This window comes from Pseudomonas nicosulfuronedens (genome assembly GCF_005877905.1).
GTDB lineage: Bacteria > Pseudomonadota > Gammaproteobacteria > Pseudomonadales > Pseudomonadaceae > Pseudomonas > Pseudomonas nicosulfuronedens.
Genome location: NZ_SWDV01000033.1, coordinates 1 through 56700, shown reverse-complemented (window position 1 = coordinate 56700; position 56700 = coordinate 1). Strand labels below are relative to the sequence as shown.

General features: G+C 63.9%; 51 protein-coding genes and 3 pseudogenes (1 of these 54 only partly in view). 20 read left to right on the top strand and 34 right to left on the bottom strand.

Annotation, left to right across the window (positions count from 1 at the left end; all coding sequences use genetic code 11):
- The 8 genes from FAS41_RS22855 to FAS41_RS22820 form a co-directional block, all read right to left on the bottom strand.
- Positions 1-971, bottom strand: the 5' portion of a protein-coding gene (locus FAS41_RS22855) for an aminoglycoside phosphotransferase family protein (RefSeq protein ID WP_138525689.1). Its footprint begins 82 nt before the window's first position; 971 of the gene's 1053 nt are visible here — the first part of the coding sequence; it begins with the start codon at positions 969-971; its stop codon lies beyond the left edge, outside the window.
- Positions 972-975: 4 nt separating this feature from the next.
- Positions 976-1320 (bottom strand): cupin domain-containing protein, encoded by a 345-nt coding sequence (locus FAS41_RS22850; RefSeq protein ID WP_081518261.1) that lies wholly within the window; start codon positions 1318-1320, stop codon positions 976-978.
- 145 nt (positions 1321-1465) lie between these two features.
- Positions 1466-1831 (bottom strand): cupin domain-containing protein, encoded by a 366-nt coding sequence (locus FAS41_RS22845; RefSeq protein WP_138525688.1) that lies wholly within the window; start codon positions 1829-1831, stop codon positions 1466-1468.
- Positions 1824-3128 carry a nucleotide disphospho-sugar-binding domain-containing protein gene (locus FAS41_RS22840; protein ID WP_138525687.1) on the bottom strand — a complete coding sequence of 435 codons (1305 nt, stop codon included), beginning with the start codon at positions 3126-3128 and terminating at the stop codon, positions 1824-1826. Before FAS41_RS22840 ends, FAS41_RS22845 begins: the two co-directional genes overlap by 8 nt.
- 33 nt (positions 3129-3161) lie before the next feature.
- Positions 3162-4241, bottom strand: coding sequence for an ABC transporter ATP-binding protein (locus FAS41_RS22835; RefSeq protein ID WP_138525686.1), 1080 nt, complete (start codon positions 4239-4241; stop codon positions 3162-3164).
- Positions 4234-5037, bottom strand: a complete 804-nt coding sequence (locus FAS41_RS22830) for an ABC transporter permease (protein WP_138525685.1) — start codon at positions 5035-5037, stop codon at positions 4234-4236. Before FAS41_RS22830 ends, FAS41_RS22835 begins: the two co-directional genes overlap by 8 nt.
- Complete coding sequence (locus tag FAS41_RS22825) at positions 5030-5902, bottom strand: ABC transporter permease (protein ID WP_138525684.1); 873 nt, start codon at positions 5900-5902, stop codon at positions 5030-5032. The genes FAS41_RS22830 and FAS41_RS22825 overlap by 8 nt, the downstream gene beginning before the upstream one ends.
- A gap of 91 nt (positions 5903-5993) precedes the next feature.
- Positions 5994-7043, bottom strand: coding sequence for a polyamine ABC transporter substrate-binding protein (locus FAS41_RS22820; protein WP_017519222.1), 1050 nt, complete (start codon positions 7041-7043; stop codon positions 5994-5996).
- Between the two features lie 190 nt (positions 7044-7233).
- Between FAS41_RS22820 and FAS41_RS22815 the strand changes: the two genes are divergently transcribed.
- From FAS41_RS22815 to FAS41_RS22805, 3 genes are all read left to right on the top strand, one after another.
- Positions 7234-8166, top strand: coding sequence for a GntR family transcriptional regulator (locus FAS41_RS22815; protein WP_138525683.1), 933 nt, complete (start codon positions 7234-7236; stop codon positions 8164-8166).
- 86 nt (positions 8167-8252) lie between these two features.
- Positions 8253-9539 (top strand): glycosyltransferase, encoded by a 1287-nt coding sequence (locus tag FAS41_RS22810; protein WP_138525682.1) that lies wholly within the window; start codon positions 8253-8255, stop codon positions 9537-9539.
- Between the two features lie 93 nt (positions 9540-9632).
- On the top strand, positions 9633-10175 hold the full coding sequence (locus tag FAS41_RS22805; RefSeq protein ID WP_138525681.1) for a GNAT family N-acetyltransferase: 543 nt from the start codon (positions 9633-9635) through the stop codon (positions 10173-10175).
- A gap of 36 nt (positions 10176-10211) precedes the next feature.
- On the opposite strand, the gene FAS41_RS22800 is transcribed toward FAS41_RS22805, so the two are convergent.
- The 5 genes from FAS41_RS22800 to FAS41_RS22780 form a co-directional block, all read right to left on the bottom strand.
- Positions 10212-11618, bottom strand: coding sequence for a DUF1254 domain-containing protein (locus FAS41_RS22800; RefSeq protein ID WP_138525680.1), 1407 nt, complete (start codon positions 11616-11618; stop codon positions 10212-10214).
- Positions 11619-11621: 3 nt separating this feature from the next.
- Entirely contained in the window at positions 11622-12965 is a 1344-nt protein-coding gene (locus tag FAS41_RS22795) for a DUF1254 domain-containing protein (protein WP_138525679.1), read from the bottom strand.
- Positions 12966-13154: 189 nt separating this feature from the next.
- A complete protein-coding gene (locus FAS41_RS22790) occupies positions 13155-14504 on the bottom strand; it encodes a DUF1329 domain-containing protein (protein ID WP_138525678.1) in 1350 nt (449 codons plus the stop codon).
- Positions 14505-14515: 11 nt separating this feature from the next.
- Positions 14516-16345, bottom strand: a complete 1830-nt coding sequence (locus FAS41_RS22785) for a DUF1302 domain-containing protein (RefSeq protein WP_246084923.1) — start codon at positions 16343-16345, stop codon at positions 14516-14518.
- Between the two features lie 84 nt (positions 16346-16429).
- Positions 16430-17275 (bottom strand): AraC family transcriptional regulator, encoded by an 846-nt coding sequence (locus FAS41_RS22780; protein ID WP_138525677.1) that lies wholly within the window; start codon positions 17273-17275, stop codon positions 16430-16432.
- A gap of 96 nt (positions 17276-17371) precedes the next feature.
- On the opposite strand from FAS41_RS22780, the gene FAS41_RS22775 reads away from it, so the two are divergent.
- Both FAS41_RS22775 and FAS41_RS22770 read left to right on the top strand, forming a co-directional pair.
- A complete protein-coding gene (locus FAS41_RS22775) occupies positions 17372-18310 on the top strand; it encodes a LysR family transcriptional regulator (RefSeq protein WP_138525676.1) in 939 nt (312 codons plus the stop codon).
- A gap of 36 nt (positions 18311-18346) precedes the next feature.
- Positions 18347-19387, top strand: coding sequence for an AraC family transcriptional regulator (locus FAS41_RS22770; protein WP_138525675.1), 1041 nt, complete (start codon positions 18347-18349; stop codon positions 19385-19387).
- Positions 19388-19427: 40 nt separating this feature from the next.
- Here the strand turns inward: FAS41_RS22770 and FAS41_RS22765 are convergent, their stop codons facing one another.
- Positions 19428-20354 carry a cation diffusion facilitator family transporter gene (locus FAS41_RS22765; RefSeq protein ID WP_138525674.1) on the bottom strand — a complete coding sequence of 309 codons (927 nt, stop codon included), beginning with the start codon at positions 20352-20354 and terminating at the stop codon, positions 19428-19430.
- A 376-nt stretch (positions 20355-20730) separates the two neighbouring features.
- Here FAS41_RS22765 and FAS41_RS22760 point away from each other — a divergent pair, with 376 nt between their 5' ends.
- Entirely contained in the window at positions 20731-21162 is a 432-nt protein-coding gene (locus FAS41_RS22760; RefSeq protein WP_138525673.1) for a hypothetical protein, read from the top strand.
- A 24-nt stretch (positions 21163-21186) separates the two neighbouring features.
- Here the strand turns inward: FAS41_RS22760 and FAS41_RS22755 are convergent, their stop codons facing one another.
- Together FAS41_RS22755 and FAS41_RS22750 are read right to left on the bottom strand one after the other, a co-directional pair.
- Complete coding sequence (locus tag FAS41_RS22755; protein WP_138525672.1) at positions 21187-22713, bottom strand: MDR family MFS transporter; 1527 nt, start codon at positions 22711-22713, stop codon at positions 21187-21189.
- Positions 22714-22769: 56 nt separating this feature from the next.
- Positions 22770-23435 (bottom strand): TetR/AcrR family transcriptional regulator, encoded by a 666-nt coding sequence (locus FAS41_RS22750; protein ID WP_138525671.1) that lies wholly within the window; start codon positions 23433-23435, stop codon positions 22770-22772.
- A 278-nt stretch (positions 23436-23713) separates the two neighbouring features.
- Between FAS41_RS22750 and FAS41_RS22745 the strand changes: the two genes are divergently transcribed.
- Positions 23714-24232 carry a ProQ/FinO family protein gene (locus tag FAS41_RS22745; protein ID WP_138525670.1) on the top strand — a complete coding sequence of 173 codons (519 nt, stop codon included), beginning with the start codon at positions 23714-23716 and terminating at the stop codon, positions 24230-24232.
- Positions 24233-24433: 201 nt separating this feature from the next.
- Here FAS41_RS22745 and FAS41_RS22740 read toward each other — a convergent pair whose 3' ends face one another.
- On the bottom strand, positions 24434-26020 hold the full coding sequence (locus FAS41_RS22740) for a GMC family oxidoreductase (RefSeq protein ID WP_138525718.1): 1587 nt from the start codon (positions 26018-26020) through the stop codon (positions 24434-24436).
- A gap of 172 nt (positions 26021-26192) precedes the next feature.
- On the opposite strand from FAS41_RS22740, the gene FAS41_RS22735 reads away from it, so the two are divergent.
- Positions 26193-27188, top strand: a complete 996-nt coding sequence (locus FAS41_RS22735) for an AraC family transcriptional regulator (protein WP_246084922.1) — start codon at positions 26193-26195, stop codon at positions 27186-27188.
- Between the two features lie 17 nt (positions 27189-27205).
- On the opposite strand, the pseudogene FAS41_RS31520 reads toward FAS41_RS22735, so the two are convergent.
- The 10 genes and pseudogenes from FAS41_RS31520 to FAS41_RS22695 all read right to left on the bottom strand — a co-directional run.
- Positions 27206-27394, bottom strand: a pseudogene (locus tag FAS41_RS31520) (response regulator transcription factor); the annotation flags it as partial.
- Positions 27395-27505: 111 nt separating this feature from the next.
- Positions 27506-29152: pseudogene (locus FAS41_RS31570) on the bottom strand (winged helix-turn-helix domain-containing protein); the annotation flags it as partial.
- A gap of 734 nt (positions 29153-29886) precedes the next feature.
- Positions 29887-31257 (bottom strand): DUF1329 domain-containing protein, encoded by a 1371-nt coding sequence (locus FAS41_RS22725; RefSeq protein ID WP_138525667.1) that lies wholly within the window; start codon positions 31255-31257, stop codon positions 29887-29889.
- Positions 31258-31273: 16 nt separating this feature from the next.
- Positions 31274-33106 carry a DUF1302 domain-containing protein gene (locus FAS41_RS22720; protein ID WP_246084925.1) on the bottom strand — a complete coding sequence of 611 codons (1833 nt, stop codon included), beginning with the start codon at positions 33104-33106 and terminating at the stop codon, positions 31274-31276.
- Between the two features lie 403 nt (positions 33107-33509).
- A pseudogene (locus FAS41_RS31205) lies at positions 33510-33617 on the bottom strand (hypothetical protein); the annotation flags it as partial.
- A 68-nt stretch (positions 33618-33685) separates the two neighbouring features.
- On the bottom strand, positions 33686-34219 hold the full coding sequence (locus tag FAS41_RS22715; RefSeq protein ID WP_138525665.1) for a PqiC family protein: 534 nt from the start codon (positions 34217-34219) through the stop codon (positions 33686-33688).
- 17 nt (positions 34220-34236) lie between these two features.
- Positions 34237-35871, bottom strand: coding sequence for a PqiB family protein (locus FAS41_RS22710; RefSeq protein WP_138525664.1), 1635 nt, complete (start codon positions 35869-35871; stop codon positions 34237-34239).
- Entirely contained in the window at positions 35858-36487 is a 630-nt protein-coding gene (locus FAS41_RS22705; RefSeq protein ID WP_138525663.1) for a paraquat-inducible protein A, read from the bottom strand. The genes FAS41_RS22710 and FAS41_RS22705 overlap by 14 nt, the downstream gene beginning before the upstream one ends.
- A complete protein-coding gene (locus FAS41_RS22700; RefSeq protein ID WP_138525662.1) occupies positions 36484-37080 on the bottom strand; it encodes a paraquat-inducible protein A in 597 nt (198 codons plus the stop codon). The genes FAS41_RS22705 and FAS41_RS22700 overlap by 4 nt, the downstream gene beginning before the upstream one ends.
- A gap of 471 nt (positions 37081-37551) precedes the next feature.
- Positions 37552-38214, bottom strand: a complete 663-nt coding sequence (locus tag FAS41_RS22695) for a TetR/AcrR family transcriptional regulator (RefSeq protein ID WP_138525661.1) — start codon at positions 38212-38214, stop codon at positions 37552-37554.
- A 118-nt stretch (positions 38215-38332) separates the two neighbouring features.
- Here FAS41_RS22695 and FAS41_RS22690 point away from each other — a divergent pair, with 118 nt between their 5' ends.
- The 4 genes from FAS41_RS22690 (at position 38333) to FAS41_RS22675 (ending at position 42275) form a co-directional block, all read left to right on the top strand.
- Complete coding sequence (locus FAS41_RS22690) at positions 38333-39826, top strand: flavin-containing monooxygenase (protein WP_138525660.1); 1494 nt, start codon at positions 38333-38335, stop codon at positions 39824-39826.
- Positions 39823-40740 (top strand): alpha/beta fold hydrolase, encoded by a 918-nt coding sequence (locus tag FAS41_RS22685; RefSeq protein WP_138525659.1) that lies wholly within the window; start codon positions 39823-39825, stop codon positions 40738-40740. Before FAS41_RS22690 ends, FAS41_RS22685 begins: the two co-directional genes overlap by 4 nt.
- A complete protein-coding gene (locus tag FAS41_RS22680; protein WP_138525658.1) occupies positions 40737-41564 on the top strand; it encodes an SDR family NAD(P)-dependent oxidoreductase in 828 nt (275 codons plus the stop codon). The genes FAS41_RS22685 and FAS41_RS22680 overlap by 4 nt, the downstream gene beginning before the upstream one ends.
- A 255-nt stretch (positions 41565-41819) precedes the next feature.
- Positions 41820-42275: a group II truncated hemoglobin gene (locus FAS41_RS22675; protein ID WP_138525657.1), complete on the top strand. Its 456-nt coding sequence runs from the start codon at positions 41820-41822 to the stop codon at positions 42273-42275.
- Between the two features lie 144 nt (positions 42276-42419).
- Here FAS41_RS22675 and FAS41_RS22670 read toward each other — a convergent pair whose 3' ends face one another.
- The 3 genes from FAS41_RS22670 to FAS41_RS22660 form a co-directional block, all read right to left on the bottom strand.
- Positions 42420-43907, bottom strand: coding sequence for a DUF1254 domain-containing protein (locus FAS41_RS22670; RefSeq protein WP_138525656.1), 1488 nt, complete (start codon positions 43905-43907; stop codon positions 42420-42422).
- Between the two features lie 66 nt (positions 43908-43973).
- Positions 43974-45434: a DUF1254 domain-containing protein gene (locus FAS41_RS22665; protein WP_138525655.1), complete on the bottom strand. Its 1461-nt coding sequence runs from the start codon at positions 45432-45434 to the stop codon at positions 43974-43976.
- A gap of 319 nt (positions 45435-45753) precedes the next feature.
- Positions 45754-46515 carry an IclR family transcriptional regulator gene (locus FAS41_RS22660; RefSeq protein ID WP_138525654.1) on the bottom strand — a complete coding sequence of 254 codons (762 nt, stop codon included), beginning with the start codon at positions 46513-46515 and terminating at the stop codon, positions 45754-45756.
- A 267-nt stretch (positions 46516-46782) separates the two neighbouring features.
- Here FAS41_RS22660 and FAS41_RS22655 point away from each other — a divergent pair, with 267 nt between their 5' ends.
- The 3 genes from FAS41_RS22655 (at position 46783) to FAS41_RS31200 (ending at position 49164) form a co-directional block, all read left to right on the top strand.
- Positions 46783-47469, top strand: coding sequence for a DAPG hydrolase family protein (locus tag FAS41_RS22655; RefSeq protein WP_138525653.1), 687 nt, complete (start codon positions 46783-46785; stop codon positions 47467-47469).
- A gap of 209 nt (positions 47470-47678) precedes the next feature.
- Positions 47679-48779 (top strand): MFS transporter, encoded by a 1101-nt coding sequence (locus tag FAS41_RS22650; RefSeq protein WP_218939123.1) that lies wholly within the window; start codon positions 47679-47681, stop codon positions 48777-48779.
- 4 nt (positions 48780-48783) lie between these two features.
- The gene (locus tag FAS41_RS31200) at positions 48784-49164 is read left to right on the top strand and encodes a hypothetical protein (RefSeq protein ID WP_246084921.1); all 381 of its coding nucleotides are present in this window, start codon (positions 48784-48786) and stop codon (positions 49162-49164) included.
- 87 nt (positions 49165-49251) lie between these two features.
- Here FAS41_RS31200 and FAS41_RS22640 read toward each other — a convergent pair whose 3' ends face one another.
- Complete coding sequence (locus FAS41_RS22640) at positions 49252-49860, bottom strand: TetR/AcrR family transcriptional regulator (protein WP_138525651.1); 609 nt, start codon at positions 49858-49860, stop codon at positions 49252-49254.
- A 315-nt stretch (positions 49861-50175) separates the two neighbouring features.
- Here FAS41_RS22640 and FAS41_RS22635 point away from each other — a divergent pair, with 315 nt between their 5' ends.
- The gene (locus FAS41_RS22635) at positions 50176-50910 is read left to right on the top strand and encodes a hypothetical protein (RefSeq protein ID WP_138525650.1); all 735 of its coding nucleotides are present in this window, start codon (positions 50176-50178) and stop codon (positions 50908-50910) included.
- Between the two features lie 293 nt (positions 50911-51203).
- On the opposite strand, the gene FAS41_RS22630 is transcribed toward FAS41_RS22635, so the two are convergent.
- Genes FAS41_RS22630 through FAS41_RS22620 form a run of 3 tightly spaced genes read right to left on the bottom strand, consistent with a single transcriptional unit; the run spans position 51204 to position 52474 of the window.
- On the bottom strand, positions 51204-51470 hold the full coding sequence (locus FAS41_RS22630) for a hypothetical protein (protein WP_138525649.1): 267 nt from the start codon (positions 51468-51470) through the stop codon (positions 51204-51206).
- A 55-nt stretch (positions 51471-51525) separates the two neighbouring features.
- Positions 51526-51987, bottom strand: a complete 462-nt coding sequence (alaE, locus tag FAS41_RS22625; RefSeq protein ID WP_138525648.1) for an L-alanine exporter AlaE — start codon at positions 51985-51987, stop codon at positions 51526-51528.
- Between the two features lie 40 nt (positions 51988-52027).
- Positions 52028-52474 carry a putative quinol monooxygenase gene (locus FAS41_RS22620; RefSeq protein ID WP_218939122.1) on the bottom strand — a complete coding sequence of 149 codons (447 nt, stop codon included), beginning with the start codon at positions 52472-52474 and terminating at the stop codon, positions 52028-52030.
- Positions 52475-52612: 138 nt separating this feature from the next.
- On the opposite strand from FAS41_RS22620, the gene FAS41_RS22615 reads away from it, so the two are divergent.
- The 4 genes from FAS41_RS22615 to FAS41_RS22600 all read left to right on the top strand — a co-directional run bounded on the left by FAS41_RS22615 (position 52613) and on the right by FAS41_RS22600 (position 55703).
- A complete protein-coding gene (locus FAS41_RS22615) occupies positions 52613-53476 on the top strand; it encodes a LysR substrate-binding domain-containing protein (RefSeq protein ID WP_138525647.1) in 864 nt (287 codons plus the stop codon).
- Between the two features lie 205 nt (positions 53477-53681).
- Positions 53682-54335, top strand: a complete 654-nt coding sequence (locus FAS41_RS22610) for a hydrolase (protein WP_138525646.1) — start codon at positions 53682-53684, stop codon at positions 54333-54335.
- Between the two features lie 86 nt (positions 54336-54421).
- Positions 54422-54679, top strand: coding sequence for a hypothetical protein (locus FAS41_RS22605; RefSeq protein WP_138525645.1), 258 nt, complete (start codon positions 54422-54424; stop codon positions 54677-54679).
- Between the two features lie 166 nt (positions 54680-54845).
- A complete protein-coding gene (locus FAS41_RS22600) occupies positions 54846-55703 on the top strand; it encodes a helix-turn-helix domain-containing protein (protein ID WP_138525644.1) in 858 nt (285 codons plus the stop codon).
- The last annotated feature ends 997 nt before the right edge of the window (positions 55704-56700 follow it).

Genomic DNA, 56700 nt, shown 5'->3' with positions numbered 1-56700 from the left:
AGATGAGCGTCGAGCAGCGCCGCCAGCGGGCACAGCTGTTCGCTGTCGAGCGCGCGCTGGAATAGCCGCAGCACGCGCGGCAGGTGTTTGAGGTAGCCGTGCTTGCCATCGCGCCTGGCCAGGCGCACGAAGATGCCCAGCACCTTGGCGTGGCGCTGTGCGGCGAGCACCTGGAAGTCGGCCATGAAACGCCGGCCGTCCACTTCTGGGCGCTGGCTGAGGTAATAGGTGAGCAGCGTCACGCGCAGAGTTTCGGGAATGTCGCGGCGCGCGTCTTCGAGCAGGGACATGAGGTCATAGGCCGGCGCGCCGAACAGCGCATCCTGGAAGTCCAGAAGCCCGCATGCGGCCACGCCCGCCCTGCCCTCCAGCAGCATCAGATTGTCGACGTGGTAATCACGCAGCACCAGCACTTCGCGGCGCATCGAGACGTCGCGCCAGAGCGCCGCGAATTCCGCCAGATAGCGCTCGCGAATCTTCGCAGCGGCCTTTTCGCCCACCAGCAATGGCGCGTACCAGTCGATGAACAACGCCGCCTCGTCCGCCAGCTTCTGCCCATCGTAGGCCGGCACGCCTTCGGCCGCTTGCGGCCCGGCGCGGTGCAGACGTACCAGGGCGTCCACGGCGAGGCGGTACAGCTCCATCTCGCTGTGGCCGGCGGCAAACAGACGGGTGTAGGTGGCGTCGCCGAAGTCTTCGATCAACGCCAGGCCCAGCTCGCGGTCGGCAGCCAGCACCGCAGGCGCCGACAAGCCGCCATCGCGCAGCAACTGCGCCACCCGCAGATAGGGCGCCAGTGGCTCGGCGCCGGGCGGCGAGTCCATCAGCAGCAAGCCCTTGTCTTCGAGGCGGAAGTAGCGCCGCGCCGAGGCGTCGGCCGGCAGCGCGACGAGCACTGCTTCGGCGAGGCCGCTACCGGCGAGGAAGGTCTCGCGGGCAGCGGCACGGGTGGTTTCGCAAGGCAGGTTCATGGCATCACCGGATCATGTAGACCTTCTTGATGGTCTCGTGCACGGTGCACACGCCCTTCCAGTCCTTGGGGAAGAAGGCCGCGGTGTCCGGCTCGATCTCGATCACCTCGCCGGACTCGTGCACGTAGGTGCAGCGGCCTTCGAGGAAGTGGCAGAACTCGTCGCTGGTCACGTGGCAGAACCACTTGCCCGGCGTGCAATGCCAGATGCCGCATTCGGACTGGCCTTCGGGGCCCTTGTGCAGGACCACGCCGCTGACATGGGACTCGCCCTCGAGCATGGTCGGGATCACGCCCCAGTCCTTGAGTTCGGTGACTTGCAGCGGGCGGTAGATAACGGGGGTCTTCATGAATTTCTCCAGCAATGGCCACCCGCTTGGGCGGCCGGATAAGGCGTAGGGCGAACAACCGCTTGCGGTTATCCGCCGATGGGTCCGGCGCAAGGTCGATGGCGGATAACGCTTGAGGCGTTATGCGCCCTACGAGTCCTCCCGGTCAGGCCAGCATGTAGAGGTTGCGCAGGGTCGCGTGCACGGTGCACTCGCCGGTCCAGCCGGCCGGGAACAGCACCAGGGTGTCGGGCTCGACCTCGATCACCTCGCCCTCGTCGGAGCGATAGGTGGCGCGCCCGGCAACGAAGTGGCAGAGCTCATCGCGCGGAATCGACAGTCGCCAGCGGCCGGGGGTACAGACCCACAGGCCGGTCTCGGGGCTGTTGTTCGGACCCTTGAACAGCAAGCGTCCGCTGGAGTGCGACACACCCTCCAGCGCATCGGACTGCACGCCCCAGTCCACCAGGTCGTCGTAGTCGCGGGCGCCGCGGATGTGCGGCGCCGTGCTGTCGGCCTTGAACTCAGCCATGGCTCACCGCCTTGCCGCCCATCAGCTGGTCGAGGATGCGTGCGGCGTCTTCCGGGCCCTTGCGCGAGCGCATGTAGTCGCTGGTACGCGCCAGGCGCTCCTGCATCAACTGGTCACCCAGCAGCTGGGCGATGTTGCGTGCCAGGTCTTCCTCGCTCCAGTCGTAGCGGTCCATGCGCAGGCCGTGGCCGCTTTCCTGGGCGCGCATGGCGTTGTCGTGGCCGTCCCAGACGTAGGGCATGACAATCGCCGGCTTACCGAAGAACAGGCACTCGGTGAAGCTGTTGTTGCCACCGTGGTGGATCACCCCGTCGACCTGTGCGATCACCGAGGGCTGCGGATACCAGTTGGAAACGATCACGTTGTCCGGCAGGTCGTCGTACTTCTCCACGTGCTCGCCGACATTGAACAGCGCGCGGTACGGCAGCTTGCCGATGGTGGTGACCAGGCGCTTGAGCAGCTCGACGTCGCCCGAGCCCAGGCTGCCGAAACTGACATAGAGCAGCGGCTTGTCGTTGTGCGCCTTGAACGGCGGAATCTCGTAGGGCTTGTCGCTGCGCACGCAACCCTGCAGGTAGTGGAATTGCCGCGCCGGCAGCGGGTGGCGGCGCTGGAACTTCACCGGGTCCGGGTACAGCAACAGGTTCATGTAGGGCGACTCTTCGAAGAAGGTGCCCAGCGGATACGGCCGCTCACCACACTCGGCAAGGAAGTCGTTGAAGTCGGCATGGATCGGCGCGATCACTTCCTCGAAACGCTTCTGGAAGCGCGCGTGGCCCTCTTTATCGTCCGCGCTCATGCCCGACAGGTAAGGCGGAATGTCCGGGTCGTGCACCTCGTTCTCCGAGCAGGAGATGATCCGCACCCAGGGCTTGCCGTAGTGCTTGATGGCCGGGAAGAGGATCACGTTGTCCACACAGATCAGGTCCGGCTTGATCTTGTCGAGGATCGCCGGCAGCTCCTTCTGCGCCCACTTGGAGGTGGAGACGATGGCCTCCCAGCACTCCTTCACGTAGTTGTCGAGCTGGTCGATCGGCGCCTTGCGGAAGTTGGGGATGTGGCCGTTGATGAAGTCGGTCCAGTAACGCGCCATCTCCTCGGCCGGCATAGGCTCGGACATGTTCACGTAATGCTCCTCGAAGCCGTAGGCCGAGTACACCCCGGTCATGCCCGGATCGGTGAGGAACACCGCCTTGTGCCCCAGCGCCTCGCAGGCCTGGGCGATGCCGACGGAGTTGAGGGCCGGGCCGTAGGCGGCCTCGGGGAAGAAGGCGATGACCTTGCGTTCACTACTCATGGTGCTCTCCTGTAAGTCTTGTTCTTGAAGCAATCAGTGAGTCAGCACGCGGCCATGCCGCGCATCCCAGCCCAGGCGCACCGGCATGCCGGCGGCCAGGCGCAAGAAGTCGTAGTCCGAGGACGGCACGCGGACGATCAGCGGCTTGCTGGACAGCGCCGTGTTCACGTGCAGGTTGGTGTCCAGGCCGTGGTAGGCGACTTCCGCCACCTCGCCCTGGATCTGGTTGTCGGTGGCCGGCGTCGAGTCGGTGAGCACGCGCAGGCGCTCCGGGCGCAGCGCCAGGGTCACGCTCTCGGGGCTCGCCTCGGCGGTGGTCTCGATGTTCAGCACCTGGTCGCCGGCCTGCAGGCGGTTGGTGCCCACGCGACGGCCCTCGATCAGGTTGCTGACGCCGATGAAATCGGCGACGAAGCGGCTGCCCGGGTTCTCGTAGAGTTCGCTGGGGCTGCCGCACTGGCAGACCTTGCCGTCACGCAGCACGGCCATGCGGTCGGACATGACCAGGGCTTCTTCCTGGTCGTGGGTGACCATGATGAAAGTGATGCCGCTCTCGTGCTGCAGGCGCTTGAGCTCCAGCTGCATCTTCTCGCGCAGCTTCTTGTCCAGCGCACCGAGGGGTTCGTCCAGCAGCAGCACGCGCGGGCGCTTGACCAGTGCGCGGGCCAGGGCGACACGTTGGCGCTGGCCACCGGAGAGCTGGTCCGGTCGGCGGTTGGCGAGCTGACCGAGCTGCGCGGTTTCCAGCACCGCATCGACGCGCTGGCGAATCTCGCCGGCCGGCAGCTTCTCCATCTCCAGGCCGTAGGCGATGTTGCCGCGCACGGTCATGTTGGGGAACAGCGCATAGGACTGGAACATCAGGTTCAGCGGGCGCTTGTTCGGCGGCAGCGGCGAGATGTCCTGACCGCCCAGATAGATCGCTCCGGAACTGGGCGTCTCGAAGCCGGCGATCATCCGCATCAGGGTGGTCTTGCCGCAGCCGGACGGGCCGAGCAGCGCAAAGAACTCGTTCTCGCGGATCGCCAGGGACACCTGGTCCACCGCCGTCAGGCCCTCGCCGTAGGATTTGCTGACCTGGTCCAGCACCAGCAGGTCGGATGACTTAGTCATGGGCTTTGGGCACCTTGTTCAGACGTTGGGAGGCGAACAGCGCGGTGAAGCTGACCAGCATCACCAGGGTCGCGAGGGCGTTGATTTCCGGGGTCACGCCGAAGCGGATCATCGAGTAGATCTGCATCGGCAAGGTGGTGGAGGCGCTGCCGGAGCCGGAGTTGAAGAAGGCGATGATGAATTCGTCCACCGACAGGGTGAACGCCAGCAGCCCGCCGGCCAGCACGCCGGGGAAGATCGCCGGCAACAGCACGCGACGCGCGGTGGTGAACCAGCCGGCGCCCAGGTCGATGCTGGCTTCGAGGATCGAATAGTCGAAGTGCTTGAGCCGCGTGCGCACCACCGCGCAGACGAAGGCGATGTTGAACACCACGTGGCTGAGGATGATGGAGTGCAGCCCCAGGCTCATCTTCAGCAGGTTGAAGAAGCTCAGCAGCGCGATGGCCAGGACGATGTCGGGAATGATCATCGGCGCCATCAGCAGCGTGTCGGCGATGTTGCTGCCTTTCTTGCCGCTGTTGCGTGCGCGCATCTCCACGCCGAGGGCGAGCAGCGTGCCGAGCACGCAGGCGATGAAGGTGGAGGTCAGAGCGACGATCAGGGTGTTCAGCGCTGCATGCTGGATCGAGGCGTTGGCCAACAGTTTGCCGTACCACTTGAGCGACGCACCGCCCCACGCGGTGGGCAGGCCGCTGGCGTTGAACGACAGCAGGATCAGCACCAGGATCGGTACATAGAGGAAGGCGTACACCAGCCACAGGTGTGCGCCGAGGGCGATGCCCGAGCCGTTACGCATGGCGTTCGCCCTCCGCGCCCTGGGCCCGGCGCGAGACCATGGCCTGGATGAACAGCAACAGCAGCATGATGCCGATCAGGAAGAAGCTCAGCGCCGCGCCGAACGGCCAGTCGCGCGCGGTGAGGAACTGCGCGTAGATCAGGTTGCCGACCATCTGCACCTGCTTGCCTCCCAACAGGTCGGCGGTGATGAAGTTGCCGATGGAGAGCACGAAGACGAACACCGCGCCAGCGGCCACGCCCGGCACCGAGAGCGGCAGGATTACCCGGCGGAAGGTGGTCCAGCCGGACGCGCCGAGGTCCCGTGAGGCTTCCCAGAGTTCGTTGTCGATGCGCGACAGCGAGCTGTAGATGGCGAGAATGACGAAGGGGATGTAGTTGTAGACCAGTCCCAGCACCACGGTGGCGTCGGTGTAGAGCATGTTGATCGGCTCGCCGCCGTAACCCAGCAGGCTGAACAGGCGGTTGAGCAGGCCCTCGCGGTTGAGCAGCACGATCCAGGCGTAGGTGCGGATCAGGTAGTTGCTCCAGAACGGCAGCATCACCAGGAACAGGTACACGGCCTGCCGACGCGGCGTGGTCCGGGTGATGGCGTAGGCTGCCGGGTAACCGATGAGCACCGCGAACAGCGTGGCGAGGCCAGCGATCTTCGCCGAGCGCAGGAGGATATCGAGGTACAGCGGGTCCACCGCGCGGCGGTAGTTTTCCCAGGTGAACACGTAGTCGATGCCGCCATAGGCACCGCGCTCGAGGAAGCTGTAGACCAGCACCAGCAGGCACGGCAGCAGCAGGAACAGGGCCAGCCAGCCCAGACCGGGCGCGAGCAGCCAGGCCGACAATTTGCGGTCGGCGGATAAAGCGGTCATGCGTAGTTCCCCCAACCCCACGCCAGGCGGGGTGCTTCAGGGTTATTCCGGAGAGCGTTGCGGGGCGCCGGCGCGACGCCCCTCCGCAGCCTTACTGGGCCGCCATGATCTCGGTCACGGCGCGGGTGTAGGCCTTCTGCGTGGAACCACCGACGTCACGCAGCTGCTGCTGCTTGACCAGCTCGGCCGGCGTGGTGGTGAGGTTGGGGTACTTGGCCAGCAGGTCCGGCTTCAGGGTCGCCATCGCCGCCTGGTTGGGCACCTTGTAGAGGATGTTCTCCGCGACCCAGGCGTGGTTCGCCGGCTCCAGCATGTAGTTGATGAAGCGGTAGGCGGCGTCGGGGTTCTTCGAGCTTTTCAGCACGACCATGGTGTCCACCCAAAGGTCGGAGCCCTCTTTGGGCACGACGAACTTGATCGACTCGTTGGCCTGGGTGCCGTAGTTGCACCAGCCATCCCAGGCGTGGGCCATCAGCGCCTCGCCCGAAGCCAGCTTGGAGTAGAAGGTGGTGTCGTCGAAGGACAGCAGACGCTTCTTGGTGGCGATCAGCTGGTCGCGTACCGCGTTGATCTGATCCGGGTTGCCGTCGTTCACCGACCAGCCGTTGGCCAGGAAGCCGGCACCGAGCAGCCAGCGGTCGGTGGCCAGCATGGTGGTCTTGCCCTTGAGGGCATCGGAGGGCTTGAGCAGGTCGCTCCAGCTCGACGGCGCCGGGCTGACCTTGTCCGAGCGGTAGCAGATACCGGTAGTGCCCCAGGTGTAAGGCACGGAGAAATGGTTGCCGACGTCGTACTCGAGCTTCTGCGCTTCGGGGTAGAGATTCTTCAGGTTCGGCACCTTGGCCGGATCGATCTCGGCGAGCAAGCCCTGCTTGTGCAGGATCTCGGCGAAGGGCGAGGAAACGAACACCACGTCATAGCCTTCGCCGCCGGAGGCCATGAGCTTGCCCATGATCTCTTCGTTGGTGGCGTGGAGGGATTTGTCGGCTTCAAGGCCGGTGGCCTTCTGGAACTTCTCCAGATTGTCCGGGGCCATGTAGCCGTCCCAGATGGAGATCACCAGATCCTTGGCGCTGGCCGTGGTGGCGGACAGCGTGAGCGCGAGGGTTGCCCCTGCGTAGAGCATGGTCTTCAGCTTCATCTTGCGCACCTGACGATGGTTGTTTTTGTGTGTCGACGGCAGCGGAACGAAAAGCGTACTACATGTCTTTTTTTCAAAATAAAAACCGAACCACTAGCAAAGTCAATACTTTCTTGCATTCTTGTTGCACCACCCCCGCTGTGGCATAAGGGGCTCGCCCTCTGCCACGGGCCCGCTGGAGAGCATCGGCTTGAGCAACGTCACTGAGAAAAAACCGCGCACCAATCACCTGGAACTCGCCCGGCGCGTCATCGAGCACGCCCAGGACAGCGGACTGGGCGAAGGCGACGCGCTCTCGGAACAACAGCTGGCGCGCACTTTTGGCGTGTCGCGCACGCTGATCCGCGCAGGATTGGATCTGCTGCTGGAACAGCAACTGGTGGCCCACGAACCGGGCAAGGGCTATCGCCTCGCCGCCGACCCTTCCGCCCAGGTGCTCGGCCCCGCCCTGCCCCAGGCCGAGGAGGAAGCGCTGGCCGCCTCGGTACTGCGCGACCGCATGGCCGGGCGGTTGGGCAACAGCCTCAGTGCCAGCGAGCTGATGCGCCGCTACGACATCGGCCGCGCCGCCGCGCAGAAGGTGCTGGCGCAGCTCAGCGAAGACCAGGTACTGGAGCGCGGCGCCGGACAGAGCTGGTCGTTCCGCCCCTTGCTGAACAACCTCGCGGCACTGGAAGACAGCCTGCGCTACCGCCTGATCCTGGAGCCCGAAGCCCTGCTCGCCCCCGGCTTCGACCCCGATCTCGCACGCCTCGCCCTGCTGCGCGGCGCCATGGAAGAACTGCTCGGCGCGCCCATCGAGCGCTTCGACGTGGCGCAGTTCCGTGAACTGGACATCGGCTTCCATGAACTGATCGCCCAGGGCTGCGGCAACCGTTTCGTTGGCGACTCGCTGCTGCAGCACCAGCGCCTGCGCCGCCTGCCCAACCTGCTGCCGATGGTCAGCGTGCACCGTCTGCAGGAAGCCTTGCGCGAGCACCTGAAGATCATCGAGCAGATCGAGCGTGGCCAGCTGGAAATCGCCGCCGACCTGATGCGCCTGCACCTGCGACTGTCCTTCGCTCAACGTCCGCAGACCGCCAACCGCGGGATTCCGCAGTCATTCGCCGGGGCGCGCCGCTAAGTATTTTTCATTCACGGTGTTTTTTTTAACGAAAAAATGCAGTATCAGTTTCACGCAGTGCCCGTGAGCAACGCCCGGATGTGCCCATGACGCAAAGAACAAGAACCGTCGCCTTCTTCCCCGAGGCCAGTTTCGGCGCCGCGCTGAACTGCATCGGCATCGCCCAGGCCCTGCGCGAACTCGGCGCGCGCCCGGTGTTCATCTGCCATGCGCATTTCCAGGGGATATTCGCCGAGTACGGTTTCGCCGAGTACCCGCTGCAGCTGGACTCGCCGCTGTCCGCCGCCGACCACCAGCACTACTGGGAGCGCTTCATCGAGCGCAACGTGCCGTACTTCGACCAACCGCCCCTGGCGCAGATCGACAGCTACGTGGCGCCGGCCTGGGAAGCCATCATCGACACCGCCATCGAGTCGGAAAAACCGCTGCAGCAGTTGCTCGCCCGACTCAAGCCCGATGCCATCGTGCTGGACAACGTGGTCAGCTTCCCGGCCATCGCCGCCGCCGGCTGCCCCTGGGTACGCATGGTCTCCTGTGCGGAAACCGAGTTGCCCGATACCGCCGTGCCACCGTACCTGTCCGGTGCCAGCAGCAGTGATGCGCAGGCCTGTGAGACCTATCGCGAACACTACCTGCAAGCGACAAAGCCGGCGCACGAGCGCTTCGCCCGTTTCCTTGCCGACTGCGGCCACCCCGCCCTGCCCGCCGGCCAGTTCCTCGAAGACTCGCCCTGGCTCAACCTGCTGCTGTCGCCGACGCCGGTGCGCTACGAACGCGAGAAACCGCTGCCGGCGGAACGCTACCTGTACCTAGACGGCTGCGTGCGCAGCGAGGCACCGTACATCCCACCGCAGTTCCCCCGACACGACGAGGCGCCGCTGATCTATGTGAGCTTCGGCAGCCTGGGCGCCGCCGACGTGGCAATGATGCGCCGGCTGATCGACGCCGTGGCCCAACTGCCCTACCGCTTCCTGATCAACGTCGGCGCCTACCGCGAGCACTACGACACGGTGCCGGACAACGTCTACCTCGACAGCTGGTACCCGCAGCCAGCGGTGCTGCGCGAGTGCCAGTTGTTCATCCACCACGGCGGCAACAACAGCTTCTGCGAGGCGCTGTACTTCGGCCTGCCGTCGGTGATCATCCCCTACTGCTGGGACGGCCACGACAACGCCCGGCGCGCCGAGGAAGTCGGCGTGGCGCGCTACCTGCCGCGCTTCGAGAACCCGCTGGCGGCGCTGCCCGGCGCACTGGCCGAACTGCTCGCCGACAAGGCCATGGAGCAACGCCTCGGCACCGTTCGCGAGCAGATGCAGGCCTCGCGAGGCACCGAAGCCGCGGCGCGGGCGATCCTCGGCATCTGCGCTGACTGAGCACTGATTGGCACTGTCGAAGTGCCCGCGATTGGCACTCTGCTATGGACCCTTCCGCCCGTAAGCTGGGCTCCAGCCACCCTGGAGCCCGGCATGACCGCCTTCGATGCCCAGCCGACCCTGCTCGGCGACACCCTGCAATTACGTCCGCTACGCGCCGATGATTTCCAGGCGCTGTTCGCCGCCGCCAACTCGCCGGAAACCTGGGCCGGTCACCCGGCCACCGAGCGCTATCGCCACGAGGTATTCGAGCCCTACTTCCAGTTCCTGGTACAGGCCGGGGGCTGCCTGCTGATCCTCGACCGGCAGAGCGGAGAAGCCATCGGCTGCTCGCGCTACTACCCGGTGCCGGACCAGCCGGACGACATCGGCATCGGCTTCACCTTCATCAATAACCGCTACTGGGGCGGCGCGACCAACCGCGAGCTGAAGTCGCTGATGCTCGGTCATGCCTTCCAGCGTTTTGAGCGCGTGTGGTTCCACATCGCGCCGAGCAACATCCGCTCGCAGAAAGGAACCACAAAGCTCGGCGCGAGGCTGGCGTACGAGGCGCAACTGGACCTCTCCGGCACGCCCGCTGCCTGGCTTTGCTACGAGCTGCCGCGTGAACGCTGGGCAAGCGTCGTGGGCCACTAGACGAGCCCGAGGAACGGGCTCGGCTGCTGGCCGGAGTCAGACCCGTTCGATGCCCGGCAGGGTCCACTGCCCGGCCACCACCGGCTGCTCCGGCCCGTAGATCCGCAGGATCAGGTTGAACGGCCCCTGGCGGGTCGACGGCAGCCAGTTTGCCTCGTGCTCCTGGCTGGGCGAGTCGGCCTGGATATAGAGCGTCACCCCACCATCGGCATCGTGCACCAGGGGATCGCGGCTACTCAGGCAGTAACGCTGGATGGAGTTATCGACCAACTGCCGGTCGGGCAGATCGTAGAGCGTCAGCGACCAGAACTCCCTGGCCGGCGGCAACTGCCCCGGTGCGAAGCGCAGGCGATAACGCTGTCCGCCTTGTAGCGGCTGCTGCGTGCTGTCCTGGCGGCTGCCAAGGTAGATCGCCTCCTCCACGCTGTTGCCGTAGATACCACTGGCCGCCGCCGCGGCACGGCTCAGGTAGTCGTTGTGCATCGCCGCGCGGGTGCCGAACAGCCCGGCGGAGGAACGCAGTGTGGCGCCCTTAGCCTTCAGCTCCTCCATGCCCTGCTGGATGCCGGCAGCCAATGCCTGGCGCTGGGCCGGGCTCAGTGTGGCCGGGTTGAACGGCAGCCCCGCTCCGATGCCGGCGCGAGCGAAACGCTGGCGCAACTCCACCTCGCTCGGGTCCACCGGGCAGAAGGCGAGAATCTGGTTCAGGTGCGCAATGAATCCCGCGCCGAGATCGCGCGGCAGTTCCCACGGCAGCCATTGCACCGCCGGCGCGGCAGCAGGCGCCGAGCTACCGGCAAAGTCGTGCAGCGGCCGCAGACGGTACTGCTGCTGGAGTTCGCGCACCGCCGGCAGGTCGTCGGCACTGCGCAGGCCGGTGCGCCCCAGGACCATGGCGATCTGCGTCTCGCTGCGCAGCACCTGGCGTATGCCGGCGGGCGTCTGGCCTTTCCAGTTCGGCCCGGCGATCAGGTAGTCGCCCGCTTCGCGGCCGGTGCTGAGCACGCCGACATAGCCGAAGTTGAAGGTGTACTGGTCCACCAGCTGGTGCACGTAGTAACGGTCGTCCGCCACCGCCGGGACGCTGAGCACCCAGGGTTCGGCGCGCAGGTCGAGCCAGGACCAGGAGTACGGCGTGTCGTTGTTGGGGGTTACCACGTCGCGATTCTTCGGGGTGAAGAGTTCGCTGTAATGGCGGAACACACCGAAACCGCCGACATACTCGGGCGAAACGGCATCCAGTGCCTGTTTGTGCATCGTCTGGTAGTGCATCAGCATCGGGTAGGCGTAGATCCACGCCTGACGGACGATGTCCTGGTACACGGCCGGGTCGCTTTCCAGCGCGTCGGGTGCGGCCAGCAGCCAGCTCGGTACGCAGCCCAGGCCAAAGCCGAGCGCGCCGCTGGCGCCGAGGAAACGGCGGCGGGTCAGAATCGGTGGCATGGCTTACTCCTGGCTGTTGACGGGCTGCACGGCCGGCGGCTGGTAATCGCCCTTGAGCGCTCTTTCCTGCGGCAGGTACATGCGCAGGATCAGGTTGAACGGTCCCTGCGGCGCCGGCAGCCAGTTGTCGCTGCTGGCCGGCTGGGCATGCTGGATGTTCAGGGTCAGGCCACCGTCGGCATCCCGTTTCAGGTTGCTGGCACTGTTGATGGCGTAGCGGTTGAGTGCGTTGGCCGAGAGCATCTGGGTCTTGCCGTCGTAAAGCGTGATGGACCAGAACGCATCGACCGGCGGCAACTGCCCGGGAGCGAAATGCAGGGTGTAGGCACGGCTGCCGTCGAGTGCCTGGCCGGCAGCGTCGACACGGGTGAGCGGGTACATCGCCTCCGCCGGGTCGTTGGCGTAGATGTATTTCCAGGCGACCGCCGCCCGCGTCAGGTCGTCATTGCCGTAGTGCCCGATGTTGGCGGGAGAGCTCTGCCAGCCATTGACCGGCGCGGCGAAGCGCTCGCTGGCGGTGCGAATCCTTTCACGCCCGGCCTCGGCACCCTGCTGCACGGCCTGGGCGATATCTGCCGGCAGTTGCTTCGCGTCGAATGGCTTGCCTGTGCCCACGCCGATCTGCGCGAACTGCGCCAGGCGCTGTTGCTCGTCGGCGCTCCAGGCATGCCAGGCGGACAGCCCGTTGAAGTCGACGAAGGCGTTTTCCGCCGGGCCTTCCTTGGTCGGCAGGTACTCGGGCACATCCATCTTGTGCGGCAGCAGCGTCGGCTGGGTGCTGCGCAACTTGTAGCCATCCATCACGGCCTTGGCCGCGTCGAGATCGGCCTCGCCATCCACGGCGGTGCGGCCGAGCAGGAAGACGATGCGGCTGGGCGAACGGATCACCTTGCCGCTGAAGCCTTCGGGCTGTCGGCCGTCCCAGTCGGGGCCGGCGATCAGGAAGCTGCCGGCCGCCCGGCCGGTAGCGCGTGTGCCGATGTAGTCGAGGTTGTTGGTGCGCATGTCGATCAGCTGAAAGCTGTAGTAGCGCTGCGGCACCGCCGGCACGTCGAGGACTACCGGGTGTTCGCGCAGGTCGAGCAGCGCATAGGAGTACAACGTGTCGTTGTTCGGCGAGACCACGGTGCGGTCTTCCGGGCCGAGCAGCGTGGTCTTGTTGTACAGGTAGTTGACCGGCAACTTGGCGGCAATGGCCTGCAGCGTCTTGCCGTGTTCGGCAGTGGCGAAGGCGAATAGATAGGCCGCTTCGGCCAGGTCGCGGGCCTGCTGCGCAGTGGGCGCGGCGGCCCAGGTGTGGCCGGCGAACAGGGGCAGGATGGCGAGTGCGGGCAGCCAATGGCGCATGGAGTTTTCCTCGTTCTTCTTGTTGGACCGCCCGGCCATGCGGCGCCACGGCGGATGTCGGAGCAGAGTGCGGCATCCCGCGTGGGCGGCGGTCAGCCCCAGCGGACAAAAAGCGATCATGGCGGGCCGCTGGTTGCCAGGACGGCGCAAGAACCCCGGCCATGTCCGGCCGGGGCAAGGGGCACGACGCTACTTCGCCCAGCGACGCAGGTCGGACGGAGTGTAGTCGCTCATCTTCGCGTGCTGGCCGGTCTTCAGGCCGCTGCTCTCTTCGTTCATCAGGCCGTTGACGAAGTAACGCCCACTGATCAGGTCATAGGCCGCTGCCAACGCCTCGTAGGTGAACTGCTTGTCGTAGTACGGCATGGCGTGAGACTGGTAATTGCGCCACAACTCGCCACGGCTGTCGTAGAGCTCGCCGAGGAGGATGTTCCAGCTGTCCTCGTCGAGGTAGTAGCGGCGCTTGCTGTAGACGTGGCGGGCACCCGGCTTGAGAGTCGCTTCGACGACCCACACGCGGTGCTTCTCGAAGCGCGCCAGGTCGGGGTTCAGATGGCCCGTCTTGAGAATGTCGGCGTACTTCACCGTGCGGTCGTACAGGCGGAAGCTGTTGTAGGGCACGAACAGTTCCTGCTTGCCCACCAGCTTCCAGTCGTAGCGGTCCGGCGCGCCGTTGAAGCCATCGAGACTGTCGGCAGTGACCATGCCGTCGCTGTAGCGCGCGCTGTTGTCGTAGGCGATCAGCGGGGCACGGCGCACCCGGCGCTGGCCGGGAATGTACTGCCAGGCGGCGCGCGGTTCGGCGACCTGGTCCATCGGCTCGTGGGTCAGTACCGCCTCGCCGGACAACCGTGCCGGCTCCAGCACACGGGTCTTGAACAGGTACAGCAGGTTGGCGTCCTGCGGCAGGTCGTCAACGGTCTCGGCGTAGTTCATGTCGGTCTGCGAGCGAACCAGGCTGTAGACGCCGTTCTCCTTCACGTTGGCCGAGCTGAAGGTGCGCTCGATGCTGCCGCCACGGTAGCGGGTGATGTGATTCCAGATCGCTTCGACGCCTTCGCTGGGCAGCGGGAAAGGCACGCCGCGCTGGTAGTTGAGGACGCCGTTGCCACCGTCGGCAAGCTTGGCCTTGCTGGCGTTGTCGCGAGTCGCCGCGTTGATCTCGTCGGGCAGCCGCGCGCTGCGGTGGCTGGGGTAGACGTTGATCCGGTAGGTGTTCGGATAGCGCTTGAGCATCGCCTGCTCGCCCGGGCTGAGCCACTGGCTGTATTGCCCGGCGTTGGCCGGGGTGATGCTGAACAGCGGCTTCTCGGCGGCGTAGGGATCGGCGTAGCCGCCCTTCGCGTCGACCTGCCCCGCGTCGGGTTTCAGGCCGCCATCCCAGGCGGGAATGCTGCCGTCGGCGTTGCCGGCCTTCTCGGCGCCGACCGGTGTCAGGCTGCTGCCGAGGTCGGCTGGAGTATTGGCGGAGGCATGGGCATGGGCGCAGAACGCCAGGCCCATGGCCAGCGCCAGGGCGGTAATGTTCGAAAGGTGCATGGGGCGGTTCCTCAGAAGTCGACCTTGGCGCTGACGCTGTAGAAGTCGCGGTCGTCGAGCGTGCTGTACTTGTTGTTGCCGAAGAAGCTGTTGTAGCCGAACTCCAGGCTGTAATCGTTCAGGTAGTTGAAGGCCAGTGACAGGCCGGCGGCCATCTGCCCTTCCTGGAACGGGCCGCCCGGATCGTAGGAGTAACCCTCCACGTCGTGACGGAAGTTCAGGCTGGGCAGCATGTTCACCCCCGGCAGCACGTCGCTGTATTCCAGGCCGGCGCGCAGGCGGTAGCCCCAGGACCAGGGCGTGGTGAAGCCGTCGTCGGTGCAGTAGCGGTTGGTCACGCCACTGGCCACGGTGTTGCACTTCGTGCCATTGAGCGGCGCGCTGCGGCCGAAGGCGGAGTTGCGCCCCAGGCGCTCGTCGCCGACATCGCCCACGTGCACCACGCCGGCTTCGCCGAGCAGGGTCAGGCGGGTGGCGCCGAGCACGTTGTCGATGATCTGGGTGGCCGAGGCAGTCATCTGCCACACCGGCTTGCGCTCCCAGCCGTCCAGCGTCTGGCCGGTGGTGGAGGCGTTGGCCGGCACGTCGGTGATCGACGAACTGCCGCCGGGGCCGGTGATCATCGCCACGTTCATGTCCGGGCCGTTGAGCGCCACCGGCATGTTCGGCCGGTAACTCAGCTCCGCCGCCAGCGAGGTGCCCCAGCCGGGCAGAGCGCCGTTGATGCTCAGGCCGTAGAGGTGAATGTTCTCCGGGAACGCGGCGGCATACACGGGGCCCTGTACGCGTCCGATGGGGAAGTTCCCGGGCTTGCTGTTGTCGCGCGCGGTGAGCTGCAGGTAAGGCAGTCGCGCGTGGTAATTCACGTAGTAGAACGCCGCCTCGGCATCGTTCAGCGAGCTGATCAGGGTGCGCAGGGCGACGCCCCACTGGCCCTGGTCGGACGGGTCCTGGTCATCGCCGTGGGCGGCGTACAGGCCGCCTGCCTGCATCTGCGCGTCAGTCTGCACCTGGCTCAGGTAGAGCGGACCACAACCGGGCTGGATGGCGTCGCTGGTGGCGAAGAAGGTGCCGCAACCGTCCAGCACGCTGGGCCGCCAGTTGTACTGGTAGAAGCCTTCCAGGTTCACCTTGTCGCTCAGCCCGAGGTTGAACGAGAGCATCTCCACCGGCAGCTGGCCTTCCTTGATGTCCACGCCCGGCTTGTTGAAGGCGCTGTAGTCCAGCGGGTTGATCACATTGATACCGTTCTGGATCAGCACAGCCTCGCCCCAGGACAGCACCTGCTTGCCGAGCTTGAGGTTCAGCGGATGTTCGGCGACGTCGAAGTCCTTCCATACGTAGGCGTCGAGGGTGTCGAAGCCATGAAAACGCGCCAGGGTCGGCCAGCCGCTGTCGTCGAAGTCCTTGAAGCGGCCGTCGCCGGTCTCGTAGGCATGGTCGTACCAGTACTTGAAGCGGATGAAGGCGCCCTGCCCGTCGCCCTCCAGGCTGAAGTCCGTGAGGCCCTTGAACATCTGCGAGATGGGGTCGCCCTTCTTGAAGTTCAGGCGATTGTCGTCGGCGCTCACACTGGTGCCGTCGGCATTGTCGATGTGCTGCGCCTGCACCGCGTTGGCGTGGGTCATCAGGTGGCGATCGGGGTCCTGCGCCGACCAACTGGCTCCAAGACTGAGAGTGGTCTTGGTGGACAGGCTCCAGTCGTCGTTCAGTTCGAAGGTCGTGGCCTTCGCACCAGAGGCGCTACTGACGGCGAGGGCCAGCAGAAGAGGTCGGCAGATGCAGTGCTGGCGCTGCCCCACGAAAGCGAGGGGGACAGGGGCCGGATGGATTCTTGTCATTATGGGCTCCGGAGGATGGGTACCGCCGGCCCACCATGAAGGGAGCGGACGCGGCAGCCACAAGCCGGGACCGACAAAATTCGATCATGCCGGGTATTGGCCGAGGCGGAACTGCTTGGGCGTAACACCGAAGCGCTTGCGAAAGGCGCGGATGAAGTTGCCGCTCTGCCGGTAGCCGATGCGCTCGGCGATACGCTCGATGGGCTGGTCGGAAGAACGCAACCAGATGCGCGCCAGACTCAGGCCGTCGCCCTCCCCGTCCTTGCGTGTATCACCCCATTGGCGCCGCAGGCTCTGGTAGAGGAACTCATTGGCGCCCACCAGCGGCGTGGCCAGCAGCGCCGTGGGCAGCAGCAGGAACGGCGAAGGCGCCACCCGCCAGGGCACGCCCCACTCGACGAGCGTCGACGTGCAGCGCTGTTGCGCAGCGACGCCGGCCTCCCGGCACACCTGCGCCGCCGGCAGCCCGACACGCCGGGCAATGTTGCGGATCAGGGTCAGCACCGCGGCATCCAGGCCGAAGTGGTGCAGGTCGTCACGCACCAGTTCAAGGGTCAGGCGGGTGACTTCGCCCTCTTCTTCCAGGCGCGATTGCACGCAGTTGGTCACCGTGGGCAGGTACTGGCAGAAGGCGGCAAGGCTGGTGCCCAGGTCCGGGGCGGAATCCAGCAGGATGTTCAGGCCCTGCAGGCAATGGGTGGCCATGCTGTTGAGCAGCTCGCAACCGAACTGCGGATTGCCGCTGGCGCGCTCGCACTCGCTCCACAGGCACTCCACCTGGTCTGCCGGGATGTGCGCGCGATGATCCGCCAGCTGTGCCTCCGCAATCCCTGCGCGCAGGCGCAATTCCGCCGCGCACAACCCCAGGCGGGCGGCATGCAGGAGGATGGTGCTGGCGAAGGCGCTGGAGGCGAACAGCAAGGGTGACATGGGATAGGTCCGGTTCGGCAGGCGGTTTACTAGACCAGCTGACTCTGCTATCCATCAAATTCATTCGACTCAACTCTTTTATGCGCAGGACGCATGATGGAACTCAGACAGCTCCGCCACCTGGCCGCCCTCGCCGACTTCCAGAACTACCAGCGCGCTGCCGACGCCATTGGCCTAAGCCAGTCGGCACTGAGCCGCAGCATCCAGTCCCTGGAGCGCGACCTCGACTGCCTGCTGGTGGACCGCCAGAGCCGCGACTTCCGCCTGACCGGCCAGGGCGAGCTGGTGCTGCAGCACGCGCGGCGCCTGCTGGCCGGTACCCGTTCGCTACGCAACGAACTGCAGCAGTACAACGGCCTCGATGCCGGCGAGCTGCGCTTCGGCTGCGGCCCTTATCCCGCGCAACTGCTGGTGCCCGAGGCCATGGCCGATTTCATCCGCGCTCACCCGGCGATCGATGTCGGCTTCCTGATGGGCGACTGGGAACAGATGGCGCAGCTGCTCAGGGAAGAACAGGTAGAATTCTTCGTCGGTGATGCCCGCGAGTTTGCCAACGATCCCGATTACCAGGTGCGCTGGATGGAATTCCGCCCCGGCCGCTTCTTCTGCCGCGCCGGCCATCCGCTGGCCGGCGCGGAGCACCTGAAGCTGGCCGACCTGCTCGACTACCCGCGCGTCGGCACCCGCATTCCGCCTCCGCTGCGCAAGGTGCTGGCCGAGGTGATCGGCGAACGTGACTTCCACATGAACATCGAATGTGCGCAGTTCGCCGCGATCCTGCACATCGTCGCACGCTCCGATGCGGTCGGCCTGGCCGCCGTGGAGGCGCTGCACGACCCGGTGCAGCATGGCGAAGTGGCCCTGCTGCAGATCACCGACATCCCCCAGGATCGCCCCGAACTGCGCCTGCACTACGGCATCGTCAGCCGCGCCGGCTTCGGCCTGTCGCCGGCAGCACAGGCGATGATCGAGGCAATCTTCGCCGCCGACGAGCGCCTGCCGCGCGGGCTTGTCGGTGCCAGGCGCAATGCGTAAGGTCGTCCCGCCCGCCCCACCGAGCCCTCTCACGCAATGAGCCCAGCTTCCGCCCATCCGTCCAACGCCTTCTACGCGCCGACGCTACTGCCAGCCATGGAAGAGCTGCTCGCCCGCGGGATTGCTGCCACGGAGCTGGAGGCCTGCATGCGCCGGACGCTGCTGGAGCTGCGCACGCCGCTGGTGCGCGTGCCGCTGTTTCTCTCCCGGCGCTTCTGGGACCTCGCCGAGCGGGCCAGCGGCGAAGCCGCCATCGGCCTGCTGGCAGGCAAGCGCTTCGTGTCGACCCTGACCAACGGCCTGACCTACCTGTTCGATGTGGCGCCGACCCTGGAAGCGGCCTGCACCTACTTCGCCCGGTACTTCCCCTACTTCAACGGCTCGCTGTACATCGAACTGCGCATCGAGGACGACAGCGTCGCCCTGGTTCTCTCCGAATGCGGCGCGCTGCTGTCCGGCCGGCAGAGCCGCGAGTACACCCTGGTCGGCATCTGCAGTCTGCTGCGCCGCAAGCTGCTGGCCAGCGGCATTGCCCAGGACCCGCTGCTCGGCATCCAGTTGCCCGGTCACGCTCCAGCGAACGCCGAACTCTATGAGCAAACCCTGCGCGCGCCTCTGCACTGGTGCAGCGATGTGTCCGAGATGGTGCTGCAGCTGCAACCGGCGCTGTTCCTCCAGCCGCTGTCTCCAGCCAATCCCGAGCTGGAGGCGACCCTGGTCGGCATCGTCGAGCAGGCGCGCGGGCAGACCCAGCGAACCCTGCTGGACGAAGCCGCCGACCATATCGCTGGCACCCTGGCGGAGGGCGCGAGCTTCCAGTCCTTCTGCAAGACCCGTCACCTGACCGAGCGCACCGCCGCACGGCGGCTGCTCAGCCACGGCTGGCGCTACAGCGAGCTGCTCGACGAGCAGCGTCGCTACAAGGCGCTCGACCTGCTGGACGACCCGGTACTGTCGCTCGCGCAGATCACCGACCGGCTCGGCTATGGGGATCTGCAGAGTTTCTCCCGGGCCTTCGGCCGCTGGTACGGCAGCGGCCCGGGCGCCTGGCGCGAAGCGCAAAGGCGCAGAGGATGAGCGGGACCCGCCCTGCCCTGCTCGACAGGGCGTGAGCGACTCAGCGGGTCCAGAGCGGATCGGTGGTGAAAGCGATGGTCAACCAGCGGTTGGGACCTTCGCCGCCGATGGCCTCGCCGATCTCGTCGCGCAGCCTGTCCCACTCGGCCAGGGTCTGCGCCGGCCAGTTCGGCGGAACGATGAAGTACAGCTCGATCTGCTGCGCCCGCCCGACCTTGGCGACGTAGGCCTGGTAGGCCAGGAACCCGTGCTGAACCACAGCGGCTGTGGCGACTTCGTCGACGTGCTCCTTCAACTCGGGCGGCGTGACCAGGAGGATGTCCTTGAAGGCCTGGCGAATGGTCAGGAAGGGAATCGGCAGGATAACCAGGCAGATCAGCGCCAGCACCGCAGGGTCGACATAGGGGCCGATGTGCGCGTAGCCGCTCACGGTAGCCACATCACCCACCAGGAAGGCGATCAGCAAGGCCAGGGAAATGCTGCCGGACATCACCCAGGATTTCGCATCGAGGGCAACGAAGTCCGAACCGATGCGCTTGTTCGCGCGGAACTGCACCACCGCCAGGGCGAAACAGACCAGCGTGGCGACCGCCGCATAGAGAATGGCGAAGCCGAATTCCAGCGCGTGACCGCCGGTGAGCAGCCGGCCGATGGCGTTGATCAGTGCATACAGCGTAACGCCCGAGAGCAGCGTGCCGTTGAGTGCCAGCACCATGGGTTCCAGGTGCCAGAAGCCCATGTTGAAGCGCTCGGCCAGACGCCGGCTGGCGTCGCCCTCGGTGGTATGGCGGCGGATCAGAGTGGCCACCATCAGCGCCAGGCCGCTCATGCTGGCATCGGCCAGGGAATAGACGCCGTCGAAGACGATGGAGAAGGATCCCGAAAGCAGGCCGACGATAATCCCGAAACCGGCCAACAGCACGGTCACGATGATGGAAAGCCGCAGGATGCCCTGTTCTGTTTTCATGGCTGGCGTGCTCCTCGCGCCTTGAGTGGTCGCGTCGCCGGAAACAGGCCCGAAGGGCACTGGCGGCTTCGCTGGGGGGCGCGACTATATGTCAGCGCCGGCACCAAGGCTATTGGCGCCCGGGCAATGTCGCTATGCACTTTCGCAAGGTGGCGGACGGCCAGGAACGGCCCCTTGTACGCAGCGGACCCGCGTTGGCCACCCCATGGCAATGCTGCCCACTGACATCGTAAGCTTCGCACAACCCAGCCGAACCCCTGGATGGTCAACAGGCCCGCGCTGGAAGGGTTGCTCAAGGAACTGAAGCAATACCCTGCCCGCCCCCCGGCACAGCCCGTTCGTTGCCCACGCTTATCGCCAAACACAAGGAAGCGTCATGCGTAGCGTCAATCTCCTGATCATGTTTGCGGTGTCCGTCATCAGCGCACTGTCGGGTGCGTTCAATCTGCTGAACGGGGTCAAGCATTACCCCAACAGCCTGCCCTTAACGGTGTTGCTCGTGGGCCTTTCGCTGATTTCGTTCGCCTACGCACTGCTGCTGTTGAAGCCCGCCGAGAAAGGCAACACAGGGCAGTGGCTGGTTCTTCTGTGTTATGCCATCAGCGCCGTCTCCGGGACCGTCGCCTGCGGCATCCTCGGTACGCTCCCCTTCATCATGCAGAGCATGGCTTTGAGTCTCGTCCCGGCGCTGAACTCCCTCAGGCTTCCGTTCCTGGTCTGCGCACTTCCTGCAGTGGCCCCCTACGCCCTGGCCGTCGTCTACCTGCGGCGACAACGCGCCGCCCTTCGCCTGACTCCAGGCCAGTAGCAGCGCCGCCCCTTGCGGGCAGAGTCAGGCCGTGCGCAGCGGCACTTCCTGCAACAGCCACGACAGTGCGAAAGCCACGGCGCTGACCAGGCATGCCACCAGGAACACCCAGTGCATCGCCCCGGAAAAGGCCTGCAGGTAGGTCTGCTGCAGCGCCACCGGCAAGGCATGCACGGCGGCCGGCGACAGGTTGGCCGGGGAGCCGGCGCTGGCCGGGAAGCTGCCGGCGAGCCGGCTCATCAGCTCGTGGGAGAACAGCGCGCCGAACACCGAGACGCCAATGGAACCGCCAATGGAGCGGAACAATGTCGCGCCGGAAGTGGCCACGCCCATGTGGCGGAACTCGACGCTGTTCTGCACCGCCAGGATCAGCACCTGCATCACCATGCCCAACCCCGCGCCCAGCAAGGCCATGTAGAGATTCATCTGGACCATCGACGACTGCAGGTCGAGGCGGCTCAGCAGCGCCAGGGCGATGGCCTGCAGCAACGTGCCGAGAATGGGGAATACCCGGTAACGTCCCCAGCGGCTGATCAGCCTGCCGGTGACTGCCGAGACGATCAGCATTGCCCCCATCAGCGGCAGCATCTGCAAGCCCGCACTGGTCGGCGTGGCATCCTTGACCACCTGCATGTAGAGCGGCAGGAAGGTCACCGAGCCGAACAGCGAAACACCGACGGTGAAGCCGATCAGCCCGGCGAGGACGAAGGTTCGATGGCGGAACAGGTGCAGCGGCATGATCGGTTCGGCGGCGATGCGCTGCTCGTGGACGAAGCCGATCAGCCCGACGACAGCGAAGAGCGCCAGGACCATGATGTCGATCGAGGCCCATTTCAGGGTGCTGCCGCCCAGGCTGGTGATCAGCACCAGCGAGGCCAGCGCCAGGGTCAGGAAAAACGCGCCGAAGTAGTCGATGACGTGCTTCACCCGCGCGACGTGGGGCTTGAATGCACTACCGATCACCAGCAGGGCGAGCAGCCCCAGTGGCAGGTTGATGTAGAAGATCCAGCGCCAGGACAGCTGCTCGACCAGGAAGCCGCCCACCAGCGGGCCGACCACGGTGGCAAGGCCGAACACACCACCGAACAGCCCCTGGTAGCGGCCACGCTCGGCCGGCGGAATGACATCGCCAATCGCCGCCATCGCCACCACCATCAGTCCTCCCCCGCCCAGTCCCTGAAGCGCGCGCAGGAGAATCAGCTCGGTCATGTTCTGCGCCAGCCCGCAGAGTGCCGAACCCACCAGGAACAGCACGATGGCGGTCTGCAGCACCAGCTTGCGGCCATACAGGTCGCCGAACTTGCCGTACAGCGGCACCACGACGGTGGAGGCCAGCAGGTAGGCGGTCACCACCCAGGACAGCAGATGCAGGCTGCCCAGTTCGCCGACGATGGTAGGCAAGGCAGTGGACACGATGGTCTGGTCCAGCGCCGCGAGGAACATCACCAGCAGCAAAGCCGCCAGCAACAGGGGAATGGAGGGTTGTGCCTCCCCGGCGTCGGCTGCGGGACTCGCATGGCTGGCCAGGGTTTGATCGGAAGCCGGTTGCATGGGGCTGACCTGAAGAGAGGGGACATCGTTGCGCGGGAATGCAGCCGTGTGCGGACTCAGCAGTCCGCCGCGGTAGCCCGCAGTTGGTACTGACGACCTACCTCCCGCAGGCCCGCCAGGGTGAAGCTGTACAGCTGCGCGGTGACCACTTCACCGGGCATGTCGAGGATGTCGCGCAGGGCACCGTGCCCGCCGCGGGGGCCGATCAGCAGCATTGCCCAGGGCGCGGTCACGCTGAGGATGCAGGGGACCAGCGTGGGGTCGTCTGCCGGGATCCCGGTGATCTCGCTGAACAGCTGCTTGAGCAACGTCAGCTTCAGCGCCTTCTGCGGATGCAGCACCTCCTGACCGTGGCTGCTGGGCGCCAGGGCTTCGGCGGCGAGCACTCGCAAATGCCAGCTCTCTCGTCCACGCGACGCCTTGCGCACCACCAGTTCGGTCAGTGCAAGCAGCTTGTCCGGCGCGGGTTGCTCGGCCTGGATGATCCGCTGCAGATCGGCAATATCGAGAAAGCGCCGCCGGGCCTCCCCCAGCACCGCCTGGTAAAGACCGCTGCGGCTGCCGAAGTGGTAGTTGATCGAGGCCAGGTCCACCTCCGCCTTGGCGGCCACCGCCTTGTTGCTGGTTTCGGCGAAACCGAGAGTCGCGAGCAGTTCGCCGGCGGCTTCGAGGATGCGGATTCGGGTCGCTTCACCATCTTTACGGGATTCGCGGGAGGCCATGGGTTTTCCTTGGCGCAGGAACGATGTCGACCAGACTGACGCAGGCAAACTCTAAATTCAATTTAAATTTAGATTTAACGACGAACTGCGCCCCCAGCGACGGCTTCAGAATGAGCGACCTCGACCACCGGGGACGCTACTACCAGGAGCCTTTGTCGGCGGTGGATTCATCATTTGCCGACGAAAACAGAGACGATTTGTGCTGATTCAGGTGATCCCAAGGGCTGTATGGAATAACCTTGCACCACGCAATCAACCTCGAAGCTGTGAATTGAACAATGGGTTTTGAACAACTAGCTGGGCTACGTGACCGCCTGCGGGCAGAAAAAGAGCAGGCCAAGGCCGCTGGCGAGAAGCGCCGCAAGCCGAAGGCCACACCGCAGGAGAAACCTCGTGAGCAGGATCCTGCGCTGGAAGCGATCTGGCGATTGCAGCGGCATTTTCCATTGGCCTTCCCCGTGAATCCGGCGCCCAAGGTTCCGCTCAAGGAAGGGATTCTCAAGGATGCCGAGCAACACCTGGCGCAACTCGGGATAACCAGCGAGCAGCTCAAACTGGGTGTCGCGGCGTGGTGCCGGGGAGCTCGATACTGGGCCAGCATGGTGGAGAACGCACCGCGCCTGGACTTGAACGGCCAGGCAGTCGGCAGCGTGACCGCCGCCCAGGCGCTGCACGCGAAGCAGCAGGCTTCGCGGCAACGCAGCCAGGAGCGTCGGAATCGGGAGAAGTTGAAAAATCGTACTCCCGCCACCGCCGAAACCACTTCCGATACCACCACGGCTCAGTCTTCGGACTGAGCCCGGTCGCGGCTTTCATCGTCTCGGCAATCCCTCCGGCGAGTGACTGGCCAACACGGCAGCTTCGGGTCAGAAGCTGCCGGTGACTGCCGATGCGCTGAACCGCTAGCGCCCTACCCGCCTGGCGTGCGAGCGAGCTCCGCAACAGAGCCCGGGCGAATCCGGTTCAAAGGCACATGCGATAGCTGCCTGCCGATCGGGTCATTGCGCCGCCCTGATCCACTCAGCGGCTCTCTCAGCAATCATGATGGTCGGTGCGTTGGTGTTGCCCCCGATCAGGGTCGGCATGATCGAGGCATCGACAACCCTGAGCCCTTCGATGCCATGCACGCGGAGCTGGTTGTCCACCACGGCCATCTCGTCGCTCCCCATCTTGCAGGTACCGACAGGGTGATAGACGGTGTCGGTGCGCCTGCGCAACAGCTCGATCAATTGCTCATCGCTGGCCAGGTCGCTGCCGTACAGGTCCTTCAGCCCATAGCGCACCAGCGGCGACTGCCCCACGATCTCCCGCACCATGCGATAGCCCTTGAGCAGCGTGCCGACATCATCGTCGTGGCCGAGGAAATTCGGGTCGATGCGCGGCGGCGCGAAAGGATCGGCCGAGTGCAATCCGACGCTGCCGACGCTCTTGGGACGCAGCACGCAAACGTGACAGCTGAAGCCATGCCCCCAATGCAGCTTTCTGCCATGGTCGTCGATCGGCCCGATGACCGCGTGCAACTGGATGTCCGGGCGTGGCAGCTCCTGCGAGGTCTTGAGGAACCCCCCACTCTCCGCGCAGTTGCTGGCGAAGGGACCGGTCTTGTGGCGCGCATATTCGACGAAGGCCTTTCCCATCTTTACCGTACCGCTGGCGGAGATACCCAGCAGCGAGGTGTCGTGGCTTTTGTAGCAGGCCACGATATCGGGATGATCCTGAAGGTTCTGCCCGACCCCGGGCAGTTCATGGTGCAAGGCAATGCCCTGGGGCTTGAGCTCGCTCTGCGCGCCGATTCCCGAAAGCATCAGTAGCTGCGGGCTGGCAAACGCCCCTGCACTGAGCAGGACTTCACGGCGCGCTCGGATTTCCAGGCGCTCGCCTTTCAGCGATACCTGCATACCCACCGCACGCTTGCCTTGCAGCAGGATGCGCTGAGCATGCACACCGGTAATGACGGTCAGGTTGCCGCGCAGCTCGCGGATCGGTTTGAGGAAGGCGGCGGCGGCGCTCCAGCGGCGCCCGTCGCGAATGGTCACGTCGTAGTGCCCCACGCCCTCCTGCTCGGCGCCATTGAAGTCGGCGTTGCGTTGATGCCCCGCCTGGCCGGCCGCGTCAAGGAACGCATTGGTGACCGCGTGCGGCTGCACCCTCCCCACATGCAACTCGCCCTCGCCGCCATGGAAAGGGCTGCCACCCAGATGGTGGCCTTCACTTTTCCGGAAGTACGGCAGGACGTCGTCATAGGACCAGCCGGGGTTACCGAGGGCTTGCCAGTCGTCGTAGTCGCTGCGGTGACCACGGATGTAGATCATGCCGTTGATCGAACTGCTGCCCCCCAGGGTTTTCCCCCGTGGCTGGTACCCATGGCGCCCCATCAGGCCTGGCTGTGGCACCGTCTGCAATGCCCAGTTCACATGGCGCGTCGGGAGGATCGCCGCCACGCCGATCGGAGCATGGATCAACGGGGAGGTGTCTTCGGAACCGGCCTCCAGCAGGCACACCCGCACTGACGGATCGGCACTGAGGCGATTAGCGAGTACGCAGCCAGCCGAGCCGGCGCCAACGATGACGTAATCGAATTCCATACTTGTTCTTCTCGGTTCGCGGATGATGGGCACCCGGCAGATCACGGGGTGCCGGGGTCTGGAATTCTTCGTCGATGAGGAGCAAATTAATTGATCCTTGACGACTAGCATTTGATTTTTGACGACTGTGACAGCACTCATCCGCACCACCTCGTTCATTGGATTTCCGCAGTTGGTCGCGCAGCTGGGCGGCGATCCTGCCCAGTTCCTGCGTCGCTTCCAGATCGACCCACGCGCACTCGAAGATGACGACGCGCGGGTCCCGCTGAGATCGCTGGTGGCGGTGCTCGAATGTGCTGCCAATGAGCTGGACTGCCCCGACCTGGGTCTGCGCATGGCGGAGTATCAGGACCTGCATGTCCTGGGGCCCGTCGCACTGATTGCGCGAAACTCGGCAACCGTCGGCCAGGCACTGGAGGAGATATCGCGCTTCATCGGCTACCACAGCCCCGGCATCGACGTGCAACTCGACCGCTCGGAGCCTGAGGCGCCCCGGCTGGTGATCGAGATCCGCCTGCCCGGCCCAACGAGGCGGCGACAGATGCAGGACCTCGCGCTGGGCGTGGGATACAACACGATGAAATTGCTCTGCGGCAGCCAGTTCAGCGCCCAGGCCCTTCTGCTCGCCGGGGCCGGCTCACTGCCCTCCGCCCGGTACCGGCGCTACTTCAGGACGACCATCTATTTCGGCCAGGACTGCAATGCCCTGATCCTGAGCCCGGACCAGCTCGGCCAGCGAATCGAGCGTCAGGACGCCCAGTTACACCGGGTATTGCTGGACTACCTCAGCCCCTTCGATGCACAGGGCTCCGCTGGCCTGGTGCGGCAAGTGGAAACGCTGATCCTGCGGACGTTGCCGACTCAGCGCTGCCGCATCAGCCTGATCGCCGAGCAGCTGGGGTTGCATGAACGGGTGCTGCAACGGCGCCTTGCCGACGAGGGAACGGGCTTCGAGGCGTTGCTGGAACAGGCTCGGCGCTCCTGTGCGCAGCGCTATCTGGCCGAGCGCCATATGCCACTGTCCCAGGTGGCTGGCCTGCTGGGCTACAGCGAACAAAGCGTCTTCAACCGTGCCTGCCGCCGCTGGTTCGATGACACGCCGCGCGGAATGCGCCGACAGTTGCTCGATGCCGCAGACGCCTCGCTATCGGCCGATCTGCCTGACTAGGACGGAGCATCGCGGCGCTATCTCACCAGCCCCAGCTCCTTGGCGCGGACGATGGCCTGGGTGCGGCGCGCCACTCCAAGCTTCACATTGATCTTCTGCGCATGGCTCTTGACCGTGTGCAGGGAAATGAAGAGCTGCTCGGCAATGTCCTGGTTGGACAACCCCTGGGCGATCATCTTCAGCACCGACAGCTCACGCGGGCTGAGCAGCACCGCGGCGGGCTGCTGGTCGTCGGCTCGGAGGGATTCCTTCCCCCAGCGAACCAGGCCCGGATTGCGCAGGCTGCAAGCGTACTCCGCACTGACCATGCCGATCTGCCGGGACAGCGACATCGCATCCAGCAACGCCCGCCGCGCGGAGAGCTGCTGGCCCTTGGCATAGTGTGCCTCGGCCAGGCCGAACCACAGTTCCACCGCCAGAGCGCGCCGCTCCTGCTGAAGGGCAGCCTTGAGCATCCCTTCGAAGATTGCCGAGACATCCTCCCCCGACGCCAGGCGTGCATGGGCAAGCGCCAGCTGGAGGTGTTGCACCAACTCGGGGTTGCCATAGGGTGGCCTCTTGCGGGCGGGGCCGCTGTACTGCAGCAGACACGCTTCCAGCGCAGCGCGGGCACGGCTGGCGTGCCCCTCCTGGATCCAGAGCCGGGCGTAACCCAGCAGCAGCAGATTCTGGTACAGCGGCTCGGTGATGTTGCGGAACTGCAGCAACCGCTCGGCATCGGCGAGACGGAGATGGGCTTGCGAAAGGGACTGTTGCATCGCATCCAGCTCGGCCAGCCCTATGTATCCCCAGGAGGCGGCTGGATCTTCGCAGTCCAGGCACTCCTGCAATCCAGCCTCGAAGTGTCCACGGGCTGCGGCGTATTGGCCCAAGCGAGTCAGCAACGCTCCCAGGCGCAATCTTGTTCGACCACTCAGCGGATTGGCTTCGCCCCTCCCCGCAGCATTCAGCTCGTGGTGGAGCTGTTCCGCCAGGCGCAATGCGGCCTTGAGCTCGCCGCGCATCTCCAGGAGCTGTACCTGCTGCAGCAGCAGCAAGGCCTCGAGCACCCGGCTGCCGTGGCGGCGAGCCACTCTGATGGCGTCGCGGTGGAACTGCTGGGCCGTCTCGAGGCGCCCGTCGACTATTTCCACTTCGATGAGCGCTGTCAGCACTATCACGTGTTGTGCCCAGGCGGACTCCGGCAGGTTCTCCAGCGCCTCGCGCATATGCGGGGTATCGACCCTGCCGCGGTGGTACTCGAGCTTGCCGCTGAGTGCCTGGCACTGTGCGAGCAGTTCACGCTGGCGCTGCGCCGTCGGCTGCGGCAGAAACCGTTGCAGTTGCGCGGCGCAGATCTCGGCTTCATCCAGCCGACCGCTGATGAGCAGCGCCCAGGAGTTGAGGATCAGCAGCCGAGGGGTACTGGAAATGAGTTCCACGGGTAAAAGGTTGCGCCAGCGAAGCACGCGCGCCATCTGGCTACCGTGCAGCAACCTGTCGCGGTTGAAGTGCTGCAAGAGACTGGCGGCGATCTCAGCCTGGTCAGCCAGCAATGCATAGTCGATGGCTTGGCGAATCTGCTCGCGCCCCGCCGCCCATTGGCATGCATGGCGGAACAGAGCGCGCTTGAGATTCTGCGCCACCTCCGCTGCGAGGATGCTTCCCACCGCTGGCCTCACGCGATGCAGCCCTTGATCGCTGTCCAGCGTTTCGATGAATACGCCCGCCTCCAGCAATTGCTGAAGCAACAGCTGGCCTTCGCCAACACCGAGCACATGCTCGCAGAGAGAGGCATCGAAATCCTGCAGGCAGGAAAGCTTGCAAAGCGCCTGTCGCAAGTCGTCCGACAGCTCGGCGAGCACCTCCTGCTCCAGATACCGGCGAACCAGTGCATTGCCCTGAGCGGCCTCTGGTGGCTGACCAGGATCGCGGCCATGCAGGCGCAAGCGGATGCCAGCGAACCACCCATCCGTCTGAGCCATCAGCGCCTGCACCGTTGCAGGCGGAGCTTCGCCATAAAGACTACCCAGCAGATCACGCAACTCGGCAGCGGTCATGGCCAGGTCGTCGGCCCCGAGCTCGAACAACTCCCCTTCCAGCAGCAATCGCTCCAGCTTGCAGGCAGGCCGACGTCGGCTCGCGAGCCACCAACGCACATTGGCCGACGAGGCGTGAAGCAGCAGGTCGAGGAGCCGGTCAAGACGCTCATCACCCAGCTGCGGCAGGTCATCGAGCATGATCCAGAGAGGGCCATCCTGTTGCGCCAGGCAGGCAAGCACGCTGCCCACGTCATTGCCAACCAGGCCGAGCGCCTTGGCCAGGAGACTCAGCAGTGAGTCTTCATCCAGGCGCAGCCCCTTCAGATCCAGCCAGTGCAGGCGCGTGCCTTCCGGTCGAGCCTGGGCGCACTCGCGCAGCAGCACGCTCTTGCCACTACCGGCCGGGGCGCAGATCAGCCGCAAGCGGCACGAAGAGTGAAGAAGCGCCTGGCTCAGGCGTGGGCGTGGCAGGAAGCCGGTGGGCAAGGCGGGAGCGCGGCACGGGTCCGTGTAGATAGTCGCCGTGGGCATGGCGTTACTCGTTGGTTTGCAGTGAGACAAAGGAGGCATCGTACGGATTGAAGCGCCGACTGTATTGGACTTGCCGACGATCTGGCACAAAAAAGGGCGGCCCATGGGCCGCCCAACACGGAGTTGCTCTGTGAAACCCTGCAGCCTCAGCGCACGCCAGTCTGGCGCAGCGCCGCCGGGGTGTAGTCCGCGGCAAGGGCCTTGGCACCGAACACGATGCTCTGCCGCTCTTCGTTCTTCAGGCCCATGACCGAGTAGCGCCCGGAGATGACGTCGTAGAGGGCTTCGGCGGTATAACCCGGCACCTTCTGGTTGTAGTACTGCTGGGCGTGGCCTTCGCCGACGCGCCAGAGCTGGCCGCGACCATCGTAGTGGTCGACCTCCGCCAGTTGCCAGGTGTCCTCGTCGAAGAACATGTGGCGCTTGGCGTAGATATGCCGCTCGCCGCTCTTCAGGGTGCCGACGACTTCCCACACGCGGTGCAGCTCATAGCGGGTCAGGTCCTGGTTGATGTGGCCGGCCTTGATGATGTCGTCGTACTTGAGCGATGGCGAATCCAGCTTGTAGCTGTTGTAAGGGATGTACAGCTCCTTCTTGCCGACGAGTTTCCAGTCATAGCGATCCGGCGAGCCGTTGTACATGTCGTAGTTGTCGGAGGTGGCCAGACCGTCGGCGGCCGTTGCCGGGCCGTCGTAGGCCACCTGCGGAGCCCGGCGCACGCGGCGCTGGCCGGCGTTATAGACCCAGGCCTGACGTGGCTCCGTCACCTGGTCGATGGTCTCGTGCACCAGCAGGACGTTGCCCGCCAGGCGCGCTGGCGCGGTCACGCGCTGGATGAAGTAGAAGAGGATGTTGCCGCCCTTCTCCTTGTCGAAGTCCGCCAGGTTGGCCGGGTACGACACCTCGTCCTCGAAATGCACCATCGAGAAGGTACCGTCTACCTGCGGCTGCACGCGGGTGATGTAACGGTGGATGTTACCGCCGCGGTAACGCGTCTCGTGGTTCCACACCAGTTCCACGCCGGTCTTGGGGATCGGGAAGGCGTAGTAGCGGCTGTCAAAGTTCTGCAGGCCATTGCCGCCAGCTAGCAATTCGGTGCGCTGGGCGCTGGTCTTGGCGGCGGCATAGATTTCGTCCGGCAGCGCGGCGGTGCGATGGGTCGGATAGACCGGGATCTTGTAGGTGTCCGGATAGCGCTTGAACATCGCCATCTGGCCGTCGGTGAGCTTGGCCTTGTACTGCTCGGCGTTGGCGGCGGTGATCACGAACAGCGGTTTTTCATTGGCGAAGGGGTCCGCCAGGAAGCCCTTGGCGTCGACCGCGCCGGCGTTGACTGGCAAGCCGCCGGTCCAGGCCGGGATACTGCCATCGGCATTACCGGCCTTTTCCGCGCCCATGGGCGTCAGGCTGGCGCCCAGTTGGGCCACTTCGGCCGCAGGAGCCGCTGCCATTACGCTGCTGGCCAGCAAGGACAGGGCCAGCACGCCGGACTGCATCAGGAATCGTTGATTGAGCATTGCTTGGTCCTCTGCGTTAGAAGTTCACGCCGAAACTGAGTGCGACGAAGTCGCGGTCGACCGAGGTGTTGAAGTCGCCGCCGAAGAAGTCGGTGTAGGAAAGGCTGGTGGTGTAGGTGTTGGCGTAGTCCGCATCAACGCCAAAGCTGATGGCCTTGTTGCCCTCGTTGAACAGGCCGTTGGGGCCGTAGCCGTGGACGTCGTGGGACCAGCTGATGTTCGGGCGCAGGTTCACCCCGGCAAACACGCTGTTGTAGTCCCAGATCGCCCGGGCGCGATAACCCCAGGACGTGGAAGTCACGTAGCCGTCGTTATCGCAGTTGGTGGTCAGGTTGGTGTAATCGTTGTTGCCCACCGCGCCGGCAATGGTGGTCTGGTTCAGCGCACGGCAGGTATTGACCGTGCCGGTGGCGGGTAGCTCTCCCGGACCGTAGACGGGGTCGCGGCCATAGCGCGCGTCCTGCCGCGAATCCAGGCCGCCTACATGCACCACGCCCAGCTCGCCGACGAGGGTCAGGCGTTCGGCGCCCATCACCTGGTCGAAGAAGTGCGTCAGGGTGGTCTGGAACTGGGTGATTTCCTTGCGGCGATAGCCGTGCAGGTCCTGCCCCGGCGTGGCGTCGAGCACCGACGCGTTGCCGTAGGCGGCGAAGGCCGGGTTGATCGCCGCCAGTGGCCCGACGCCGGCGAACAACAGGTCGGTGGTATTGAGCTGCACCGGCGCGTTGGGTCGATAACTCACCTCGCCGCTCCAGGCCGTACCGGTGGGCAAGGTGGTGGAGAAGCTCAGGCCGTACAGGTGAATATCCTCGGGGTACTCCATGAAGTAGCTGGAGTTGCCCGCCACCACCAGCGGTGCACCGGCACCGGCCCGGGCAGCAACGTTGTAGAGCCCCTGCGACGGCGAGGTCACGCTCAGGAACGGTGCGCGGCTGTGGTAGTTCATGAAATAGGCGCCGAACTCGGTGTTCAGCGGGTCGAACAGATAGCGCAGCGCCAGGCCCCACTGGCCGCTGTCACGGGCATCGCGGTCGCCGGCACGGCGTACCAGGGTGCCCTCGCCGTTCTGGTCGATGTCCATCGAGGTGCCCGGCAGCGCGGCATTGATCGCGCGGCCCGCGGCCAGGTTGTTGGTCAGCAGGCGCAGGTTGTTCGAGCAGCCATCGGCCACCACGTCGGCCTGGGAGAAGAAGGTGCCGCAGTTGTCGACGACCGTCTGGTCCCACTCCAGCTGGTAGAAGGCTTCGGCGGAGAGGCTGTCGGTCAGGCTCTGGGACACATAGAACATGTTCACCGGGATCAGGCCTTCCTTGATCTCGGCGCCGGGGCGGCGAAAGGCGGCCACGTCGATCGGGTTGATCGAGTTGATGCTGTTGAGGATGAAGGTGCTTTCGCCCCAGCTCACCACCTGCTTGCCCAGGCGGACCGAGCCCGGCTGATCGGCGATGGTGTAGTTGTGGTAGACGAAGGCATCGAGCATCTGCGCGCCGGAGGATTTGGCGCCTTCCTTGCGGCCGCTGTCGCTGATGTCCTTGAACGGGCGGCTTTCATCCTTGAGCTCGAAGTCGTACCAGTACTTGCCGCGCAGGAACACGCCGGTGTCTTCGTACTTGAGCTCGAGGTCGTGGATGCCCTTGAAGATCTTCGAGAAGGTCTTGCCCTTCTTGAAGTTCAGGTGACCGTCGTCGGAGGTCTGCGACAGACCCTTTCCACCATTGTTGACGCCAATCAGGTCCGGATCGCCACCGCGAAGCGCCCAACTGGCCCCCACGGACAGAGAGGAATCGAAAGTCCCCTCGATCTCACCGATAGTGAATGTCGCGGCCTGGATCTGTGCGGCACAGCCCATTGCTACGGCAAGTGCAAGTGCGTTTGGGACGAATCCGGCGCGCGCTGTTTTTGTTGTCATGCGGCTTTCCCGTGGTTGGTGTTGGCCCGGGAAAACTAATCAGTAAGCCTGCTCCACGTAAGCGACGAAGTAGGGATTCAAAAAATCATACTTAGGTATGAGTGCGACCCTGTCGCTGGCGTTAGCTGGCAGATGGACGACGCTCTTCTGGCGGGGAGCCAACGAACAAGCTTCCCGATACGTGCGCTACCGTCGATTGGCCTGTCGTGAAATGTTCATTACTTGGTCTGATGCAAGCTCGGTACAGACAGGCATCCACAAGACCGCCAAGGCGAGCATCCTCGCTCAGGCCATCTTTCCAAGTGCGGATGTCGAAAGTTGGAAATCAGCCAAGTGAAGCGCGCTCCGGCACCTGCACATCATGGCCTTGCTTGCGCAGCTGGGCCGCCACTTCCTCGCAGGCTGGCCGCGCAACCTCGGCAATGCAACGAAACACAGGGGCACGCCGGGGGCAGCGCCTGATAACGCAAGCCCCGACGCTGGCGATCTATTGAGGGTGCCTCGACCGCCCGCTGGCCATCACGGACAGCGCGTGCCGCCGCCAGCGTTGGCCTGCGCCACCTGCTCGGCGAACTTGCGCAGGTTGGTCTGCTGCGCAACCACCAGCGCCTCGACGCTGGGACCGGCCGGTGTCTGCAAGCTGCTGCGGCAGACCAGAGGTTTGTCCGAACCGCGACGCTGCAAGCGCCAGCGCGCATCGAGCAACGCGTACTGGCCCGGCACCGAGTCGAAGCGCTGCACGTCCACGCGCAGCAACGCGGCGCCCGAACCCGGCGCTCCGAGCTGGTCTTCAAGGGCGTTGCGGAATTCATCCACCAGGTTGGCGCCCCACCACTCGGTTTCCAGGATTGCCAAGCCGCTGCCACCCTGGCGAATGACGAGCTGCGAGCGATCGACCTGCGGCGGCATGGACACCCGCTCCACCTTCACCTGGCCGCTGGCCGGTCCGCCCGGCTGGGCGGGCACGAGCGTGTGGTAATGGATGGGCGCACTACTGCAGCCCCACATCATGGGGAACAGGCCGGCCAGGAGAAGCATGGGCAGCTTCGGCATCTGAAGTCTCTCCTTGATCAGGGCTGAAGGTTATCGGCGTCGGCGTTCTTCGGCCGCCCGCGGATCAGCGATTCCGGGTGACGCCCCAGGTAGTCCGACAGGTCGCGCAGGGAGCGCGACATGCGGTCCAACTCATCCAGGGTGTCGCTGAGCTTTTCGCGCTGCGGCGAGTTCTCGCCCAGCGCCGAATTGGCCGAGGCCAGCGTCGTACGGACCTCATCCAGGGTCTTGGTAACCCCCGGTAGCGTCTGGGTGTTGAACTGCTTGAGGCTGGTCTGCAGCTCACGCAGGTTGCCGTCCAGGTTGTTGGCGATGCGTTCGAGCGGCAGCTTGCCGATGCGGTCCACCACGGCCTGCAATTGTTCCTGGAGCTTCGCCAGGCTGCTGGGCACCGTCGGGATACGCAGCGGCCGTGCAGTGGCATCGAAGGCCACGGGCTTGGCATCGGGATAGAAGTCCAGCGAGATGTACAGCTGCCCGGTCAACAGGTTGCCACTGCGAGCCTGGGCGCGCATGCCGTGCTCGACGAAGCTGCCGATCACACGGGTGACGCCGCTCTGGTCCCCCACGGTGCTGTCGAACACCTTGAGCATTTTCTGGTGGACAGGTCCCAGGCGCTGCGGGTAGATCACCGCATCGACCACCACCGGGAATATCTGCAGTTTCTCGTCGTAATCCAGCTGGATATTGGTGACCTTGCCGAACTCGACGCCCATGAACTCCACCGGCGCGCCGACGCTCAAGCCACGCATGGACTGGTCGAAGCGCAGGCGCAGGTACTGCGGCAGGCCGGTGGGCGGAGCCAGGGCATTGTCACGGTCGGCGTAGAGGTCGAAGGCCTGGCTGTCCTGGGCGGCGGCCGATTCCTCGCTGCCCTCGGAAGCGCCAAAGGCCAGCCCTCCGACCAACAGCGCCGACAGCGATTCGGTGTTCACCTTCAGGCCGTTGGCGCTGACGTCGACATCGACGCCACTGGCGTTCCAGAAACGCGTGTTCTGGGTCACGAAGGCGTCATTGGGCGCCTTGATGAAGATACCCAGATCCACGCCCTTGCCGTCGCTGCGCAAACCGTAGGAGGTCACCTGACCCACCGGAATCTTGCGGTAATAGATGGGTGAACCAATATCCAGCGAGCCCAGGTCGTCGGCGCGCAGGACGAAACTCTTGCCCTTCTCGCCGTAGGTGATCGGCGGCGGCGCTTCCAGGCCGGTGAAGCGCTTCTGCGGCTTGCTGGATTCGCCCGCGTCGGCGCCGATGAAATTGCCCGAGAGCAGCGTGTCGACGCCCGTCACGCCACCGGCGCCAATGCGCGGGCGAACGACCCAGAACTTCGCGCCTTCGGTGGCGAAGGATTCGGCTTCCTTGTTCAATTTGACGCTGGCAGTGACACTGTTCTTGTCCTTGGCCAGCTCGACGCCCTCGACTTCGCCGATCACCACGCTGCGGTACTTCACCTGCGTCTTGTGGGCGACCAGGCCCTCGCCGGTCTTGAAGGAGATCTCGATGGTCGGCCCCTGCTCCAACCAGCTGCGCACGATCAGCGAGGCACCGATCAGCAGAGCCACGATCGGCACGATCCAGACAAGCGAGACGCTCCAGCGCCGGGTGCGGACCTGCGGTTGCCCCGGGGTGTGCTGCTCAGTGTGCGCCATCGATAGGGTCTCCCTCATCCCAGATATGCCGTGGATCGAAACTCATGGCCGCGAGCATGGTGAACACCACGACCATTCCAAAGAAGAGAATGCCGGCGCGCGGCTCGATGGTGCCCAGCTCGCGCATCTGCACGAGGGCCGCCACCAGCGCCACGACCATGACGTCGAGCATCGACCAGTAGCCGATCAGCTCGACGAAACGATACAGCTGCGAGCGTTGCCGGCGCGCCCAGGCGCTACGATGCTGGGCGGTCCAGAGCAGCAGCCCGAGGGACAGGAACTTGATCGCCGGCACACCGATGCTGGCGATGAAGATGATCAGGGCGATGTCCCACGCGCCGCTTTCCCAGAACTCGAGCACACCGCCGCCGATGGTGCTGTCGATACCCTGGCCGAGCATCTCGGTATGCATGACCGGCAACAGGTTGGCCGGTACGTAGAAGATCAGCGCCGCCACCAGATACGCCCAGCCGCGGGCGATGGCGTCGTGCTTGCGGCTATGCAGCGGTGCTCCGCAGCGCTCGCAACGGTGGGCATTGCGACGGGTATCGCAGGCCACGCCGCAGCCGTGGCACAGGCAAAGGTGCAGGTCGCTGGCCAGCGGCGGCGTGCTCATACGCGCTCCCACAGATCACGGATGTCCTTGCCGGCGATGGCGATGATCAACACGCTCAGCGCAGCCATGGCCACCAGGCCGATACCGGGGATCACATCCAGCAACCCAGCCAGCTTGATCACCGCGACCATCGTGCCCAGCAAACAGACTTCCAGCATGCTCCAGGGCCGCAGCGCTTCCAGCCAGCGCATACAGAAGGCGAAAGCCGGGGCACGGTGCCCAGCGAGGGCGAAGGTCAGCACCCAGAGGAGCAACGAGACCTGCAGGGCCGGCGCCAGGATGATCGCAAGGCCGGTGATCAGTGCAATGAAGGTGATGGGACCGTTGCTGAGGATCAGCACGGCATCCCAAAGCGTCGCCGAGTTGCTCAGGCCCTGCATGCTGATAGTCATCACGGGATAGGCATTGGCGAAAGCCAACAGCACGGCGCCGGTCAGCGCCAGCGCCAAGCGTTGCTGCACCGTCAACGCATTGTGCCGCTGCAGCACCCCGCCGCAGCGCACACACACCGCACGCTGGTGACGCTGTAGCGGCTGGCGTTCGTACACCGCGTCGCAGTACTCGCAAATGATCAGGTCACTGGCCGCTGCCATAGGCGCTCTCGTAGCGAGCCGGCGACTGCCGGCCAGGAAAATCGCTATCCACGACGAGAGCCTTGTTGCGGGCTCTGGAGCGATCCGGAAGATGTCAGCAGAAGACTAGTCGAGGATTTTCGATATGGGCGGCGACGCGGCGAAATCGCGCTAAGGAAATGCTGAGCCCACACTCCACTGCATAACAGCAGCGCGGCATGCGCCGACGATACTGGGCGGGTACCACTTCAGCAGGGACCTGCGTCGAGGCGCGATTCCTTCATGCCTTGCGCCCCCCTGAAATCACCGTGCTCCTCGCGATATCTCCAGGGTGTTCCGCCGGACCGGATTCAAATCGGCAGCCTTATCCGCGACACCCCGAACAAGCTGGCACTCAAGCAGACCCAGTTGAAAGGCACGGAAGGCTCCGGCGAGCTCGAGCGGCCCCGTGAAAACATCCTGGGCCCAGCGCGGGCCGCCCGCTGCCGACCCTCAGCTCCTCGGTGCCTGCAACTGCCCTACCGCGCCGAGGAAGATCTTCAGGGTCGCCTCCACCACCACACCGATCGGCGCCGAGTAACGGCTGCGCACCCAGGCCGCGGCGGCATGGATGGCCGAGCCGGCCAGCGCCGCACCGACCAGCGCCATCTCGCGCGGATCATGGGAAGCGATCGGCACGCCCGCACGCTCGAGGTACTCCATCATCAGTTCGGCGAACTCCCCCATGTGCCGGCTGTAGAGCTCGTCGACCCGCGGGCTGACGCCCAGCACTTCGCGGTGGGTCACCTGGGCGAACTGGGGATTGGTCATTGCCTCGAAGAAACAGGTCAGCCCCGCACGCAGGCGCAGCTCCACGCCACCCGCCGCCGCGTCCAGCACCTGGCTGAGGCGCTCGCGGTAATCGGCCATGAGCTGCTCGTAGCAGGCCACCAGCAGGTCCTCCATGGTCGTGAAGGACTCGTAGAAGTAGCGGTTGGTCAGGCCCGTCGCCGCCGTGAGGGTGCGCATGGTGGTGGCGTGGTAGCCCACGGTACCGAACAGCTCGATACCGGCCTCGATGAAGCGCTGCCGCCGCTGGGCGGCACGCTCGGCCACTGCCACACCGGAATAGGTGCGCTCCGCCGACGCATCGGCGGGGGAAGGTAATTCACTCATGGCGAAATCTTACTCCTTGACAACAAGCGTTGTCACACTCCAGAGTTAACTGACAACAACTGTTGTCACAACCATTCGTTGTCATGACCACTCGTTGTCATAACCAGGGTGCAACTCGATGACTAAAACAAAAAACCACGGCCCCGCTTCTGTCGACGTCCTGATCATCGGTGCCGGCATCTCCGGCATCGGTGCCGCCTACCACCTGCAGAAGGACTGCCCGACCCTCTCCTACACCATCATCGAGGCGCGCGCCGACCTGGGCGGTACCTGGGATCTGTTCCGCTATCCAGGCATCCGCTCCGACTCCGACCTCTTCACCTTCGGCTACGGCTTCAAGCCGTGGAAGGAGAACAAGGCTATTGCCGATGGTGCCTCGATCAAGGCCTACATCGCCGAAACCGCCCGCGAGAATGGCATTGACCGGAACATCCGCTTCCAGCATCGGGTGATCGACACCGACTGGTCGAGCGAACGGCAGCGCTGGCAGGTCACGGTCCGCCGTGAAGACAGCCACGAGACGCAGGTCATCGAGGCGCGCTGGATATTCACCGCCGCCGGCTACTACCGCTACGACCAGGGCTTCGCTCCCGACTTCCAGGACCAGGAGCAGTTCCAGGGACCGATTGTGCACCCCCAGCACTGGCCGGAGAACCTCGACTACCGCGGCAAGCGTGTAGTCGTCATCGGCAGCGGCGCCACGGCGGTGACCCTGATTCCATCGATGGCGGCGGAAGCCGCGCATATCACCATGCTGCAACGCACGCCGACCTATGTGCTGCCGGTGCCCGCGCAGGACCCGATCGCGCGCCGGCTTCGTCCGTGGCTGGGCGTCGACCTGGCGTTTGCCCTGACGCGCCGCTTCAACATCGCCAAACAACGCTGGGTCTACGCCTTCTGCCAGCGCTTCCCGAACAAGGCCCGCGAGATCATCCGCAAGCTGAACACCCGGATGCTACCGGAAGGCTACCCGGTGGACGTTCACTTCAACCCGCCCTACAACCCCTGGGAACAGCGCATGTGCGCAGTGCCCGGCGGCGATTTGTTCAAGGTGATCTCCTCGGGCAAGGCGTCGATCGTCACCGACCACATCGAGCGCTTCACCCCGACCGGCATCCAGCTTCGCTCGGGCGAGCACCTCGAAGCCGACCTGATCGTCACCGCCACCGGCCTGAACCTGCAGCCACTGGGCGGTATCCAGCCGAAGATCGACGGCCAGGTGGTGCCCCTGGCGCAGTGCGTCACCTACAAGGGCATGCTGCTCAGCGGCATCCCCAACTTCGCCATCGCCATCGGCTACACCTCCTCGTCCTGGACGCTGAAGATCGGCCTGCTGTGCGAACACTTCACGCGGCTGCTCGGCTACATGGAGAAGCGTGGCCATGAGGTCTGCACCCCCAGGGCCGACCCGTCGATGAAGACCGAACCGCTGCTGAACTTCGGTGCCGGCTACGTCCAGCGCTCCCTCGACAAACTGCCCCGGCAGGGCACCAAGCATCCCTGGTCCATGTCCTGGAGCTACGCTGCCGACGTGAAGGTGTTTCGCAAGGGGCGTATCGACGACCCTGCCCTGGAGTTCGTCTCCGCCAAGGTGGGAGGAGCGCACGCATGAGCCTGGCCCTGCACGAAGAACGCTTCGCGACACTGCCCAGCGGCCTGCGTCTCTGTTACTCGGAACACGGTAGCGAGACATCACCGGCCCTGGTGCTGATCGCAGGGCTCGGCCTGCAGATGGTGTATTGGCCTGCCGCACTGATCGACCGCCTGGTGGAGAGCGGCCTGCGGGTCATCTGCTTCGACAACCGCGACGCCGGGCGCTCCGGGCGCAGCTCGACGCCCCATCCAAGCCAGTTCCAGCAGTTACGCGGCAAGGCCCCGGATGCCTGCTATGGCCTCGAGCAGATGGCCGACGACACCGCCCAGTTGCTCGAACACCTGGGCATCGGCACCGCCCATCTGGTCGGCATGTCCATGGGCGGGATGATTGCCCAGACCCTCGCCTACCGCCATCCGGGCCGGGTGAAGTCGCTGGTGTCGATCTTCTCGACCACGGGCAACCGACGCGTCGGCCAGCCCGCCTACTCGACGCTCTGGCGCCTGTCGCGGGCCAAGGCGCCAACGTCGCGGGACGAAGCGATAGCCAGCTACAGCGCGATGATGAGCCACATCGGCGACGCCAACGCGCCGGACGCGCTGAGCCAATGGCAGGACTATTCCGCACTGGCCTGGGTGCGCAACGGAGAGCGCGCCGACGCGAGGGCGCTGTTCCGGCAGATCGGCGCGATCCTCCGGTCCGGCGACCGCACGGCCCACTTGCAAACCATCAGCGCGCCCAGCCTGGTGCTCCACGGGGACCGGGACCGGATGGTCCACCCCAGCGGCGGTGAAGCAACCGCCAGGGCGATTCCCCGCGCGACCCATCAGGTGATCCGTGGCATGCGCCACCAGATCGACTCGTACCAGGCGCATCAGCTCTCCCGCTTGATTGCCGACCACATCCAGCGTCACTCAGGACAACCATCATGAACCTCGATAATCAGGTTGCCGTGCTCACCGGGGCAGCCAGCGGCATCGGCCGCGCCCTTGCGGAGCAGCTAGCGGGAAAAGGCTGCCACCTGGCCCTGGTCGACCGCGACGAGGCCGGCCTGCGCGAGACCCTCGCCCGCCTCCCCCGCACCGGCCGCCACGTCAGCCTGCATGTGCTCGACCTCGCGCAACGGGATGCCGTTCGCACGCTCCCGGAACAGGTACTGCAGGAGCACCCGACAGTCCACCTGGTGATCAACAATGCCGGCGTTGCCGTCGGTGGCAGCTTCGACCGGGTGAGCGAGGAAGACTTCGACTGGCTCATGGCGATCAACTTCCAGGCCGTCGTCGACATCACCCGCGGCTTCCTGCCGGTGCTCCAGCGCAACGGCGCCCGCGGCAAGTTCGTCAACGTGTCCAGCCTCTACGGCCTGGTTTCCCCGCCCGGCCAGGCCGCCTACAGCGCGAGCAAATTCGCCGTGCGCGGCTTCAGCAACTCCTTGCGCCATGAATTGCGAGGCAGCAGCGTGGACATGATGGTCGTCCACCCGGGCGGCATCGCCACCTCCATCGCCACCAACGCCAAGGCCCCGAAGGACATCGACCCGGCCGAGGTCGAACGCCAGCGCAAGGAAATGAACCGCCTGCTGCGCATGCCGCCCTCCAAGGCGGCAGGCATCATCCTCAACGGCATCGAGAAAGACCGCGCACGGGTCATCGTCGGCATTGATGCGCTGATCCTCTCGATCATCGAGCGACTGGTGCCAGTGAACTACTGGGGCATCGTCGAGCGGCTGATGAATCAGCGCGGTCGAGCAAGGTAAAAGCCCCTCACCCGCCGGGCAATTCCGAGGCCGGCCCTGCTGGCCTCTTTGCTCCGCACCGCTGCCGGCGCTCACCTCAGGTCTGGCGGACTTCCTGCGAGCATCGGGTAATCTTTGGCCCCCCATGACCTCGACTGTGCGAGGTCCGCTGCGCCGGCCAGGAAAGGATTGGAATACGAACAGCAAGGGCACCGAGCCTGAAGTGGCGACGAGTGGGACGGCACGAGCCTGCGGCCATCCGCTGGCGCGCCGAGTATGATCAGGTTCCGCAAACTTCAGCGAGCCCCGACCGTGAGCAGCCCTCTTCCCTTCGGCACAGACGATGCCTCCTACCAGGCCGCTGGCGGCATCGACGGCCTACGCCGCCTGGTCGATGACTTCTACCGGTTGATGGATGAACTTCCGGATGCGGCCGAGCTGCGCCGCATGCATCCGGAGAACCTGGAACAGTCTCGCGACAAACTGGCTTGCTTCCTCAGTGGCTGGCTGGGCGGCCCCAGACTGTTCAGTGAAAAGTACGGCTCCATCTCCATCCCGTCCTTCCACGCCCAGTGGCCGATCGATGAATCCCGCAGTGCCGCCTGGCTGGGCTGCATGGAGCACGCCATTGCCCTACAGCCCTTCTCGCAGGAGTTCGCCGACTACCTGCTGACGCAGCTGCGTGTGCCAGCGCGGCGGGTAGTACAGGCGAGCCAGGCGCGGCACAGCTGAGCTACCTGCACCGCCTGCCGGACCGTTGCCCAGCCAAGATGTCTTCGCCCGATGTCTGCCCGCCGCGCCAGACGGAGACCACGCATAAGCCGACCCCGGAATGTACGCTGGCGGACGGCTCGAACCGCCAGCTTGGCTCCGGCGCTACTTGACCTTCACCACATCATCCGGCTTCCACGTCTGGTCGTAGAAGGCATCCTCGCTGCCGTACAGGCGCAGCGCCACGAGGAAGTTGCGCCCCGGTATGGTCTGGATGAACGCCGAGTCGGCCACATCAGCCGGTTTCTCCGGACCAAACCAGACTTCGATGGAGCCATCCTGCTGTTTGGGGATGTCGTAATAACCGTTGGTGGACGGCAGCAGCTGCTTGGTTTCAGGCATGGTGCCATCGGTAATGTTGTAAGCCGTCACCGCCCAGAATAGCGCCGCCGGTGGATTGGGCGGCAGGCGCAGCTTGTAGGTGCTGCCGCCCTCGAGGAACTTGCCGTCCTTGTCGCGTCCGGTGAAGGGGTATTTCGAGCCGGCACCGGTGGTATGCATCACCATCGCCGGTGCCGAGGAGTAGGCGAACTGGAAGAAATTGGCACGCTGGCTCACGTCCAGGTAGCTGGCCTGCATCCAGTCATTGGTGCCGCCGGCCCAGGTGTTTTCGTACTGGCGGTCCTTGTAGTAGAGGTTGCGCTTGTCCTCGCGACCGAGCTGGCGGTTCGCGAGGATCATTTTCGGCGCGGTCTCCACGGCCTTCTTCAGCAGCTCTTCCTGCTTCGCCGTAGGCTTGAAAGGCTCGCCCTTGATGATGCCGATGGACGCCAGCACGCCGCGCAGCTCGGGGTCGATGGCCTCGACCGGCTCGTAGTCGACGAAGGCCTTGAGCTTGGTCCAGTAAGTGTTGTCCACCGGGTACATCATGTTCAACGCCTTGCCGCTGGCATCCGGGAACTCCATGGGCTTGACGTCCTTCTCCACCGTGAACAGCGGGTAGACGCGGGTCAGCTCGGCATTCTTCACCGCCGGTGCTGGATCAGGCTTGCCCACGCCCTTGGCCATCACGGTGCGGAAGAACAGGAAGACGTTATAGGTGCGTGACTTGACCGCAAAGTACCCGCTCGGCACCGGCCCGTTGTAGTCCGGCGGCAGCAGCAGATACAGGCCGCCGCGCGCCCGGTCCGGCCCTACCGCGCCGACGTCCGTCAGCGTGCGCTGGAAGAAGTCGGTGAACATGCCGATGACGTTGGCCGGCGCCTTCACTACCAGCGGCCCGGTCTGTTTCAGGTCCAGGTAGCTCATGGAATAGATCACGTCGGCGTTGGGCGTGGGCACCATGGTCCGAGCATCCATGCGCTGCTTCCAGATCGGCAGCACGTTGTAGCCCGCACCGAAGGCTTTTTCCGAGCCGTCCTTCATACCTATGGTGTTGAGCGCCGGGAGCATGGTCATGTAGGCGAACACTGCGCGCTGGTAATACAGCTCATCGCGCAGAGTTTCTGCCTCCTTGGGGTCGAGCCAATTGCCGTTGTTGATCTGCTTGATCAACGGCGAAGCGGGCGCTTGATCCGCCGCCTGAACCGCTGGCGAACACATGAGCGCAATGGCCAGGGCGGACAGCGCGAACACTTGGTGCATGGAACCCATTGATCAGTCTCCTGAAGATGAGCGGCGATGCTCGTCGCACCGCCGGGGAGCATTGCAGCGGAAGGCTTACTTGATCTTCTTGATGACCGGCGGTTGCCAGCTGCCATCGAGGATCGGTGCCTTGCCCCAGTACGAGCGGATGTACAGCGAGATCGGCTCCCTGGGCGAGGGCAACCAGTTGCTCTCCTGGTCCTTGCCGGGCGATATCGGGCCGATATGGATCGTCAGCGAACCGTCGGCATTGCGCTTGAGGTTCTTGTTCTTGGTGCCCAGGGAGTAGCGATTGAGCTTGTTGGTGCTGAACAGGTGCTTTTCGTTGTACAGCGTCAGAGACCAGAAGCCGTTCACCGGGGGCTCCTGACCGGCGGCGAAGGTCACTTCGTAGCTGTGTGCACCATTGAGCGGAGCGCCGGTCTTGTCGAAGTCGGTGTAGAAGTACTGGGTCTCGGTGGGACGATTGTCGAACATGTTCGACTTCGCCGTACCGGTGCGGTTGAAGTAATCGACGCCGAACTGCGCGTTGTTGGTCGAGCGATTCCAGCCGTTGCCCGCCGGGCGCCCGTTGTGTTTCCACTCGAAGAACGGCTTGATGATTTCCTTTTCACTCTCCACCGCCGTCTGCACCAGCACTTTCTTCAGCTCCGGGTCCTTGGCAGCGGCGTCCATCAGCAGACGGAACTGGCCGTAGAGGGCTTCTTCACCCGGTAGTGGCGGCACCATCTCCAGCACTTTGGGGAACTGGTCGAAGAACTTCTCCGGGATCACCCACTTGGTTTCCCCACCACTGGCCTTGGCTGCCTTCGGGTTGGGGATGTCCGGGGTGTTCTTCCAGTTGATGCTCTTCATCTTCCCGTCGAAGTCTTTCAACGGGTAGAAGGCGATCTGATTGAGCTTCTCCTGGATCGCCGCGCGGTCCTCGACGGTGTCGTCCATGAAGATACGCGGGATGGCATTGGTCAGCGCCGTGGGACTGCGGATGATGGCCTCCACGCCATTGGGCTTGTCGCCCTTCCAGTTCGGCCCCACCAGCAGGTAGAAGCCGGGCTTGCTGCCATAGGGTTTGCCCAGTTCTCCGACCTGTTCGGTGCGCTGGTCATAGATCGAGTAGACCCAGAAGCGATCGCCGAAATCCGGCACCTGGATAATCACCGGCTCCTCGTCCAGGGAAAAGAAACCCAGCCCGTAGACCACATCCTGGTTTGGGCAGGTGACGAAGGTTTCTGCCGGTGTGATGTAGTCGTGCAGCATGCCCAACTGACCACGCGGGGCCACCGGCAGGATGCCACCCAGCAGACCCGGATGAGGCGCCTGGGTAATGGTGTCGTTGCGGTTGAGCATGTTCACCATCGGCCAGCCCCAGAGGTACGCCATGCGTGCAATGGCTTTGGCGTACTCGGGATGCATTACAACGCCCGTGGCGGGTTGCGTAATCTGCGCGACGGCGGACTGCTCGACGGCATGAACCACCGGCACGCCGATGGAAATGCCCAGGGCGGCGATGGAAAGCAGTTTCAGCGGGTGCGGCATCGTCGACTTCCTTGCGTTGTGAATGCGCTAAGGAGGCGAACCTGTGAACTGCGGTGGCGTTCGAATGACGCACACGCTCAACATTCCGGGCTCCATGGATTACGGAGTCTAGATCGCGTCTGGAGCTCCACAAGCAAGTGCTTTCGATAGTCCGCCTGGAGCGAAAGCGGACTCCTGCAGACGACAGCCTTCGACTCGGAAAAGCCGGCAGAATCTGCTGCCGCCGGCTATCAACGGCTCCCGCTGCACAACACCTCCGAGCATGGCTGGCAAGCGCTAAAGAATCCCGCGCGAAACGGCGAGCCAGCCCGGTGGCGAGTCACCGCCTGCTGAACTGCTCTTCAATTTCAGCCTTGCATTTGAGCAACGCGACTTTGATTTCTGCGAGGCTTCGTTCAAACCTCACAGAGGGCACCGCAACCGAGATCGCATACATTTCGTCGGTTCCACACACCAGTACAACACCGAGGCCGCAGACCCCTTCCGCGTGCTCCTGTCGATCCAGGGCTACTCCCCCGCTGCTCCGTATGACTGTCAGTTCTTCCATCAAGCGCGGCATGTCGGTGATGGTGTGCTCGGTGCAAGCATCGAGCGCATGGTCAAGCAGGCTGCCAACCTGCCCATCGTCCATCGCACCGAGCATCGCCTTCCCATGAGCGGTGGCGTGAATGGGAAACGCCGCGCCGACCGCCGAGACGACCCGCAGCTCTCGGTCCGAGGAGTGCTGGTAGACCGACAAGGCGTGAGCGCCGCGATATACCGACAGGTCCACGGTCTCGCGCAATCGCTTTGACGCCGAATCCACGAAAGGAGCCGCAATCGCCACCACATCCGTATGAATGGATGCGGCCAGGCGCGTGATAGCCGGTCCGAGACGAACCCCTGCCGCGCCAGAAACCACGAACCCCTGCGCTTCAAGCGCCCCCACCAGTCGCTGGACCGTGCTTTTCGGCAACCCTGCGCGCTTTGCGATCTCTCCCAGACTCAGCCCCGACGTCTGCCCCTCGAGGGCCTCCAGAACCGCTACAGCCCGGGCAACCACCTGCTTGCCGCCAAGATCCGCTGTCGATTGATCGGACACTTCTCTCCCTCCCTTGACACCAGGAAAACTCACTGCGAGACTCTGCACCGTACCATTAGATGATACAGTCGTATCACTGAATGGAACGAAATGATGTTTCGAACTTCTATGGCCAGACGAGCCCGGCTGGCTCCGCCTGAAGCTCTGGAGGATTTTCTCCCAGAGCCTCGGTCGGACGCCAATCCAACAGGTGCTCTCCCCTGTGCAGCCGCGCCTGAACAACAGAATCGGTAAAACATCCGCGACTCTCTACCCGAGGAATGACTGATGAAACTGCATGAAGTAGCACCTCTGCTGCAGCCCGCCCCGCTAAAACTGGAGATGGGCTACGAGCGTTTTGACGATGGCGTTGTCCACATCGCCTGCCGTACCGACATGCACAACTGCACCGGCGAGATGTTCGAATGGTGGTTCCGCTCCCGCCCGGACACCGAGCGCTATACCTGGTGGCATCCCATCGACCACGTTTCCAGCAAGTGGAGCGAAGCGGTGGAAGGCACCCACATCGGCTCGATTCACCATGCCGAAGAATTCTTCACCGGATTACCCTCCCAGCGCCTGGCCATTCAGTTCCGCGACCCGGCCGAGTTCTTCCAATCCGCTGACTATGACCTTGCCAGAAAGGAGCAACGCATCAGTGCAGCCGTCTGCGGTCGTGTGGGTCTTGACCCTGATCCGGCACGAGGCCCGCAGGGGGAAATCCTCGGTGGACGACTGCTCCATATGGGCCGTGATACCGAATGGGGACTGGTGCTGCGCAGCCACTTCTACATGGGACAAGACCTGGTAGCCGCGGGGATGTCTGCGGCAGAAATCGAGGAATTGTTCCCCGACGCATTCGCCGAGGCCTTGCTCATGCATTGCTACAACGAGTTCGTGTTCCTGTCGCGCTTCCTCCGGTCACTGTACATCGGCACCCACCGCGACGCCCTGGAGATCAGAGCCCCCTGGTAGGCATACCGGGCTGCACTTTCTCAATGCCCTGCAGGTTGCACTGTCCCGAAAGGCGACCTGTATCCACGGACACAAATCGGCTCCAGAGCAGCAGATTCACGGGCCCTGAACATCAGGAGCCAGGCCGGTGCTCGCCTGGTCCTAATGAAATTCATCTACAGAGTGGTAACACTGCGATGCCCCACATAAGCCGCTTCGGAGGGTATGTATTGCTGGCGGTCGCCTGCCTCACCATCATGGTGGGCTGCGTGATAGTGCCGGGTCTGACGAGTATCAGCCGTGCCCTGGGAGCAGAAGGCCTGGCCAGCTGGCTGGTGACCGTCCCGTCTCTGGGGGTCGTTCTGTTCGGCCCGATCATGGCCAGGCTCCTCGGGAAGACAGGCTTGAGGAATGGCCTGCGGATCGGCCTGCTCGCCTATGGCGCGCTGGGTGTCGCTGGCATATTCCTGCACTCGCCATGGGTACTGCTGGCAGACCGACTCCTGCTCGGTGGTGCAACCGCTCTGATCATGGCTTCAGGGACGGGGCTGATCTCGCTGTTCTACAGCGGCCATCAGCGTTTGAGCATGATCGCCAGGCAAGGGATGTCCATCGAGTTGGGTGGCGTGATTTTTCTGTTTGTGGGCGGACTGCTTGCCACAGCTGGATGGCAGTATCCATTTCTGCTGTACCTCCTAGCCTGGGTACTGCTGGTGGGAGTCGAGTTCAGCGTGCCCTCGCCCCTCGCAACCGACGATATGCGCAGCAGCCAGACAACGCCGCGTATTTCAGCCGCCCTGTGGACGGTATACACGGCCGCTGCAATATCCATGATCGTATTCTTCAGTGCGATCATCAGCCTGCCGAAACAGCTCCACACTATCGGCTTGAATGAAGCTGGCGTGGGCTACTTCCTGTCGTTCGTATCGCTCGTCGCCGTAGGAGCGGCAGCGGTCATGCCGCATTCTTCGGCTCGGTACGGAGAAGTCGCCACCCTGGTTCGCGCCTTCATCTTCTACGGCATTGCTCACCTGCTGTTCCTGCTGAGCGACACCCTGGAACTCTATGTCCTTGCTGGTGTGTCACTCGGATGCGGGTTCGGCCTCTCCATCCCGCTCGTCAACCACATGACGATTGAGCTGACCCACGAGCGCGAACGGGGCCACATGCTGGCCTACCTGTCGATGGCCATATTCCTAGGACAGTTTCTTTCCTCCCTTCTGGAGCTCGCTCCAGGCGGTGGCAAGGCTCTCTATGGCGTAGCGGCATTTCTCGCGGTGATTACCGCTGTCAGCCTTGCGGTGCGGCACTGTCAGCATCGAAGAGCCTAGTCAGGTGAAACCGCCTCAATTGTTGAAGCGAACCCGTTCTGCCAGCTTTCACCCCAATCAGGCGCCGACAAAAGAGCGGCGCCTGGTCAGTGCAGTTCTCGGCCAGAAGCGGACGGCTGCCACCGACCAGCTGAAAGCTGAGCTTTACTCCATTCGCCCACTTGGAAATCGCGAACCCGGAGACCAGATGGACTTCCTCGAAGACTTCATACTCAACCATCTTGCACACCGCATTGGTGTCCGAGTACTGCGCTTACTGAGCGGTGGCCGGTTCAGGGGAGAAAACGGCTTTGCCTGGGGTTGGGCAGTCGTTGTCGGTGCTTTGATTCTGTTCGCCCCGTTGGTAGCGTTCATTACCTGGCTGATACATCGCAGCGCCCATTGAGCGAGCGTCCGCTATGGGTCGGTAACCGCCTCTTGCCAGGGGCAGTCATCGGCCATTAGCAGACGCTCAAAGTACGGCTTCGGGGCGTCACGGAGACTTGAATGCCAGGATGGTACGACGTGCGATTTCGATGATCTCGTCTTTCGCAAACAGCTCCCCCGTTATCACTCCACGAAAGAATAATGGTGAGCAAGCAAGCTCCAGAAACTGCCGTGAGTTCGTTCCAGCCGGCAGCTCACCACGCTCAACTGCGCGCTCGACGAGTAGGCCACTTAAGGCATAGCGCTCAGACCAGAATTGAGCACGCATGCGTTCCATAGCCTCTGTCTTCCTGCCTTGGGTGATGATCGACTGGATGAGGCCCGATATCAGTGGCGATGCTAGTGCTATTTGTATCGAGAGGAGCAGCGAGCTCAAATCACCATGCAGGGTGCCTGTGTCTGGCAGCGGCACATCTTCCTGCATGCGGAGCAAGCAAATATCGCGAACAAGCTCCGCTTTAGTCGGCCAGCGACGGTAGACCGTGGTCTTGTTCACCCCTGCTCGAGCAGCTACCAGAGGCAGCTCCAGGCGCTCATATCCACCCTCCTCAAGGATCTCCAGCGTAGCGGCGTAGACAGCTGAAACCACACCAGTTGCCCGACCTCCGGGACGCTTGCGTTTGCCCTCGCCTTCTACCTGCTCAACGCTGCTCATCCATATCCCCTTGCTGAGCTTTGCTTTATGGCAACGATTGTTGCATTAGCAGCTAGCTAGAAAAAGCGCGGTTGGGCTGCCCGATCTCCAGAGTGTGTGGCAGGTAGCAGGCCGCTGCCATGTCCCTCAATGCATCCATTTCTGACCGCTGGCCTTTGCCGGCAGCCAGCAGTCCTGATGCTAGTAGTTTACATGCTCATTAAACGCAACTAGAGTTGCTTTATTGGCAGCAACAGGCGACGCCACTATCTCGCGCCCAAGGGCCGTGGGGCACGACTGCCCAGAGTCGTACTAGACAAAGCAGAGCAGGTGAACATGGCTATCCACATCAGAACGTTTATCGGTGGGCGCGAGATATCTCGCCAGCAGGTGATGGAGTGGGAGCGCCGCAGGGCTTTGGTCGTGCTCAAGAAACTGGGGGGGCAGCCTTTGGGTAATGAAGACCTGAAGACCCTTAATCAGCAGGTGCTGGATCGAAAACTCATGCTGGGGTCGGACGGCATTCGGCGGCTGCTTCAGAATGAGCTGGCCTTGTCTCAGCCTGTAGCGAATTTCGTCGCTCGTATTTCGTGCGGCTTTCGTCGCTATAGCGTTACCGAACTGCTGGTGGATCGTGGCTCAGCAAGGGAGTTCGTTGATTGGTTTATCCAGCGAAATGAACTCAATGACGAGACCACGATGCTAGCCGCCTCTCCCGATCACTACGTGATTCAAAAGAATGCCGATGGCGCCCAAGAGGTAATCGAAACTACTGGCGGATCACCGCTAGTGGGTAAGTTCATGATTGATTACCTGGATCTCTCCAGCCTTCGCTCATCGCCCGACTCTCGCTATCCCTATCAAGCAGCTGGCGTGGCCAGATCAGAAGATGGCCTCGCTCTCGGTGGGGTACGCCATCAGTTCAGAGACGAAGGTTTTGGCTTTCGGGCCAAACTGCTGGTCGAGTTCCCGATGATGATTATGCCGGGAGCTGTTTCCACGCATCGTTGGCATCTCGCAGGTGAATTCTCAAACTGGATTGAGGCTGCTTTTGCCTCACGATCTTCCTGACCTCCTTGAGTCAGCAGAACTAGCCAAGGCCCCCTGAAACTGACTACCGGCCATACACTTTCCGGCGCCTACCACAACACCGCCCTGCACATTCTCGGCGGCGGCGCGACATGGCGGGTTAAGGCTTCGTGAGTGTCCGCTATGGTTCGATAGCGGCCTCGCGCCAGGGACAGCCATCGGTCCATAACGAACATCGGAGCGATGCCAACTCAATAGCGCACCGAGCGCTGCACTCCGCGCCCAGCCGATTTCTCGCTACAGCGAATCGCCTTTCTGCGTCAGCAGACAAGTCCTCACCGAGCGTCGCTCGTGACCTCGACAAGGATTTTGCCGATCACCGCAGCGGACTCCATTGCCTTTTGGGCGTCGACAATCTGATCCAGGCGCACCCTCGTCCCGACTTCGGGCACATAGGCTGCTGCCTTGATGTCACTCGGATTCAGCCCCAAGACGACAACGCGTCTTCGCACTCCCCCCCTGCCCGGGACAGGTTCAGCAACCTCCCCTACCTCGAGTACGTCCCGGGTGCTGCCCTGTACCTGGTAGAAGGCTGCCTTCATCGTTGTTTTTCCTTGGGCGCCCGAATGATTGGCCGCTGCAGTTGATGGCGACTGGTCAACTGTTCAGCGACATGGGTTTATCGCCGCCAGCCGGCACCCCAAAGAGCTTGCGCACCCCGTTGAGAAAGGCGCCATAAGGCCGGCCCAGAACGAGCATCATCACGGCTGCGCCGAGCGTGCCTCGCAACAGGCCCGCCCCTGAAGCACCACTACTGGCGATGATTGCCGCATAGATCGGCACCTGGAAACTCAGCAGAGCGAGACTGTCCCACAACAATCTGGACATCCGGCGATCAGTGGCTCGCTTCATCACCCAATCCCTCCATAGTCCGTATGGCCTCGCGACGGGAACCATCAGCAGCGCCCCCAGGATCCGGGCGTGAAGCACCTGGTCCCACGCCATGCCGGCAAGGAATCGTTCATTGATGATCCCGGTGGTGGTGAAAAACAGGATCAGCGCAGTGGTGTCGGCAATGAATGCGGTTTGACGCTTTTGCCATGGCGAGCGTTGAAGCAAGTCACCCCTCCTGTTCCGGTCTTGCCAAGCTGCGAGTCACCTATCCGGCAAACAGGTCCTTGACCAACAGCACATCAACCCGATGCACCTGGGCTGGATAGGCAAGAATCTCGTTCATCCGGGACCTGTCGCGGAAAATGTCCCCACCGCCCCCGGCAACATGCGCGTCGCGCCCCGCAATACTCGGGAATGCCTCGAATATGCCGAAGGTAGTCGCTGAATAACGGACACCAAACCAGGGCCCTGTCGCGGGCTCACCAAGTACGCATCCATGGATGTCACGCAGCATCTGGATAACGGCTTCCTCTTTGCCTGGACGCGCCTCGATGTGGATGTAGAAAGCCTTTGGCCCTTCGTCGCCATTCTCACCAAGCACTTCGACACCTCGATGGAGCTGGCCGCCGCTGGAATACTCGTTGCCCCGAACCAGGCCCGGTGATGTGACGAGGCTTTCTCCGGGGAAGCAGGGAGCTTTAGGGTCTGACATTGCCTTATCCTCCAAGTGCAGATTCGTGTTCCTGATCACCAGGAGTCTCTGTTCGTCGTCAACGGAGAACAATTGCGATCTCGACAAGTGCCTTTCGGAAAGTGAAAGGTTCAGCGATGGATACAGGAGGTTCCCAGCATGCGGCTACCCTCGCTCAGGTCTCTTGAGGCGGCCCTGGCCGTCGCCCGCCTCGGCAGCCTTGCGGCGGCGGGTGACGAAATGGCTATGTCGGTACCGGCGCTGAGCCGACGCATTGCACAACTGGAGTCGGACCTGGAGGTGCGCCTCTTCGACCGAGTGCCCCGGGGGGTGGTTGTGACCCCGGCGGGCGAGGCTTTTCTGGCCCGAGTCGCCCCCGCACTCGCGGAACTTCGGCATGCCAGCCGTGACGCCAGAGGTGAGCATGATCATGTCGTGCGACTGTCGACAATTCCCACCTTCGCCACACGCTGGCTACTTCCCCGCCTCAGTCGCTTTGAACGCGAGAACACCGATATTGAAGTCGACGTTCAGACCTCAGCGGTTCTGGAAGACCTCGATGCCCGGAATCTGGATGCGGTCATCCGGCTATCGAAGGCAGCAACCGCTCCCACAGGCCCTGCACTCGCGATTCACCTCTACCCTGTCTGGAGCCCGGATCACATCAGCGACATAACCGACACTGCGGATCTTCTGCGACACCGTTTACTGGGACCGAACCATCGTCCGGAATTCTGGGCGGAGTGGCTGAACGCACATCAGCTTGAAAAGGAGGAGGTCCGCATCCGCCCTGTCGACTCCGCGCTGCTCTACGAGCGCGCCATGCGCGGGGATGGCGTTGCCATCGGCATAGAACCGTTGGTTACGCCATTGATCGAACAAGGGCGCCTGGTGGGCCTGACCGACCATCGACTCCGCTCCGGACGAGCGTTCCATTTGATTGAGCGCAGCGGCCAGCTCTCAAGATCGGCGCAACGCGTACTGTCGTGGTTACGCTATGAGTTCGCGCATCAATCACCGTGACGGCCTGCTGCTTCAGCAACTTGACCCGAGCCACGAACCATCGCGGACATCCAACCGACTGCCGGGATGGTTCGAAATGGCAGATCCGCGCAAACCTGAACCCATCGGGCAAAACACAAGCGTTCAAAAAAATCGCAACGATCCAATATGCGCGTCGATCCAGTACGCACACTGGCAGCTGTTACCGACTAACAGGAGCCTATCGATGGCCGTTGCACATGCCGCCCCTGGCAAGACCCTGCTCAACCCCTCCGATCACACCCTGATCATGATCGACCACCAGTCGCAGATGGCTTTCGCCACCCAGTCCATCGACGCAGTGACCCTGCGCAACAACGCAGCCCTGGTGTCCAAGGCGGCCAAGGAATTCGGCGTCTCCACCATCCTCACCACCGTCGCCGAGAAGAGTTTCTCCGGCCCGATGTTCGACGAGATCAAGTCGGTCTTCCCCGACCACAACGTCATCGACCGCACCAGCATGAACACCTGGGAAGACCCGCGCATCGCCGTGGAAGTGAACAGGTTCGGCAAGCAGAAGATCGTCCTCGCCGGCCTCTGGACCTCCGTGTGCATCGTCGGCCCAGCCCTGTCGGCCATTGACCAGGGCTTCGAGGTCTACGTGATCGCCGACGCCTGCGGCGACGTCTCCACCGAAGCCCACGAGATGGCGATGCAACGAATGATCCAACTGGGCGCCCGTCCCATGACCTCCGTGCAATACCTGCTGGAGCTGCAGCGTGACTGGGCTCGCGGCGAAACCTACAACCAGACCGTCAAGACCGCCATCGAGAACGGCGGCGCCTACGGCCTGGGCCTGATCTACGCCAAGTCCATGTTCAACGCCAGCGAAGGCCACTGACGGCCGCCTGCACTCACCCGGGGGCGGCTCCCACTTTCCGGAAGTAAGCCCCCTCACCCCTCAGCTGCTCCTTCTGGTCGTCCGCCATGGCGCGCTCCAACAGTGTCATCGCCTGTAAAACCCTCTTGCGCGAGCTGACCGTACTGGACAGCCACTGGGTGTCCGACAGCGGCAGCTTTGAACGCCAGGCGCCAGTGGCGATTGCGCTGCCGCCGGACTTGTCGCCGATGGCCAGGTTCTCCAGCGACTGCAGGCTCAGCCGCGGAGTGCTGTTCTCCAATGCGCAGGCGTCTGAGCCGCGCAAGGCCACAGTCACGAGCCAGAGCGGCGCTCGGGCAGGCTGATGAGTGGCTTCCAGGGCCTCTGGAGCGCCCTGGGTTGTTCGGCTTCGCCTTCTGTAACCGCCCGTAGGCTCCGAGCCCGCTCATCTCCCCGCCAGCCCGTGCGCCGGCGAACCCACTATCCTTGCCCTCGGCCCCACCAGCAGAGCTTGCCGGAGCGAATCTCTCGATGTCCCCACCTCCCGCGTCCCAGTCCTACTCCATCCAGCGCAACCGCAACCTTGCGCCGGACCCACAGCAAGTGCTTGAGATTCCCGGCAGCGATGGTTTCGCCATCATCGTGCAACTGCAGGACTTCCCCGCACACCGTTTGTGGCGCGGTAGCCAGCTCGCCTACAACGGCGGGCACCGCCAGGGAAGCAGCTCCATCGCCAACCTGGGCGCGGAGTTGCGCTGCCAGCATATGGCGGCCTATGACAATGTGCGCCTGGGCCTGCCGCGCAGCAGCCTGGATGAGTTGTTCCGCGAGGAAGGCATCCGCGGCCACGCGAACCTGAACAGTGCCCAGGACATCCTCGACCCGGTGATCTATCACCTGGCCCAGGCCCTGCTACCAACGCTGGAGCGGCCGGCCGAGGGCAACCGGCTATTCATCGACCAGGTCATGCTCGCCCTGGCCCTGCACATCGGCCCTCGCTACGGCAACGCCAGCCAGCCCACGAGAGGCCACACGGGCCTGACACCCTGGCAGTTGCGCCGGGCCAAGGAACTGCTGGCACACCACCTGACCGACGGTCTTTCGCTGGAGCAGTTGGCGCGGGAGTGTTCCCTGTCGCGCAGCCACTTCAGCCGGGCTTTTCGCCAGAGCACGGGGGTCAATCCCCAGGACTGGCGCCTGCAGATGCGCGTGGACAAGGCCAAGGAACTGCTACTGCATTCCGACCTGGAGCTGGCCCGGATCAGCCAGGACTGCGGCTTCGCCGACCAGTCGCACATGTCACGAGTTTTCCAGCGTGTAACGGGATCACCGCCAGCACGCTGGCGGCGTGCCAGTCGTTTCGCGCGTGATTGCCCGACTGACCAATAGCCGACACAGACGCTACGCGATAACCGACGCAACGGTTTTGCCCTTCCCGGAGACGGACTCAAATGGATGAGGCCGATTCTGCCCCCACCACGAGGTAACACTCGCGGCATGTGCATCATTGGCACTGGGTATCCACCATGATCCTGCCGTGATGGTCCGCGCTCTGGCGCTCAACCTCCCGCAGGATGCGGCCTCCTGCCAGGGGCGGGTATCGGCCAGGAGCGGACGGTGAAACTTCAACCCGCAAACCTTTACAATCAGCTTAATTTTTTCTAGTTCTCGATCCGAAAAAATGAACACATACAAAGAAGAAAATCGGAAGCGGCTCATACAGCTCATTGATCAGGTTTCTTTTGAAAAGGAGCCTGAGGGATGGACTCATGTCACGACAATGGCAGTTGGAGGGCTGGAGTCTGTAGGGTTTTCTCAGCTCGGCCCGTACCTATTAGTGGTGTCGAGCGCTGGGCGAGGCCTAATTGACTGCGAGACTGGCGAGAAAATAGCGCGCGATTACGAAGCCTACGCAGGGTTAAGCAAGGTAGGACTGCATTGCCAGGGAATCGGAGTGACTGCAGATGAACTGGTACCGCTTGGTGGAATTTCTGGAGGCGGCTTACCGCTTGGCAATAGCGCCGGGGACTGCTTGGAGGTGGTGCATCCAAATTGGCCTGAAAGCAACCTCATTCTCAGCAAGTCATTCAAAAGCCCACTCGTACCAGGCCATCAAACGGAATGCAGGATAATTTACGTCGAACATCTAAGGGCGTACGGATTTTCATGGTGTGGCAACTATATAGTTGCCGCCTGCGGTAGCGATCTTGACTTATGGTCTCGGAATTCAAAGCTGTAGGGGCGCGCTCTTTATACTGAGTTGATTTCCCTATTCAAGAAATCCACTTCTGGGCGAATCTGTTACCGGCAGCAATCGGCCAGAAGTGGACGTGCATATAGTTAATGCACGACAAATGGCTTAGATGAAGCGAGGTATTGATACGTG

Coding starts and splice junctions, on each gene's coding strand:
- FAS41_RS22850 (WP_081518261.1), bottom strand. CDS start 1,320: ATGAAGACCCCCGTTATCTACCGCCCGCTGCAAGTCACCGAACTCAAG.
- FAS41_RS22845 (WP_138525688.1), bottom strand. CDS start 1,831: ATGGCTGAGTTCAAGGCCGACAGCACGGCGCCGCACATCCGCGGCGCC.
- FAS41_RS22840 (WP_138525687.1), bottom strand. CDS start 3,128: ATGAGTAGTGAACGCAAGGTCATCGCCTTCTTCCCCGAGGCCGCCTAC.
- FAS41_RS22835 (WP_138525686.1), bottom strand. CDS start 4,241: ATGACTAAGTCATCCGACCTGCTGGTGCTGGACCAGGTCAGCAAATCC.
- FAS41_RS22830 (WP_138525685.1), bottom strand. CDS start 5,037: ATGCGTAACGGCTCGGGCATCGCCCTCGGCGCACACCTGTGGCTGGTG.
- FAS41_RS22825 (WP_138525684.1), bottom strand. CDS start 5,902: ATGACCGCTTTATCCGCCGACCGCAAATTGTCGGCCTGGCTGCTCGCG.
- FAS41_RS22820 (WP_017519222.1), bottom strand. CDS start 7,043: ATGAAGCTGAAGACCATGCTCTACGCAGGGGCAACCCTCGCGCTCACG.
- FAS41_RS22810 (WP_138525682.1), top strand. CDS start 8,253: ATGACGCAAAGAACAAGAACCGTCGCCTTCTTCCCCGAGGCCAGTTTC.
- FAS41_RS22805 (WP_138525681.1), top strand. CDS start 9,633: ATGACCGCCTTCGATGCCCAGCCGACCCTGCTCGGCGACACCCTGCAA.
- FAS41_RS22800 (WP_138525680.1), bottom strand. CDS start 11,618: ATGCCACCGATTCTGACCCGCCGCCGTTTCCTCGGCGCCAGCGGCGCG.
- FAS41_RS22795 (WP_138525679.1), bottom strand. CDS start 12,965: ATGCGCCATTGGCTGCCCGCACTCGCCATCCTGCCCCTGTTCGCCGGC.
- FAS41_RS22790 (WP_138525678.1), bottom strand. CDS start 14,504: ATGCACCTTTCGAACATTACCGCCCTGGCGCTGGCCATGGGCCTGGCG.
- FAS41_RS22785 (WP_246084923.1), bottom strand. CDS start 16,345: ATGACAAGAATCCATCCGGCCCCTGTCCCCCTCGCTTTCGTGGGGCAG.
- FAS41_RS22780 (WP_138525677.1), bottom strand. CDS start 17,275: ATGTCACCCTTGCTGTTCGCCTCCAGCGCCTTCGCCAGCACCATCCTC.
- FAS41_RS22775 (WP_138525676.1), top strand. CDS start 17,372: ATGGAACTCAGACAGCTCCGCCACCTGGCCGCCCTCGCCGACTTCCAG.
- FAS41_RS22770 (WP_138525675.1), top strand. CDS start 18,347: ATGAGCCCAGCTTCCGCCCATCCGTCCAACGCCTTCTACGCGCCGACG.
- FAS41_RS22765 (WP_138525674.1), bottom strand. CDS start 20,354: ATGAAAACAGAACAGGGCATCCTGCGGCTTTCCATCATCGTGACCGTG.
- FAS41_RS22760 (WP_138525673.1), top strand. CDS start 20,731: ATGCGTAGCGTCAATCTCCTGATCATGTTTGCGGTGTCCGTCATCAGC.
- FAS41_RS22755 (WP_138525672.1), bottom strand. CDS start 22,713: ATGCAACCGGCTTCCGATCAAACCCTGGCCAGCCATGCGAGTCCCGCA.
- FAS41_RS22750 (WP_138525671.1), bottom strand. CDS start 23,435: ATGGCCTCCCGCGAATCCCGTAAAGATGGTGAAGCGACCCGAATCCGC.
- FAS41_RS22745 (WP_138525670.1), top strand. CDS start 23,714: ATGGGTTTTGAACAACTAGCTGGGCTACGTGACCGCCTGCGGGCAGAA.
- FAS41_RS22740 (WP_138525718.1), bottom strand. CDS start 26,020: ATGGAATTCGATTACGTCATCGTTGGCGCCGGCTCGGCTGGCTGCGTA.
- FAS41_RS22725 (WP_138525667.1), bottom strand. CDS start 31,257: ATGCTCAATCAACGATTCCTGATGCAGTCCGGCGTGCTGGCCCTGTCC.
- FAS41_RS22720 (WP_246084925.1), bottom strand. CDS start 33,106: ATGGGCTGTGCCGCACAGATCCAGGCCGCGACATTCACTATCGGTGAG.
- FAS41_RS22715 (WP_138525665.1), bottom strand. CDS start 34,219: ATGCCGAAGCTGCCCATGCTTCTCCTGGCCGGCCTGTTCCCCATGATG.
- FAS41_RS22710 (WP_138525664.1), bottom strand. CDS start 35,871: ATGGCGCACACTGAGCAGCACACCCCGGGGCAACCGCAGGTCCGCACC.
- FAS41_RS22705 (WP_138525663.1), bottom strand. CDS start 36,487: ATGAGCACGCCGCCGCTGGCCAGCGACCTGCACCTTTGCCTGTGCCAC.
- FAS41_RS22700 (WP_138525662.1), bottom strand. CDS start 37,080: ATGGCAGCGGCCAGTGACCTGATCATTTGCGAGTACTGCGACGCGGTG.
- FAS41_RS22695 (WP_138525661.1), bottom strand. CDS start 38,214: ATGAGTGAATTACCTTCCCCCGCCGATGCGTCGGCGGAGCGCACCTAT.
- FAS41_RS22690 (WP_138525660.1), top strand. CDS start 38,333: ATGACTAAAACAAAAAACCACGGCCCCGCTTCTGTCGACGTCCTGATC.
- FAS41_RS22685 (WP_138525659.1), top strand. CDS start 39,823: ATGAGCCTGGCCCTGCACGAAGAACGCTTCGCGACACTGCCCAGCGGC.
- FAS41_RS22680 (WP_138525658.1), top strand. CDS start 40,737: ATGAACCTCGATAATCAGGTTGCCGTGCTCACCGGGGCAGCCAGCGGC.
- FAS41_RS22675 (WP_138525657.1), top strand. CDS start 41,820: ATGATCAGGTTCCGCAAACTTCAGCGAGCCCCGACCGTGAGCAGCCCT.
- FAS41_RS22670 (WP_138525656.1), bottom strand. CDS start 43,907: ATGGGTTCCATGCACCAAGTGTTCGCGCTGTCCGCCCTGGCCATTGCG.
- FAS41_RS22665 (WP_138525655.1), bottom strand. CDS start 45,434: ATGCCGCACCCGCTGAAACTGCTTTCCATCGCCGCCCTGGGCATTTCC.
- FAS41_RS22655 (WP_138525653.1), top strand. CDS start 46,783: ATGAAACTGCATGAAGTAGCACCTCTGCTGCAGCCCGCCCCGCTAAAA.
- FAS41_RS22640 (WP_138525651.1), bottom strand. CDS start 49,860: ATGAGCAGCGTTGAGCAGGTAGAAGGCGAGGGCAAACGCAAGCGTCCC.
- FAS41_RS22635 (WP_138525650.1), top strand. CDS start 50,176: ATGGCTATCCACATCAGAACGTTTATCGGTGGGCGCGAGATATCTCGC.
- FAS41_RS22630 (WP_138525649.1), bottom strand. CDS start 51,470: ATGAAGGCAGCCTTCTACCAGGTACAGGGCAGCACCCGGGACGTACTC.
- FAS41_RS22620 (WP_218939122.1), bottom strand. CDS start 52,474: ATGTCAGACCCTAAAGCTCCCTGCTTCCCCGGAGAAAGCCTCGTCACA.
- FAS41_RS22615 (WP_138525647.1), top strand. CDS start 52,613: ATGCGGCTACCCTCGCTCAGGTCTCTTGAGGCGGCCCTGGCCGTCGCC.
- FAS41_RS22610 (WP_138525646.1), top strand. CDS start 53,682: ATGGCCGTTGCACATGCCGCCCCTGGCAAGACCCTGCTCAACCCCTCC.
- FAS41_RS22605 (WP_138525645.1), top strand. CDS start 54,422: ATGGCGCGCTCCAACAGTGTCATCGCCTGTAAAACCCTCTTGCGCGAG.
- FAS41_RS22600 (WP_138525644.1), top strand. CDS start 54,846: ATGTCCCCACCTCCCGCGTCCCAGTCCTACTCCATCCAGCGCAACCGC.